Annotated in this window: 53 protein-coding genes, 1 pseudogene and 1 riboswitch (2 of these 55 running past the window's edge); of the genes and pseudogenes, 27 read left to right on the forward strand and 27 right to left on the reverse strand. The window is 55.1% G+C overall.

The features are described from left to right. A protein-coding gene (locus tag SIB88_RS09575) for an NnrS family protein (RefSeq protein WP_412557935.1) crosses the window boundary here: on the reverse strand, positions 1-545 show its 5' end (the start). The gene continues 688 nt to the left of window position 1, outside the view; 545 of the gene's 1,233 nt are visible here — the first part of the coding sequence; the start codon lies at positions 543-545; its stop codon lies off the left edge, out of view. 243 nt (positions 546-788) lie between these two features. Here SIB88_RS09575 and SIB88_RS09580 point away from each other — a divergent pair, with 243 nt between their 5' ends. Beyond that, entirely contained in the window at positions 789-2,258 is a 1,470-nt protein-coding gene (locus SIB88_RS09580) for a leucyl aminopeptidase (RefSeq protein ID WP_068518304.1), read from the forward strand. Positions 2,259-2,339: 81 nt separating this feature from the next. Next, a complete protein-coding gene (locus SIB88_RS09585) occupies positions 2,340-2,795 on the forward strand; it encodes a DNA polymerase III subunit chi (protein ID WP_068518225.1) in 456 nt (151 codons plus the stop codon). 6 nt (positions 2,796-2,801) lie between these two features. On the opposite strand, the gene SIB88_RS09590 is transcribed toward SIB88_RS09585, so the two are convergent. The 3 genes from SIB88_RS09590 to SIB88_RS09600 are packed head-to-tail and all read right to left on the reverse strand — an operon-like array spanning position 2,802 to position 6,704. Continuing rightward, a complete protein-coding gene (locus SIB88_RS09590; RefSeq protein WP_412557936.1) occupies positions 2,802-3,428 on the reverse strand; it encodes a hypothetical protein in 627 nt (208 codons plus the stop codon). Positions 3,429-3,458: 30 nt separating this feature from the next. Continuing rightward, on the reverse strand, positions 3,459-5,786 hold the full coding sequence (locus SIB88_RS09595) for a protein-arginine deiminase family protein (RefSeq protein ID WP_412557937.1): 2,328 nt from the start codon (positions 5,784-5,786) through the stop codon (positions 3,459-3,461). Beyond that, a complete protein-coding gene (locus tag SIB88_RS09600) occupies positions 5,787-6,704 on the reverse strand; it encodes a hypothetical protein (RefSeq protein ID WP_412557938.1) in 918 nt (305 codons plus the stop codon). A 180-nt stretch (positions 6,705-6,884) separates the two neighbouring features. Further along, positions 6,885-6,962, forward strand: a riboswitch (SAM riboswitch). Between the two features lie 65 nt (positions 6,963-7,027). Here SIB88_RS09600 and SIB88_RS09605 point away from each other — a divergent pair. The 3 genes and pseudogenes from SIB88_RS09605 to SIB88_RS09615 all read left to right on the forward strand — a co-directional run. After that, positions 7,028-7,756: pseudogene (locus SIB88_RS09605) on the forward strand (methionine ABC transporter ATP-binding protein); the annotation flags it as partial. A gap of 68 nt (positions 7,757-7,824) precedes the next feature. Continuing rightward, positions 7,825-8,484, forward strand: coding sequence for a methionine ABC transporter permease (locus tag SIB88_RS09610; RefSeq protein WP_068518220.1), 660 nt, complete (start codon positions 7,825-7,827; stop codon positions 8,482-8,484). A gap of 57 nt (positions 8,485-8,541) precedes the next feature. Further along, a complete protein-coding gene (locus SIB88_RS09615; RefSeq protein ID WP_206927279.1) occupies positions 8,542-9,342 on the forward strand; it encodes a MetQ/NlpA family ABC transporter substrate-binding protein in 801 nt (266 codons plus the stop codon). A gap of 437 nt (positions 9,343-9,779) precedes the next feature. On the opposite strand, the gene SIB88_RS09620 is transcribed toward SIB88_RS09615, so the two are convergent. Beyond that, entirely contained in the window at positions 9,780-10,436 is a 657-nt protein-coding gene (locus tag SIB88_RS09620) for a LysE family translocator (RefSeq protein ID WP_412557939.1), read from the reverse strand. 286 nt (positions 10,437-10,722) lie between these two features. On the opposite strand from SIB88_RS09620, the gene SIB88_RS09625 reads away from it, so the two are divergent. After that, the gene (locus tag SIB88_RS09625; protein ID WP_412557940.1) at positions 10,723-12,684 is read left to right on the forward strand and encodes a diguanylate cyclase domain-containing protein; all 1,962 of its coding nucleotides are present in this window, start codon (positions 10,723-10,725) and stop codon (positions 12,682-12,684) included. Positions 12,685-12,780: 96 nt separating this feature from the next. Here SIB88_RS09625 and SIB88_RS09630 read toward each other — a convergent pair whose 3' ends face one another. Then, the gene (locus tag SIB88_RS09630) at positions 12,781-14,682 is read right to left on the reverse strand and encodes an ABC-F family ATP-binding cassette domain-containing protein (RefSeq protein WP_114112663.1); all 1,902 of its coding nucleotides are present in this window, start codon (positions 14,680-14,682) and stop codon (positions 12,781-12,783) included. A gap of 425 nt (positions 14,683-15,107) precedes the next feature. Between SIB88_RS09630 and ndk the strand changes: the two genes are divergently transcribed. Continuing rightward, complete coding sequence (gene ndk, locus SIB88_RS09635; protein ID WP_068518216.1) at positions 15,108-15,530, forward strand: nucleoside-diphosphate kinase; 423 nt, start codon at positions 15,108-15,110, stop codon at positions 15,528-15,530. Positions 15,531-15,622: 92 nt separating this feature from the next. On the opposite strand, the gene SIB88_RS09640 is transcribed toward ndk, so the two are convergent. Next, complete coding sequence (locus SIB88_RS09640) at positions 15,623-15,760, reverse strand: hypothetical protein (RefSeq protein ID WP_156480846.1); 138 nt, start codon at positions 15,758-15,760, stop codon at positions 15,623-15,625. A 370-nt stretch (positions 15,761-16,130) separates the two neighbouring features. Between SIB88_RS09640 and SIB88_RS09645 the strand changes: the two genes are divergently transcribed. Continuing rightward, positions 16,131-16,700 carry an AAA family ATPase gene (locus tag SIB88_RS09645; protein ID WP_412557941.1) on the forward strand — a complete coding sequence of 190 codons (570 nt, stop codon included), beginning with the start codon at positions 16,131-16,133 and terminating at the stop codon, positions 16,698-16,700. Between the two features lie 71 nt (positions 16,701-16,771). Here the strand turns inward: SIB88_RS09645 and SIB88_RS09650 are convergent, their stop codons facing one another. The 4 genes from SIB88_RS09650 to purM all read right to left on the reverse strand — a co-directional run bounded on the left by SIB88_RS09650 (position 16,772) and on the right by purM (position 19,271). Beyond that, positions 16,772-16,900: an aa3-type cytochrome c oxidase subunit IV gene (locus SIB88_RS09650; protein ID WP_101247983.1), complete on the reverse strand. Its 129-nt coding sequence runs from the start codon at positions 16,898-16,900 to the stop codon at positions 16,772-16,774. Between the two features lie 132 nt (positions 16,901-17,032). Further along, the gene (locus SIB88_RS09655) at positions 17,033-17,389 is read right to left on the reverse strand and encodes a hypothetical protein (RefSeq protein ID WP_068518215.1); all 357 of its coding nucleotides are present in this window, start codon (positions 17,387-17,389) and stop codon (positions 17,033-17,035) included. 146 nt (positions 17,390-17,535) lie between these two features. Then, a complete protein-coding gene (gene purN / locus SIB88_RS09660; RefSeq protein ID WP_101247985.1) occupies positions 17,536-18,210 on the reverse strand; it encodes a phosphoribosylglycinamide formyltransferase in 675 nt (224 codons plus the stop codon). Beyond that, positions 18,198-19,271 (reverse strand): phosphoribosylformylglycinamidine cyclo-ligase, encoded by a 1,074-nt coding sequence (purM, locus tag SIB88_RS09665; RefSeq protein WP_412557942.1) that lies wholly within the window; start codon positions 19,269-19,271, stop codon positions 18,198-18,200. The genes purN and purM overlap by 13 nt, the downstream gene beginning before the upstream one ends. Before the next feature lie 363 nt (positions 19,272-19,634). On the opposite strand from purM, the gene SIB88_RS09670 reads away from it, so the two are divergent. From SIB88_RS09670 to rnd, 7 genes are all read left to right on the forward strand, one after another. Continuing rightward, positions 19,635-20,759, forward strand: a complete 1,125-nt coding sequence (locus SIB88_RS09670) for a DUF2066 domain-containing protein (RefSeq protein WP_228195827.1) — start codon at positions 19,635-19,637, stop codon at positions 20,757-20,759. A 137-nt stretch (positions 20,760-20,896) separates the two neighbouring features. Further along, the gene (locus SIB88_RS09675) at positions 20,897-21,994 is read left to right on the forward strand and encodes an AI-2E family transporter (RefSeq protein ID WP_412557943.1); all 1,098 of its coding nucleotides are present in this window, start codon (positions 20,897-20,899) and stop codon (positions 21,992-21,994) included. A gap of 7 nt (positions 21,995-22,001) precedes the next feature. After that, positions 22,002-22,790, forward strand: a complete 789-nt coding sequence (locus tag SIB88_RS09680) for an HdaA/DnaA family protein (protein ID WP_412557944.1) — start codon at positions 22,002-22,004, stop codon at positions 22,788-22,790. A gap of 83 nt (positions 22,791-22,873) precedes the next feature. Then, positions 22,874-23,374, forward strand: coding sequence for an ATP-dependent zinc protease (locus SIB88_RS09685; protein WP_412557945.1), 501 nt, complete (start codon positions 22,874-22,876; stop codon positions 23,372-23,374). 136 nt (positions 23,375-23,510) lie between these two features. Next, complete coding sequence (gene rimK / locus SIB88_RS09690) at positions 23,511-24,416, forward strand: 30S ribosomal protein S6--L-glutamate ligase (protein WP_068518209.1); 906 nt, start codon at positions 23,511-23,513, stop codon at positions 24,414-24,416. Positions 24,417-24,420: 4 nt separating this feature from the next. Continuing rightward, positions 24,421-25,509 (forward strand): succinylglutamate desuccinylase/aspartoacylase family protein, encoded by a 1,089-nt coding sequence (locus tag SIB88_RS09695; protein ID WP_170310300.1) that lies wholly within the window; start codon positions 24,421-24,423, stop codon positions 25,507-25,509. A 98-nt stretch (positions 25,510-25,607) separates the two neighbouring features. Then, the gene (gene rnd / locus SIB88_RS09700) at positions 25,608-26,771 is read left to right on the forward strand and encodes a ribonuclease D (protein ID WP_068518208.1); all 1,164 of its coding nucleotides are present in this window, start codon (positions 25,608-25,610) and stop codon (positions 26,769-26,771) included. An 83-nt stretch (positions 26,772-26,854) separates the two neighbouring features. Here rnd and SIB88_RS09705 read toward each other — a convergent pair whose 3' ends face one another. Continuing rightward, positions 26,855-27,433 (reverse strand): TetR/AcrR family transcriptional regulator, encoded by a 579-nt coding sequence (locus SIB88_RS09705; protein ID WP_412557946.1) that lies wholly within the window; start codon positions 27,431-27,433, stop codon positions 26,855-26,857. Between the two features lie 173 nt (positions 27,434-27,606). On the opposite strand from SIB88_RS09705, the gene SIB88_RS09710 reads away from it, so the two are divergent. Together SIB88_RS09710 and SIB88_RS09715 are read left to right on the forward strand one after the other, a co-directional pair. Next, complete coding sequence (locus SIB88_RS09710; protein WP_228195829.1) at positions 27,607-28,155, forward strand: carboxymuconolactone decarboxylase family protein; 549 nt, start codon at positions 27,607-27,609, stop codon at positions 28,153-28,155. Between the two features lie 106 nt (positions 28,156-28,261). Beyond that, on the forward strand, positions 28,262-28,726 hold the full coding sequence (locus SIB88_RS09715) for a DUF1348 family protein (protein ID WP_114112656.1): 465 nt from the start codon (positions 28,262-28,264) through the stop codon (positions 28,724-28,726). Between the two features lie 387 nt (positions 28,727-29,113). Here the strand turns inward: SIB88_RS09715 and SIB88_RS09720 are convergent, their stop codons facing one another. Next, the gene (locus SIB88_RS09720; RefSeq protein ID WP_412557947.1) at positions 29,114-29,980 is read right to left on the reverse strand and encodes an SDR family oxidoreductase; all 867 of its coding nucleotides are present in this window, start codon (positions 29,978-29,980) and stop codon (positions 29,114-29,116) included. A 100-nt stretch (positions 29,981-30,080) separates the two neighbouring features. Between SIB88_RS09720 and SIB88_RS09725 the strand changes: the two genes are divergently transcribed. Next, a complete protein-coding gene (locus tag SIB88_RS09725) occupies positions 30,081-30,995 on the forward strand; it encodes a LysR family transcriptional regulator (protein ID WP_412557948.1) in 915 nt (304 codons plus the stop codon). A 51-nt stretch (positions 30,996-31,046) separates the two neighbouring features. On the opposite strand, the gene SIB88_RS09730 is transcribed toward SIB88_RS09725, so the two are convergent. The 9 genes from SIB88_RS09730 to SIB88_RS09770 form a co-directional block, all read right to left on the reverse strand. Then, positions 31,047-31,940 carry an NAD-dependent epimerase/dehydratase family protein gene (locus SIB88_RS09730; RefSeq protein WP_412557949.1) on the reverse strand — a complete coding sequence of 298 codons (894 nt, stop codon included), beginning with the start codon at positions 31,938-31,940 and terminating at the stop codon, positions 31,047-31,049. After that, positions 31,937-32,473 carry a dTDP-4-dehydrorhamnose 3,5-epimerase gene (rfbC, locus tag SIB88_RS09735; protein ID WP_412565941.1) on the reverse strand — a complete coding sequence of 179 codons (537 nt, stop codon included), beginning with the start codon at positions 32,471-32,473 and terminating at the stop codon, positions 31,937-31,939. The genes SIB88_RS09730 and rfbC overlap by 4 nt, the downstream gene beginning before the upstream one ends. After that, entirely contained in the window at positions 32,470-33,702 is a 1,233-nt protein-coding gene (locus tag SIB88_RS09740) for a class I SAM-dependent methyltransferase (RefSeq protein ID WP_412557950.1), read from the reverse strand. The genes rfbC and SIB88_RS09740 overlap by 4 nt, the downstream gene beginning before the upstream one ends. Further along, a complete protein-coding gene (gene rfbG, locus SIB88_RS09745) occupies positions 33,699-34,784 on the reverse strand; it encodes a CDP-glucose 4,6-dehydratase (RefSeq protein ID WP_412557951.1) in 1,086 nt (361 codons plus the stop codon). The genes SIB88_RS09740 and rfbG overlap by 4 nt, the downstream gene beginning before the upstream one ends. 5 nt (positions 34,785-34,789) lie before the next feature. After that, complete coding sequence (rfbF, locus tag SIB88_RS09750; RefSeq protein WP_341651031.1) at positions 34,790-35,560, reverse strand: glucose-1-phosphate cytidylyltransferase; 771 nt, start codon at positions 35,558-35,560, stop codon at positions 34,790-34,792. 55 nt (positions 35,561-35,615) lie between these two features. Beyond that, positions 35,616-36,497, reverse strand: a complete 882-nt coding sequence (locus tag SIB88_RS09755) for a glycosyltransferase family 2 protein (RefSeq protein WP_206927291.1) — start codon at positions 36,495-36,497, stop codon at positions 35,616-35,618. A gap of 134 nt (positions 36,498-36,631) precedes the next feature. After that, on the reverse strand, positions 36,632-37,921 hold the full coding sequence (locus SIB88_RS09760) for a DUF1835 domain-containing protein (protein WP_412557952.1): 1,290 nt from the start codon (positions 37,919-37,921) through the stop codon (positions 36,632-36,634). Between the two features lie 156 nt (positions 37,922-38,077). Further along, complete coding sequence (locus SIB88_RS09765) at positions 38,078-39,556, reverse strand: Ppx/GppA family phosphatase (RefSeq protein ID WP_101248002.1); 1,479 nt, start codon at positions 39,554-39,556, stop codon at positions 38,078-38,080. Positions 39,557-39,601: 45 nt separating this feature from the next. Then, positions 39,602-41,749: an RNA degradosome polyphosphate kinase gene (locus tag SIB88_RS09770; protein ID WP_068518200.1), complete on the reverse strand. Its 2,148-nt coding sequence runs from the start codon at positions 41,747-41,749 to the stop codon at positions 39,602-39,604. 199 nt (positions 41,750-41,948) lie between these two features. Here SIB88_RS09770 and SIB88_RS09775 point away from each other — a divergent pair, with 199 nt between their 5' ends. The 4 genes from SIB88_RS09775 (at position 41,949) to SIB88_RS09790 (ending at position 46,527) form a co-directional block, all read left to right on the forward strand. Beyond that, positions 41,949-42,485: a SixA phosphatase family protein gene (locus SIB88_RS09775; protein ID WP_068518298.1), complete on the forward strand. Its 537-nt coding sequence runs from the start codon at positions 41,949-41,951 to the stop codon at positions 42,483-42,485. A gap of 226 nt (positions 42,486-42,711) precedes the next feature. Then, positions 42,712-44,499: an aspartate--tRNA ligase gene (gene aspS, locus SIB88_RS09780; protein WP_101248067.1), complete on the forward strand. Its 1,788-nt coding sequence runs from the start codon at positions 42,712-42,714 to the stop codon at positions 44,497-44,499. Positions 44,500-44,680: 181 nt separating this feature from the next. Further along, entirely contained in the window at positions 44,681-45,679 is a 999-nt protein-coding gene (locus tag SIB88_RS09785; RefSeq protein ID WP_412557953.1) for an SPOR domain-containing protein, read from the forward strand. Beyond that, the gene (locus SIB88_RS09790) at positions 45,676-46,527 is read left to right on the forward strand and encodes an EipB family protein (protein WP_412557954.1); all 852 of its coding nucleotides are present in this window, start codon (positions 45,676-45,678) and stop codon (positions 46,525-46,527) included. Before SIB88_RS09785 ends, SIB88_RS09790 begins: the two co-directional genes overlap by 4 nt. 94 nt (positions 46,528-46,621) lie before the next feature. On the opposite strand, the gene SIB88_RS09795 is transcribed toward SIB88_RS09790, so the two are convergent. Beyond that, a complete protein-coding gene (locus SIB88_RS09795; protein WP_068518198.1) occupies positions 46,622-46,939 on the reverse strand; it encodes an ArsR/SmtB family transcription factor in 318 nt (105 codons plus the stop codon). A gap of 680 nt (positions 46,940-47,619) precedes the next feature. On the opposite strand from SIB88_RS09795, the gene SIB88_RS09800 reads away from it, so the two are divergent. The 5 genes from SIB88_RS09800 to dxs all read left to right on the forward strand — a co-directional run bounded on the left by SIB88_RS09800 (position 47,620) and on the right by dxs (position 52,847). Continuing rightward, complete coding sequence (locus tag SIB88_RS09800) at positions 47,620-48,549, forward strand: histone deacetylase family protein (RefSeq protein WP_068518197.1); 930 nt, start codon at positions 47,620-47,622, stop codon at positions 48,547-48,549. A 112-nt stretch (positions 48,550-48,661) separates the two neighbouring features. After that, complete coding sequence (locus tag SIB88_RS09805; protein ID WP_068518196.1) at positions 48,662-48,925, forward strand: exodeoxyribonuclease VII small subunit; 264 nt, start codon at positions 48,662-48,664, stop codon at positions 48,923-48,925. A gap of 9 nt (positions 48,926-48,934) precedes the next feature. Then, positions 48,935-49,831: a polyprenyl synthetase family protein gene (locus tag SIB88_RS09810; RefSeq protein WP_068518195.1), complete on the forward strand. Its 897-nt coding sequence runs from the start codon at positions 48,935-48,937 to the stop codon at positions 49,829-49,831. Positions 49,832-49,857: 26 nt separating this feature from the next. After that, a complete protein-coding gene (locus SIB88_RS09815; protein WP_412557955.1) occupies positions 49,858-50,826 on the forward strand; it encodes an alpha/beta hydrolase family protein in 969 nt (322 codons plus the stop codon). A 101-nt stretch (positions 50,827-50,927) separates the two neighbouring features. Next, on the forward strand, positions 50,928-52,847 hold the full coding sequence (dxs, locus tag SIB88_RS09820) for a 1-deoxy-D-xylulose-5-phosphate synthase (RefSeq protein ID WP_412557956.1): 1,920 nt from the start codon (positions 50,928-50,930) through the stop codon (positions 52,845-52,847). Between the two features lie 91 nt (positions 52,848-52,938). Here the strand turns inward: dxs and SIB88_RS09825 are convergent, their stop codons facing one another. The 4 genes from SIB88_RS09825 to SIB88_RS09840 form a co-directional block, all read right to left on the reverse strand. Beyond that, positions 52,939-53,721, reverse strand: a complete 783-nt coding sequence (locus SIB88_RS09825) for an SDR family oxidoreductase (protein ID WP_412557957.1) — start codon at positions 53,719-53,721, stop codon at positions 52,939-52,941. A gap of 123 nt (positions 53,722-53,844) precedes the next feature. Further along, positions 53,845-54,546 carry a YkgJ family cysteine cluster protein gene (locus SIB88_RS09830; protein WP_412557958.1) on the reverse strand — a complete coding sequence of 234 codons (702 nt, stop codon included), beginning with the start codon at positions 54,544-54,546 and terminating at the stop codon, positions 53,845-53,847. 272 nt (positions 54,547-54,818) lie between these two features. Beyond that, the gene (locus SIB88_RS09835; protein WP_412557959.1) at positions 54,819-56,345 is read right to left on the reverse strand and encodes a malonate--CoA ligase; all 1,527 of its coding nucleotides are present in this window, start codon (positions 56,343-56,345) and stop codon (positions 54,819-54,821) included. 12 nt (positions 56,346-56,357) lie between these two features. Beyond that, positions 56,358-57,671: the 3' portion of a malonyl-CoA decarboxylase gene (locus tag SIB88_RS09840; protein WP_114112649.1), read on the reverse strand. 3 nt of this gene lie beyond the right edge of the window; only the last 1,314 of its 1,317 coding nucleotides appear in the window; the start codon falls outside the window, past its right edge — the gene reads right to left on this strand; its stop codon occupies positions 56,358-56,360.

Below are 57,671 nucleotides of genomic sequence, written 5' to 3' on the forward strand. Positions count from 1 at the left end.
AGCATCACCGGATCAAGGGCGATGACATCAAGGCAGGATGCAACAAACAGCCCGTCAAACAGCGCGATGATGCCAATCACCGCCAGAACCCGCATGTTCTTAAGGTTACGCGCCGCAATCAGCTCACGCGCCCCCAACGCAATCAGAAACACAAAATAGGCCAATGCCCCGACAATCACGGCAAGCGGCGGCAGGTTTTCGGCAAAGCCAATAGCAAAACGCCCCAAAATCCATGTTGATGTAAGGGCCATTAACATCGACCCGGCAACGGGTGGTCGTCCCGTCCAGTTGGCAATCGCGGTCAATAAAAACCCGCCAATCGCCGCCCCGCCAAATCCGAATATCATTTCATGGGCGTGCCAGAAGGATGGCGTGCCAAGGCTTGGCACCGCAATTCCGTGGACATAGCCCGCCACCCACCAGACGACGGCAACAAGCGCAAGGATCCCGGCCAACAGAAAAAGCGGGCGAAACGCCCCGCTCCAGAACGGGTGGGAACGGGCGGCCGGTTCGGTGATCGAAATCGGGGCTGGCTTGGCGGGCATGATCGGCCTCCTGGATGTAATGGGGCGATCATAGCGGTGTTTGAAATGCTGTCTTTGACGTTGCGCAATTTTGACGCATGCCAAATCACGGGGGCAACAGGTTGCTCTTACGTGAAAACCCTGTGTTTTTCGATGATAAGGCTTTTCAAGCGCGTTATTCACGCTAGATTAGGGGCAGAATTTCAACGCGGCTGCTTTTGAAAGGGCCGCGCGCCCCGAAACATGACAGGAGTCCTGTTCACCATGAAGATCACGTTTTCCGATCTCGCCATTCCGTCCAGCGGTGCCGTTATTGCCTTTGCGACTGAGGGGGCTGATCTGATGCCAAGTGCGGTTGCGCTTGATGAAGCAACCGGTGGATCGATCACCAAGGCGATCAAGTCGTCGACCTTCAAGGGCAAGTCGGGGCAAAGCCTCCAGATCCTTGCACCGGCAAATGTCGATCTGTCGCGCGTGATCATTTTCGGGATTGGCAAGGAAGCCGAATTTGACGTGATCGCAGCCCAGAAGCTTGGCGGGTCGGTTACGGCGCGCGCCCTGGCGACCGGGGAAAAGGAACTTACCGTTCTGTTTGATATGGAAAACCTGGCTTGTGATTTTGCAACCGGTGCCATGCTGCGTGATTATCGCTTCGATAAATACCGCACCACCGAAACCAAGGAAGACAAGCCGGTTCTTAAGGCGTTCGATATTGCCACCCGCGACCACAAGGACGCCAAGAAACAGTTCGACAGCGCCAAAAAGGTCGTCGAAGGCGTGTTCTTCACCCGTGATCTTGTGTCTGAGCCGGCCAACGTTCTTTATCCGGAAACCTTTGCCAAGGAAGTCTCCGCACTTGAAAAGCTCGGTGTCGAGATTGACGTCCTTGATGAAAAGGAAATGAAAAAGCTCGGCATGGGTGCGCTTCTGGGCGTTGCCATGGGGTCGGCCAAAAAACCGGCCATGGTTGTCATGCGCTGGAACGGTGGCAAGAAAAAAGACGCACCGATTGCCTTTGTCGGCAAGGGCGTGACCTTTGATACCGGCGGTATTTCGCTTAAACCGGCGGCGGGCATGGAAGACATGAAATGGGACATGGGCGGTGCCGGTGTCGTTTCCGGTCTGATGAAGGCTCTGGCTGGTCGCAAGGCGAAATGCAACGTGGTTGCGGTTCTTGGTCTGGTTGAAAACATGCCGTCTTCGACCGCGCAGCGTCCGGGTGATGTTGTGACCTCGATGTCGGGTCAGACGATTGAAGTCATCAATACCGATGCCGAAGGCCGTCTGGTTCTGTGTGATGCGCTGACCTATGTGCAGGAAAAATACGATCCGCGTCTGATCGTTGATCTGGCGACCCTGACCGGGGCGGTGATCATTGCCCTTGGTCATGAAAATGCCGGTCTGTTTTCCAATAATGACGATCTGGCTGCCCAGATCACAACGGCCGGTCTTGCCGTTGATGAAGGTGTGTGGCGTCTGCCGCTGTCACCGGCCTATGACAAGCAGCTTAAATCCGACATTGCCGATATGAAAAACGTTGGCGGTCGCCCGGCCGGGTCGATCACCGCGGCCCAGTTCCTCAAACGCTTTATCACCAAGGACCGCCCGTGGGCGCATCTTGATATCGCGGCAATGGCATGGTCGACCGCCGACAAGGAAGTCGTACCCAAAGGCGGTACCGGCTTTGGCGTGCGCCTGCTTGATCGCTTTGTGGCTGATAACTACGAAAACTGATCACGTTTCGTGATGTGATTTATGCGGGGCAGGGTGATGATCATCTTGCCCCGTTTTTGCTTTCGCGCTACTGAATTGGCTATGGCTGATATCTGGTTCTATCATCTCACCAGCTTGCCGCTGGAACGTGCCTTGCCGACCCTGCTGTCCAAAACATTGGAGCGGGAAAAACGTGCTGTGGTGATGACGGGTAATGAACAGCGCATTGACGCGATCAACACGCTTCTATGGACCTATGATCCGGCAAGCTGGCTCCCGCACGGGTCCAAATCCGATGGCGATCCGGAAATGCAGCCGGTCTGGCTGACGACGGATGATGAAAACCCCAATGGCGCCCAGTTCCTGTTTCTGACCGACCGTGCGATGAGCGACAAGGTCGCCGATTACGAACGCGTCATCATGCTGTTTGATGACCGTGACCACGACGCGGTGGCCGAGGCCCGCACCCGCTGGAAAGACTGGAAAGACGCCGGTCACAAGCTTTCCTACTGGCAGCAATCCCCGCAAGGCGCGTGGGAGAAGAAGGCTGAAAGTTAGCTCAGGTCAGGATTTGGCTTTTGAAGATGAGCTGTCTGAGGGGCCGGGAAACAGAATTTCGACAAGTGCCTTAGAGACGTCATCTTTGCTCAGCGCGCCTGAGGCAAGCTCATTGATTGCGGGAAAGCTGTCATCTGCAAGATCAAATAGGCTGCTCTGGATGGTGGCTGCGCGTTTGGGCCAGTCAGGGTCAAGCTGCGCTAGTGCCAGCAACATTTCTCTGGCCATCCTGTCCTTGTCGCCAGATGAAATCGCGTTCTGCACGTCTTGCAGTTTGCGTGCTTCCGATACAGCCACATCAAGTGTCGCCAGTAGATCGGCAAGATCCTTTGCCTGATCCTGAATGACGCTGTCATTGTAGTTTTTTTCGATGTCACGCAGCGGTGCAACCGCAGCCGACGTGCCATAGGACGAAAGGTAACTTAGACTGCCAGCGAGTTGCCAACTTTGCCATTTCTTCCAGGCACCCGCCTTAAGGTCATCGATCAGTGGCCCCGCAATTGTCCCACCAAAGGAATATAATATCTGACTGACGGAATTGGCATGCGGAAAACCGGAAACCCTTGACGCCTGTGCTGTCGCCAAATCAGCTATTTGCTTTAGTGCTTGTTGATAGTCGCTTTGGGCAGTCATTTCTGAAATCCTTTTTGGATATCCGAAGGGTCAGGCATCAACTGCCGTCCACCAATCTTCGTAGCGCGCAGCACCAAATGCAGTCTGGCCATCATAAGGTGTGCGCAGTTCGTTGGTGCCGCAATGAATTTCACCATGCGCGACATGATAGTCGTTCCAGTCATCAATGAAGACGCATGTATGCGTAACCCCGGCTGTGGCGAGCTTGGTTTTCAAATCCTGTTCAAACAGGTCATAGCCGTTTTTGTCTTCGTCTCGCGCGGCTGCCATGTCATGTCCCGGTGCTTCGATCCACGGACCAAAGGGCTTGGGCACATAAAGGCGATTGTTGCCGACAAACATGTTGGGCATATCGGCTGTCAGTGCGCCAGTCCGGAACCCGTTATTCTTGCCAGGAAAGACGTTGAAACCATGGTCATCGCCCCCAACGCGCCAACTGATAAAGTCATTAATAAGGGTTGGGCGATTTTCGTCAATTTGGTGACAGGGATAAAAAATCACAGGTACGCGGATGATATCGCTATCATCAAGGTCAAAGGCATCTTTAAGCAGCCTGACATTACGGCCGATGACCTGTTCGATGCCGTTTAAATTCCAGTTTCGCAATTGCGCATAGGTGTATGCGCCGCTTCCATCCGGGTTTGCCAATGGTGCATTGCCGTTGCCCAACAAATCATTGATGGTGCAGGCAACACTGGTCCCTCCGATGCGCAGATTGGTATAGCCAAATGTGCTTGTTCCAGTGTTCCAGGCCGGGCGTTGCATGACCTTTGCCGCACCGTGCGCTCCCTGGTTGGTTGTCATAAGGTCGTAGGCAGCCTTGGGACTGGCAATCAGAAGTTTCCATTTCTTGAATGCATTTGCTCCGGCAGCATATGGCACGAACGTCATCATTTCATCGACGTGCCCGACGGACAGCCAGTCGGTATCGAGTGCTATGGCTGCTTGCATGTTCTGGGCATCGAAAAAGGCGCGGGTGCTAAAATTCACCCGGCTGTAGACGTTGTCACCATAGTAGATGCGACCATAAAGATACTCGGTCGTTCCCGCGTTTGTGGTTTTCTTGACAGGCGGGGTTACGCCGATATTGCCGCCGGAGTTGCCATCATTTAAGTGGTCATTTCTGCTGCCGGCAGCCGGGTAGGTTACCCCTACACTCGCACTAAGCAGCGTTTCATAAACCCAGTTCTGAAGCGGTCGTAGACGGAATGTCTTCATGAAGACCTGCTTTTCCTCGACCGCGCCGTTATTGCCAGGCCATGCGGTATGGCCCGATACAATTGTGTCTCTCAACCATCTGTCATCATCATTTGCCAGTGGACTGTCAGGGTCGTCCCGCCAGGTGTTGACGTCCAGATATGGGACGCCAGTCGGGGTGGCATTTTCCGGGTCGGCGAGGTTTACTGCAACGCCGTCCGCGAGAGCAACTGCACCAAGCGCAGTGCGAAAAGCTAGATTTCCAGCATCGGCGACATACAGGTCTGTCGGTGTCTGGAGGTGATGATTGCCAATCCAGCGTGCCGCAACAATCTTTTCCGAGAACCAGTAACTGCGAACAGAGGGCCCCGTCACTTCGGGCTGAATGACTTCAAGGGCTATATGCCCGTCCCCTCTGCGAAATCCGTTTCCGGCAAAGCGCACGGCTTCAATGCCATAAGACTTGGTTGCGCCAAGTGTATTGGCTTTGATCTCTGTCTCGAAATCAGTTTCAGGACCAAGAATTTCTGTGCTGTTGTTTGCAATCCCGTTGAAAACGCGGAAATGCTGCTGTGGTGGCGCGGTTCCAATGCCGTTGTTTTTCAGGCTGAGCCGAAGTTTCCAGTCAGGCGAGATTGGATCATTTGCCCCAACCCGGACAAGCTTGATCTGCATATGGGCAATGTCATGGTCACGGTCATTGTTACCATTCACATTCTTATCCTGATTGTCCGCATAGCCGGGGGCCGTGTTTGACCCATCAGAATTGCAATTAACCGGGATGATTGCGCCAACGCCTGCTGTGCCAAATGTAATGGCAGGCGGATTTGACCGATTTATGGGGCCCGCATCGGGGTCAACAACACCGTCACGATCCCGATCAGTGTGAAGCGTGAAATAGGCTACGGCCAGTGAAACTGCCTTGTTTATATCCGGACCTGTTACCTGGAAAGCTTCTTCAACCGGGATAAATCCGGCACCTGAAACCTTCAAAACCCAATTGCCATTGTCGAGATCAAAAGCGCGGTCCAGGGTGCGTGCCAAAGGTGTAAAGGTCGCGTTCCAGACAGATTGGCCACCGTTCCGGGTAAGGGTGACGCGAACAATATTGAATGGATAGTTGCCATCCGGTGCCGTCAGGCGAAGTGAATATCGTGCCATTTAGCCCTCCTTCCCGGGAGCAGTGTCTTCAGATTGCATGGGCGATGAAATGTCGCTTTCGGCTGACAGGCGCTGGGCGATGCTTGCATTCAACAGGATGGCGAGCCGGTCATCCACCGTCCCCAGTGATGTGTCGGCAAGTATTTCAGAAGCCCATGCAGGCGCTTTTGACTGGTCGAATATGTCCGGCCCGTCTTTGAAATAGATTTCGCAATAATCAAGAATGCCCTGTCCCGTCTTGACGCCGAGTGTCAACGCGGCCTTCGTCGCCACAGCGGCTTTGCTCGCAAGCTCAGCGTCATCGTATTGCGCGACCGACATTGGCACTGATGTGCGCAAATATCCCGGCACCTCATCGATTACTGTTTGAAGTGCAGGTTCTGGGACAGGTTCAAGGCCGGGTGTCGGTGTGGGCGTCGGTTCCGGCTTTGGTGTTGGTTGTGGGGTTGGTTGGGGCTGGGGTTTTGGATCGGGCTGCGGTGTGGGAGCTGGCTTGGTGCCACTTTCCAACTTCGCGACCGCCTGTGCTTCCTGGGTCAGCAGGCTGTTGACTTCATCGGCAAAGCGTTTCTCTGCCTGATAGCGTGACGTGGCGCTGGCATCGAATTTCTGTTTGCTGAAGATGCTCATGGATTTCAGGCGTTCTGCATCCTGTGCGCCAAAGGCAGACAGGGTGGCTGCGATTTGACCGGCGCCGGATTGCAGGCGCGATGACAGGTTGGCGGCATCCGGGCATTTGCCACTGACAAGGGCAGTGTCCCCTTCGGCGGCGAGCTTTTGCAGCGACGCTGTTTCCGAGGACAGTGTTGAAAGCTGTGCCTTGGTGCGTACATCAACCTTGTTGCCCGTTACCGTTACCACGGTCGGGTATTGCGCCAGGGTTCTGGCAAGGTCACTGATCCGGTCGGCATAGGCCATCTGTCCAATCCCGCATTGATGTTGACCAGAACTAGACGAGGGAAGCGGGCATTTGTGATGCCGTGGCGGCGAGGTTATTTAAACAAAATTTTAGTGTTGTATATTTGCCGATCATAAAAGCCATGCGTAAAATGCATGATCATTGCCATTGATGAACTGCGTTCAGTGGGGTACACAGGTTACATCGAACGCGCCGATTTGCTCCTCAGCTTGCGGGCGCGATAAAAATGCGGCTAAAGCGAGAGGGCGTATATGCTCCGTATGTACGACCGCCTCGGTGAAGCCGCGGCGGTTTTTTTGTATCTACGGAAAGGTTGAGGTCCATGATCAGGCTCTCGAACGTCCAGAAGACTTATCCTGCACGACGTGGCAGTGACGAACATACGGCGCTGCGCGGTATCGATCTTGATATCGCAGCCGGCGAGATTGTTGGTGTCATTGGCCGTTCCGGTGCCGGGAAATCCACCCTGATCCGTTGCATCAACCTGCTTGAAACGCCGACTTCGGGTTCGGTGATTGTGGATGGCACCGACGTTACCAAGCTTTCCAACCGTGACCTGCCGCTGTTTCGGCGTCAGCTGGGCATGGTGTTTCAGCACTTCAATCTTCTGTCGTCGCGCACGGTCTATGACAATATCGCATTGCCGCTTGAACTGGCCGGTGCCAGCAAGGCCGAGATTGCCGCAGCCGTCGATCCGCTGTTGCCGCTGGTCGGGCTTGAGGAAAAGCGTGACCGTTATCCAGCCGAACTGTCCGGTGGCCAGAAACAGCGCGTCGGCATTGCACGCGCGCTGTCATCAAGCCCGAAGGTTTTGCTGTGTGACGAGGTCACCTCGGCCCTGGATCCGGAAACCACCCGTCAGATCCTTAATCTGCTTAAGGACATCAACAAACGCCTTGGTCTGACCATGGTGGTGATCACCCATGAAATGGCGGTGGTCAAGGCGCTCTGTGATCGTGTGGCGGTGATGGATGGCGGGGTGATTGTCGAAGAAGGACTGGTTGACGGCATCTTTGCCAACCCGGCCCATGACACCACCAAATCGCTTCTGGCCGATGAATTTGTCGAATTTCGCGCCGGTCAATCCAGCGACCAATCCAACGGGCAGGAGGGTTAATCATGTTTTCAACACTCGCACCGATCTTGCTTCAGGCAACCGGCGAAACCCTTTATATGGTGGCGGCTGCCTTGGCGCTTGGCACCTCGATGGGGTTGCCGCTTGGCGTGCTTCTGGCGACGTCCGGCCGGGGGGAGCTGTTTGAAGCCCTTTGGTTCCAGCGCATCTTTGGCCCGATCGTCAATGCGACCCGTTCCGTGCCCTTCATCATTCTGGCCGTTGCGATCATTCCGTTTACCCGGTTTGTCGTCGGCACCTCGATCGGCACATCTGCGGCGATTGTCCCGCTGACCGTGGCGGCGATCCCGTTCATCGCACGCATCATCGAAGGCGCCATTCGCGAAGTCGATAGCGGCCTGATCGAAGCTGCCCAGGCCATGGGCGCCCGCCCGGTTCAGGTCGTGACCAAGGTGCTTCTGCCCGAAGCCTTGCCCGGCATTATTCATGGCCTGACCCTGACCGCTGTCACCCTGATCGGGTATTCGGCGATGGTCGGTGCGGTTGGTGCCGGTGGTCTTGGTGATCTTGGCATTCGGTATGGCTATCAGCGGTTCCGCCCCGATGTGATGGCGGCTGTGGTGATTACCCTGATTGTGGTTGTGCAGGCGGTCCAAAGCTCCGGCGACTGGATGGCGCGCAAAGCCGACAAACGGAATATATGAGGAACCCTCATATTTTGAAATTCCCGCAAAAAACAGCGAAAACAAGGAGTTTTTACAATGCGGTTTCTGCTTAAACTGACGGCTGCGGCCGTTCTGGCATCGGCCCTGACCGGTCAGGCACTTGCCAACGAAAAAATCAAAATCGGCGTTACCCCGGGTGCGCATGAAGAAGTCATGGAAGAAGTCGTCAAGGTTGCGGCGACCAAGGGCCTTGATATCGAAATCGTCAGCTTCTCGGATTATGTCATTCCGAACCAGGCGCTTGATGATGGCGACCTTCAGGCCAACAGCTTCCAGCACAAGCCGTATCTGGACAACCAGATCAAGGATCGTGGCTATGACCTGGCCGTTGTCGGTTACAACATCCTGACCCCGATGGGCATTTATTCCGACAAGATCAAAAGCCTGGACGAGCTTGAAGACGGTGCCGAAATCGGTATCCCGAATGACCCGACCAATGGCGGTCGTGCGCTTCTGGTGCTGCAGGCACAGGGCTTGATCAAGGTTGATCCGTCTGTCGGTCTGGTTGTCAGCCCGCTTGACGTGATTGAAAACCCGAAAAACATTCGCTTTGTCGAACTGGACGCAGCACAGTTGCCGCGTTCGCTGGCGGATCTTGATGCCTCGGCGATCAACACCAACTACGCGCTTGAAGCCGGTCTGAACCCGATCAAGGATTCGATCGCGATCGAAGGCAATGACAGCCCGTATGCCAACGTGATCGTCACCCGCACCCAGGACAAGGACGCACCGTGGGTCAAAACCCTGGTTGAATCCTATCACGATGATGCGATCCGTCAGTTCATCGAAACCAAATACGAAGGTTCGGTGCTTCCGGTCTTTAAAATTACTGAATAATCAGCCTGATTATTAAATCTGGCTGAATAGTCAAAACACCCGCGCGCCAATCCGGTTCGCGGGTGTTTTACGTTCTAACCATCCGCGTGATCCGTACCGGATCGCGTCGTCCGGTCTACATGTCATTTGACATCATCCTGTCTTATCTCTGATCAGGATGACTTACGACAGACCACGGCTGGATCGGTCGGGGAAGGGCAGGGACGGTGATTTGGAGTGCGGCGTCAGGGCTTCGGCCAGTTTAGGGTGTTTATATCCATTTCTGCCCATTTAGGCGTGCTTCAGCTCTCTTGAGTCCGATCCCAGCCTGACCCGCACTCGGACACGGACTAGGATCGGCCCGATGCCTTTCAGTTCAGCCTGCAAGCTTGGGATGTCCGGCACGGCTTGGTTCAGTCCAGCCCAGCCCAGTTCAGTTCAGTTCAGTTCATTTCAGTTCAGTTCAGGGTCATTGCGCCCTGCCAGGCGGTCAGAAGGGCGACGCCGATGAATAATGCCCCGGCGGCGCGACCGATGAAGATGGTTGCGGTCGGGTTGCCGGTGATCAGCGTGCGGCTTGTGCCCGCCGCAAATGCGAGTGCGCCATAGACAGCAAGCTGGACCGCCGCCGTCATGATCCCCATTACCAGTGCCTGTGACCAAAGTGGTCCGTATTGCGGACGGATGAATTGCGGGTAGACGGCGAAAATAAACAAATAGGCCTTGGGATTGAGCATGCAGGTAATCATGCCCTGGCGAAAGGCGATCCAGAGTGAAGACGGTCTGGCTGCCCGGATGGCCCCGACCGTGATGGCACTTTTGATCAGGGTTACACCAATCCAGATCATATAGGCCGCACCGGCAAACAGCATGACATTCAAAAGCCATGGCGCAATCGCCAGAAGGGCGCTGATGCCAATCGCGCCAAGCAGGGTGTGATAAACACCGCCCAGCATGATGCCGGCGGTGGCCGAAAGCCCGGCACGCCGCCCGCCGGTCAGCGCATTGGCAATGACAAAAAACATGTCCATGCCAGGCACGATAATGATGCCCGACAGCAGAACGAAAAAGAGCCAGAGGTTTTCAACATAAGTCATGGGTGTCATGAGTGTCATGGGGGCCTTGCCTGATGAATAAAGGTTGTGATGGGGGAAAGGTAGCAGGGGGCTGCTGACAGGATCATGTCAGGATGATTGGCCAATGCGCGGTATCGTCATTGCGCGATTGTGGCGTCAGGGTGCCGGGGCATGGAGACAATATCGTGTGATCAACCCGACAAGCGGTATGCGAATGCCGGTTGATGCGTTATGATTTGTTGAAATCATTGTTATGAATAGGGTTTCCATAACGGTGCCAGCCAGAAATGGCTTGGAAAATGGTTCATCAAACAGCGGGAAAGCGATGATCAGATTCGGTCATGTGAAGTCATTTCTGGTGTGTTTCGCACCGCTGAGTGCCGTGTTCCTGGCTGTCGTCGGGTTGCTGTCATGGGAAGGCAGTGCCGTGCGCGAAAAGGTCATTTCTGATGATCAGCGTTATGCACTGGAAAAGTCGATATCAGTATTGCGCGAACGCATCGATATCGTGGTTTCCGATCTTTTGATCCTGTCAGAAAGCCAGCAGATCGATGCGGTGATCGCCGGAACGGCCAGTCTTGATCAGGTGGCGGACGAGTTTGCGGTCTTTTCGCTGCGGCGGGGGATTTATGACCAGATCAGGCTGCTTGACAATGACGGTATGGAAATCGTGCGCGTCAATTACGGCAGCGGCATTCCGTTTGCCGTGCCCAGACGCGAACTTCAGAACAAAAGCGAACGACCCTATTTCCAGCTGGCCCGCAATGCGCCGCGCGGGACGATCTATATATCGGGTGTCGATCTGAACGAGGAGTTTGGCCAGATCGAAAAGCCGATCAAGCCGGTTATCCGGCTGTCGGCACCGGTCTTTGACCGGTTCGGGGAACGCCATGGCGTTGTGGTCTTGAACCTTCGGGCGGCATCGACACTTGAAGAAGTGGTCAAGTCGCTGAAACTTGACGGGGCAGAGCCGTTTGTTCTGGATGGCGATGGCGGCTGGATGCTGGGCGGCAAGCCGGGCGAAAACTGGGCCGAGGAACTGACCGGGATGCCCGCGGTGATCGGTGACCGTTACCCGAAGGCCTGGGAAAGCATGCAACTGGGATTGCAAAGTTTCCGGGTTGATAGCGGTTTCTATTCGGTCCAGCGGCTTGATGTTTCCGATCTTCTTCTGGCCCGCAATTCCAACCGGTCCCTGTCGGTGATCTTTGGCAGTGATCAGGAAAAAAGCAGCCGGCTGAACCTGTATGTCGGGGCACGGTTGCCCAATGACGTGCTTGAACAGTTGCTGTCGCCCGAACGTGACACGCTGACGATTGTTTCGACCGCGTTCATTTTCCTGATTGCGATCGGCAGTGCGGCCTATGCCTGGACCCGTCAGAACCAGATCGTTGCAAGCTTTGACGCGCGCTTATCCGAACAGGTTCTGCGGGCATCAAAAAACAGTGTGGTTGTCGCCGATGACACGGGCACGATCCTTAAGGTCAATCCGGGCTTTACCGCGATGACCGGATATTTGCCAAACGAGGCAATCGGAAAGCCGTTATCATTCCTGCGTGCCCAGCGCGAAAATGCCGAGGCACTCGACGAGATCCTGATGGCGGCGCGTGCCAATGGCACCTGGGAAGGCGAAGTGCGCAATCGCCGCAAAAGCGGGGATTTCTTTTATTCCAATGTCGTGGTTAGCGCGATTACCGATCCGACAACATCGGATGTCAATTTCGTCGAGATGGGTTTTGACATTTCACGCCACATGGAAAACGCACAGGAATTGTGGCGCCAGGCCAATCATGATGCCCTGACCGGGTTGCCCAACCGGTTGCTGTTTGAAGACCGGCTTGAAGTTGCTTGTGGTCATGCGGAAAACGAAGGCCATTCGATCGGGCTTCTTTATATTGATCTGGATGGTTTCAAACCGGTCAATGACCGTTATGGGCACGAAATCGGCGATCAGGTCCTGCGCAAGGTCGGTGAACGCATCAAGAATACCGTGCGTCAGGGCGATACGGTTGCCCGACTGGGCGGGGATGAATTTGCGGTGATTGCCGATGCGGTGAACGGACGTGATGAAGCCGAATGGGTGGCCCAGAAAATCGCGGCATCGATCCAGCGCCCGATTGAGATTGATGCCCTTAGCATCACGGTCGGGGCCAGCATCGGGATTGCTGTCTATCCCGGGGATTGCAACGAAACGATCGCGCTGATCGGATTTGCCGATGAAAAAATGTATCAGCAAAAGCGCGTGCGCAAGGCAAAGGGCAGTGACGCGGCAAGGGCACTGCATTAAGCCATCAGCGGACAATGCCGGGATTAAACAAAAAGACAGGCTGATAGAGCCTGTCTTTTTTGGTTTGGCTTGGGATGTGAGGGTGACCCACAAAGGTTACGCAACAAGCGTTTCGTATTCTTCCTGCTTTTCCATCCACTGCATTTCGATGTCGCCAAGCTGGCTTTCGATCTTGCCCAGTTCCATTTGAAGGTCGCCGAGCTTCTGGCCATTGGCGGCCTCATAAAGTTTGGGGTCGGCCATTTCGGTTTCGATTGCGGCCTTGCGCGCGGACAATTTTTCCATCTGGGATTCGAGCTTTTCGATCGCGCGTTTGACCGGGGCGGCGGCCTTGCGTTTTTCGGCGGCCTGCTGGCGTTCGGCTTTGCGGTCGCGTTTGGCGTCCTTGCCATTGGCATCGTCTTCGCCGGCCTTGTTGGCCCGGCGTTCGGCACGCGCACGATCGAGAAGATACTGGCGATATTCCGATACGTCGCCGTCAAAGGCGGTTACCGTACCATCGGCCACCAGAACCAGACGATCGGCACAGGCTTCGATCAGATAGGGATCGTGGCTGATGATGATTACGGCACCTTCATAGGCGTTAAGCGCATGGTTCAGCGCATCGCGGCTGTCGATATCAAGATGGTTGGTCGGTTCATCAAGGATCAGCATATGCGGTGCATCAAGGGTCATCAGCGCAAACAGCAAACGTGCCTTTTCGCCACCCGAAAGGTCTTTGACCTTGGTGTCGCCCTTGTCCCCTTCGAAGGCAAAGCGGCCAAGTTGCGCGCGCACCTTGCTTTCGATCGCATCGGGCATCAGGGCCGCCATATGCTGATAGGGGGTCTGTTCACCGATCAGTTCGTCGGTCTGATGCTGGGCAAAATAGCCGATGCGCAGTTTGCTTGAGGCGGTCTTTTCACCGGCCATCAGTTCAAGCCGGTCCGAGAGCAATTTCGCCAGGGTCGATTTACCGTTGCCGTTGGCACCCAGAAGAGCAATGCGGTCATCCATATCAATGCGCAGGCTGATATTGCGCAATACCGGTTTGCCCGGTTCATAGCCAACTTCGCCATTATGGATATTGATCAGGGGCGGTGGCAGTTCCTTGGGACTTGGGAAGTCAAAGGTAATGCCGCGGTCTTCGACCACCGGGATCGCAGGCCCCATTTTTTCAAGCATCTTGACACGGCTTTGCGCCTGTTTGGCCTTGCTGGCCTTCGCGCGGAAGCGGTCGATGAAGGATTGCAGATGCTTTTGCTGGGCGATCTGCTTTTCATATTGTTTGGAAGCCAGTTCCATCTGTTCGCGCCGTGTCTTGGCAAACTTGTCATAGTTGCCGCCATACAGCGTGACGGTGCCGTCATGCAGATGGGCAATCGATTTGACCGCGCGATTCAAAAGATCACGATCATGGCTGATCAGGATGATCGTGCCGGGATAGTTGATCAGATAGTTTTCAAGCCAGATGGTGGCTTCGAGATCAAGGTGGTTGGTCGGTTCATCCAGCAGCAGCAGGTCCGGGCGAAGGAACAGGGTCGCGGCAAGTGCGACACGCATCCGCCAGCCGCCGGAAAAATCATCACACGGGCGTTGCTGGGCATCGGCATCAAAGCCCAGACCCGAAAGGATCGATGCCGCGCGTGCCTCGGCGGTATGGGCATCAATATCGGCAAGACGGGTGTGGACTTCGGCAATGCGATGGGGATCGGTGGTTGTTTCGGCTTCTTCAAGCAGGCTGGCGCGTTCGGTATCCGCAGCCAGAACAGTTTCAATCAGCGAACGGCTGCCTGCCGGGGCTTCCTGGGAGACAACCCCCATGCGCGCCCGCTTGGACAGGCGAATGTCGCCGCCATCGGTGGCCAGTTCACCGGAAATCAGTTTCAAAAGGGTGGATTTACCCGCCCCGTTGCGGCCAATCAGGCCGACCTTGTGGCCATCGGGAATGGTCAGGGAAACCTGGTCAAGAATGACACGGCCACCAATACGATAGGTGAGATCGGTAATTTGCAGCATTTTATCGGTCGTTCTCTTGATCTTGGGTATCGGGTTTCCCGGTCTTTCCCGCCTTGATCCGGGGGAATCGCAAGGATTTCTGTGCTTTCAATAGGGCAGAGTACGATTTGAAGCAAGGTTTCTTGAAACTGTAACCGGCGGAAATTGGCGGCCGGGGGTGACAAAGTAACCGACGGGAAAATCGCAGTTTTATGCGTTTTTGCGCATTTTCGTGATGGTTTTGAGGTCAATGCAGCTACTGCAAGTCTGTATTGCGCGGGCAGAACTATCTGTTGCGTTGCGCTTCAACCCCGTTTATATAGCGCCAACCTTTGGGTCTGTGGATGATAAGGGAGTGCTTATGTATGGCTCCTTTATGTTCCGCAGGCCCTTTTGGAAGCCCTCTTGGGGGGTAACGAAATTTTTAAAGTAGCTAGGTGAAACCAATGGCTGTCGAACGCACTCTTTCGATCATCAAGCCGGACGCAACGCGCCGCAACCTGACCGGCAAAATCAACGCCGTCATCGAAGAAGCTGGCCTGCGCATTGTCGCACAGAAGCGCGTCGCTCTGACCCGCGCTCAGGCTGAAGGTTTCTATGCAGTTCACAAAGAACGTTCGTTCTTCGGTGAGCTGGTAGACTTCATGGTCTCCGGCCCGGTCGTCGTCCAGGTTCTGGAAGGCGAAAACGCTGTCGCGACCTACCGCGAAGTTATGGGTGCAACCAACCCGGCAAACGCCGAGGAAGGCACCATCCGTAAGCAGTTTGCAGAATCCATCGAAGCGAACTCGGTCCATGGTTCGGACTCGCTCGAAAACGCTGCAATCGAAATTGCTTACTTCTTCGCTCAGACCGAAATCGTCGGCTAAGCTTAGAATACAGAATTCCGGTTCATCCGGCATCAAAACGCCCCGCAGATTGCGGGGCGTTTTTTTTGTGTCTGTGTGACAGAACGGCGCGGTTAATCGATCAGGAAAGCTGCCATTAACAGCAGCAAAACAGAGATGGAGATAATGCTCCACAAAACGAACTTGGTCCAATGGTGCCAGCCTGCTTCGTGGATTTTGACCAGTTCGACGTCGTAGTCGCTTCCTTGCATTGTTTCCTCCCCAATTGCGGGTCCGATTGTTTCGGATTTCAGGGTTGTGGTGCTGTGGGCGTTCGGATCGCCCTTTGCATCCGGTGCGGTCCGGATCCGTATCAGGACAACAGATTGATCTTACCGATATTTAACCTATGGGTGAATAAGTTTTGTATTTGTGTCTTTTTGTGCGACGCGGCGTGCTGGACAGCATTGGGTGACCATGCCATGATCAGGCCATGGAAAATGTTGTAACCAGTTCTGCACGAATTTTTACCGCCATTCACAGGATGGCGGGGTTGTGACATTTTGACCAAATGAAACCACCCGCCGCGTGAGGCGGGTTTTTTTGTGTCTGTCTCCCGGCATTTCCAACAGGGAGATCGCAATGTCATTATCCACATCAGATCAAGATCGAAGGTCACCGGCCCATGCATCGGCCCATGGATTGGCCCATGCATTGGTAGGGCAACCGGTGCTGCATATGTTATGCGGGAAAATTGCATCGGGGAAATCGACGCTTGCCGCCGAACTGGCGCGCAAACCGGGAACGGTTCTGATTGCCGAAGATGAATGGTTATCCGTTCTGTTTGGCGATCAGATGCACACAGTGTCGGATTATGTCCGTGCGTCGCGAAAACTGCGTGACGTCATGGGGCCGCATGTCAGCATGTTGCTGATGTCTGGTCTTTCGGTCGTGCTGGATTTCCCGGCCAACACGCGCGCGCTACGTGGCTGGATGCGCGGCATTTATGAAGAGGTCGGGGCAGGGCATAAATTGCACTTCCTTGATCTGGACGAAGACATCTGCAAACAGCGCCTGCACGCTCGCAATCAGGCGGGTGAACACCAATTTGCTGCCAGTGACGCTCAGTTCCATCAAATCTGTGCGGCGTTTCAGCCACCAATTGCGGCAGAGGGATTTGACGTCATCACCTATGACACCGATACGATTTAAGCGCCTCAAGAAACAAAAAAGCTGCCGGTCAACGGCAGCTTTTTACATTTCCGGTTCTGCCATTTGGCAGATCACAGCAGGAAGATCGCCATCAGGATCAGAATGGCAATAACCGAAATGGTCGACCATTTGACAAAGCTGGTGAAGCCTTCATAGATGGCAACATGGGTTTCGGTCAGTTCGTAATCGTTACCCTGCAAATCTACCTCCTGGGTTTTGGGATTTTTCCAATGTATATCCGCAAGGTAGAGCGCGGGCAAGGGTAAGATTAACCGGGGATATCATCCCTTTGGCCAAGGGTGTGGACAGGATCACATCGTCCTATCTGCGTCCTATCTGCCGGTTTCCTTGCAGGCAAAGGGCAGAAACGACCCGGTGGCCCCTTCGTTCATCATCACGACAGACATCAGATTGGCATATTCGAGTTCGGCCCGGTTTTGCGGGCAGACATAGGCGCGTGCCGTGCAGCCCGATGCGACAAATTCGTCTTCCTGATCGTCAAAGGCAGTACTGGTGGCGTTTGCGGGCATTTGTGCCCGGATATCATCCCGATGGGTTTGATAAAGTGCGCATTTGGTTGCACGCCAGTTTGCGTTCTGGGCGTGGCTTTCAGTGATCGCCAGACCGATCGGTGCGATAAAGGTTGCAAGCATGACGCCAAGGACGATGTTGCGGATGGTTTTGTTCATGATGGGCCTTTGGACCAGGGGAAACGGATGGAAAACCGTTTGCGTAATCTGGTCTGAAACCGGATGGGCGCAAGATGCCGCCATGAAAAAAAGGGCGGATCAAGCCGCCCTTAAATCAGCCTGCGCAATCTGCGCCAAAGGTTCTTTCAAGCCGGTTCAATCGCCGGATTGATTTCCGCAAACTCGGCGGGTTTGGCATCGGCAACCGTTACGATGCCTTTGTCATCAACCGAAACGCGGCCTTCGGCGATCCAGCGGATGACCTGCGGATAGATGCGGTGTTCCTGTTTGAGGATACGCTGGGCCAGTTTGCCGGCATCGTCCCCCGGAAGCACCGGGACAACGGCCTGGGCAATGATCGGGCCGCTATCGACTTCGGGGACGACATAATGCACGGTGCAACCGGCAAATTTGACCCCGGCATCCAGGGCAGCCTGATGCACATGCAGGCCCTTGAAGCTTGGCAGAAGCGACGGGTGAATATTGATCAGCTTGTCTTTCCAGCGGGTGACAAAGCTTTCACTGACCAGTCGCAGGTAGCCAGCCAGAACCACAAGATCCGCACCGCTTTCTTCGATCAGGGCACTGACGGCGGTGTCATAGGCTTCGCGTCCGCCCGGATAGCCTTTGTGCGAGATTGCCTCAGACCGGATACCGGCCTTGCGCCCGCGTTCCAGCCCGCCGGCATCAAGCTGGTTTGAGAAAACCAGAACGATTTCGGCCGGGTAGTCGGGCGTATTGCAGGCATCAATGATGGCTTGCAGGTTGGACCCGCCGCCTGAGACCAGAACGGCGAGTTTCAATTTGCTTACTTTTCCCATGCAGGGCCCATGTTCTTGATGACGACCTGCGGGCCATCACCGGCGCGCGGGCCGATAACACCGATCTGACTGACGGTTTCACCATGTTCACGCAGCAGTGCTTCGGCCGCATCCGCCTTGTCAGCCGGAACCACGACGCACATGCCGATGCCGCAGTTAAAGGTCCGCGCCATTTCGACGGCGGGAATGCCGCCCTCGGCTGCGAGCCATTTGAAGATCGGCAGGAATTCCCAGGTGCTGGCATCAAAGACAGCGGTCAGGTTTTCGGGAAGAACACGCGGAACGTTTTCGGTCAGGCCGCCACCGGTAATGTGGGCAAGGGCCTTGACCATCCCGGCCTTGTGCGCTGCCAGGCAGCTTTTGACATAAATTTTGGTCGGTTCAAGCAGGGCCTCGCCAACGGTTTTGCCCGGTGCGAACGGGGATTCGTCGGAATAGCCAAGGCCTGCCTTGTCGACAACCTTGCGGACCAGCGAATAACCGTTGGAATGAACACCGCTTGATGCCAGACCAAGGATCACGTCGCCTTCGGCAACGTTGCTGCCATCAAGAAGTTCACCACGTTCGGCCGCACCGACGGCAAAACCGGCAAGGTCATATTCGCCATCCGAATACATGCCCGGCATTTCGGCGGTTTCCCCGCCAATCAGCGCACAGCCAGCCTGTTTGCAGCCCTCGGCAATGCCGGCAACCACATCGGCGGCATTGTCGACCGACAGTTTGCCGGTTGCAAAGTAATCGAGGAACAGAAGCGGCTCGGCACCCTGAACGACCAGGTCATTGACGCTCATGGCGACCAGATCGATGCCAACCGTGTCATGTTTGTCGGCGAGGAAGGCGACCTTAAGCTTGGTGCCGACACCATCGGTGCAGGAAACCAGAACCGGATCGTTGTAGCCGGCCGCTTTGAGGTCAAAAAGGGCACCAAAACCGCCAAGCCCGCCGGAAACACCGGACCGCGAGGTTGCTTTTGCAAGCGGTTTGATTCGATCGACAAGGGCATTTCCGGCATCAATATCGACACCGGAGTCCTTATAGGTAAGGCCTTTGGAGGCGGTCATTTGGGTGATCCTTGGCTTCGCGCATGCATGAAAAAACAGCGGGGCAACCCGCGTTTTTCATCAATACGTACCGACTTCCAAGCGACGTTCACTGGGCATTTGCGGGCCGGGCCGCAGCAAATATGCTGCTGTTTGACCAATCCGCCTTACTGACGCCTTTAATCAGTTGCAGGAATGTCCGCCAGTCCTACTGATAAAAAACGCGGGCTTGATAATTTCCGCTGGGGCGAAAATACTCAAACGCGGACAATATGCAATGATCACCTGCGCATGACAGAGTTTTCTTTCCAGAATGCGTGCAACATGCCACAAGGGCGATTGCAAAATAATTCGACAAGACACGATTAGGGCAACGAGGCATACGTGCTTACTTCATTGAAAAACATCAAGATGTTGGCTGGCGCTGTTACGGTTTCTGCGCTGATGGCTTTTCCGGCTTTTGCGCAGGACATTTTCACCGTGACCGGTGTTCACGTTGATGAAAGTGCGGAAACAGCCGCCGCCGCCCGTGAAAAGGCACTCGAGATCGGCCAGCGCAAGGCATTCGAAGAAGTGATTGCGCGTTTGACCCTGCCGGAAGATCGCGCCGGATTGCAGATGCCGGCGGGCTCGGAAATCACCAATATGGTGCGCGATTTCGGGGTGTCGAATGAAAAGACGTCATCGGTTCGCTATATCGCGGACATGACCGTGCGGTTCAAGGATGACGAGTTGCGGCGCTTTTTGCGGTTCCGCGACATTTCCTTTGCCGAACTGCAATCCAAGCCGGTGATGATTGTGCCGGTTTACCGCACATCGGGCTATGTCACCTTGTGGGATGATCCCAACCCGTGGCGCGATGTCTGGGCACGCAATGTTGCCACATCGGGTCTGGTGCCGATCAAGGCACCGATTGGTGATCTGACCGATATCGGGACCGTGTCCGCCGAACAGGCCGAAAACGGATCGATGGAACGTCTGGCGGCATTGGCCAAACGTTATGGTGCGGATGTTGCCGTTGTTGCCAGTGCCGATGTCAGTGGGGCGACGGGGGCGGAAACCGTTGATGTGACGGTCACCCGCTATGATCCCAATAGCGGCCCGCAGGTATTTGGTGTTCAGGAAAACACCCTGCCTGACGAGACGCTTAATGAAACGTTGGTCCGTGCGGCCAAGGCGGTTCAGGATCAGCTTGCCGATGGCTGGAAACGGGCCAACCTGATCAATTACAGCACGGGCGGCAGCCTGATGGTGTTTATTCCGATTACCGGGCTTCAGGACTGGGCCAAGATCGAAGACAAGCTGATCGGTCTTCCGGTGGTGCGCAATTCGCGCGTTGTCGCGATGTCGCGCCGTGAAGTGCAACTGTCACTCGACTTTGTCGGGTCAACCAGTCAGCTTCAGACTGCACTTAATCAGCAGAACCTGAACCTGACGCGGATGGGGGAATTGTGGTTCATCCAGCCGACCGGATCGGACCGCTTGCAGGGCTTGTCGATCGGCGGCTAGTCATAAACCCGTGACACCGGCCAGTCCGCGATATCGACTGTCCGCAAATTGGCGGTCCGCGATATTGATCGTCAGTGGCCGGTTCGGGCGTCTTATCGGCGTCCTTCGGGAGTCTGGCAACAAAGGGGAACCCGGACATGACATTACGGCAACAGGCACGTTTCTGGCTTATTTTCATTGTCGGATTCTTCTTTCTGGTGTGGCTGTTTTCAAGCATCCTTCTGCCGTTTGTTGCCGGGATGGCGATTGCCTATTTCCTGGATCCGCTGGCAGACAAGCTTGAGGCGCGCGGCGCCAGCCGCACGGTCGCGACCAGCATCATCACGGTGCTGTTTTTCCTGGTTTTCATTCTGGTGCTGTTGCTGATTGTTCCGATGATCGGAAGCCAGCTTGCCGGGTTCCTTGAACGGTTGCCGGGTTATGTCGATGCGTTACGCACCAATGTTGCGCCCTATCTTCAGCATGTGCTGGACCGGGTGGCCCCCGAGACCCTGCAAAGTGTGTCTGATGCGGTCAAGGGACAAAGTGCCAATGCGCTGAAATGGATCGGCAATGTGCTGACCAATGTGCTGTCGGGCGGGCTGGCGCTTTTGAACTTTATCAGTTTGCTGTTCATCACACCGGTTGTGTCATTCTATTTGCTGCGGGACTGGGACAAGATTGTTGCCAAGGTCGACAGTTATTTGCCCCGGCATTCCGCCACCGATATCCGCCAGTGCGCGCGTGAAATTGATGACACCCTGGCGGGCTTTGTGCGCGGGCAGGCATCGGTTTGTGTGTTGCTGGGCCTGTTTTACGGGCTTGGCCTGACGCTGGTCGGGCTTGAATTCGGTTTTGTCATCGGGTTGATGACCGGTCTTGTTTCCTTTGTGCCCTATTTCGGGATGTTCGCCGGGTTTGCGGTTGGCATGGGGGTGGCGATTGCCCAGTTCGGGTTCGGTCTTGATCTTGGTCTGGTGGCGCTGGTGTTCGGGGTTGGCCAGATTCTTGAGGGCAATTTCCTGACGCCGAAGCTTGTTGGTGACAAGGTCGGGCTGCATGCGGTCTGGGTGATGTTTGCCTTGCTGGCCGGTGGTGCGGTGTTCGGGTTGCTTGGTGTGATGCTGGCCGTTCCGGTAGCTGCGGTGATCGGCGTACTTGTGCGTTACGGTTTAAGGCAGTATCTCAGTAGTCGTTTATATGATCATGGACCGGATCACCCGCGCGGTGATGCGATCGAAGACGGCGAGAATTGAGACCACAGTGACCCCGGCGAAACACAACCCGGCCCATCACACGGACAAACCGGTGCCCGAGGCAGAACTTGCAGCCGAGCGCGACAGTGTCGCGCACGATGTCGGCCCGCAGCAATTGCCCCTTGCACTTGAATTGCGTCCGGCTTTGGGGCGCGATGATTTCATGGTTGCGCAATGCAATCGTGATGCGGTGGCCTGGATTGATCTGTGGCCGAAATGGCCGGTGCCGGCCTTGTGTCTTTATGGGCCCAGGGGCTGTGGCAAAAGCCATCTGGCTGAGGTCTGGCGCGCCCGGTCTGCTGCACTGAGTGTTGCCGCAATCGATCTTGCCGGTTGCGATCCCGACGCGCTGCTGGGTGATGCCAGGGGGCTTGTGATCGAAGATGCCGATGGCGGCATTGATGAAACCGCCTGTTTCCATCTTTATAACATGCTCAAGGAACGGGACGGGCATTTGTTGCTTACTGCGACACAGCCGCCGGCGCGCTGGAATGTCGGGCTGCCGGATCTCAAATCCCGTCTTGGTGCGGCGCTGGTCTGCGAGATTTCCCCGCCCGATGACGATTTGATGGTCGGTCTTCTTCTTAAACTGTTTGCCGATCGGCAAATTCAGGCCGGACCGCAAACCGTGAGCTATATTTTGCCCCGGATCGAGAGATCCTTTGTCGCACTGACCGATCTGGTCGCAGCGATTGATCGCCGTGCCCTTGCCGAAAAGCGGGCTGTGACCTTGCCGCTTGTGCGTAGCGTGATGGAAGAAATGCAGGTGACATCGGGAACCGATCGCGCCGACTAATTTCGCCCGCACTGTTAAAATCATAGGCCGATCAGCCTTTTGCAGGCTATATTCAAGGCACTTTCAATTACCGGATTGTGCATGTGAGCCCACAACGACTTAAAGCAAAACCGTCATTCAAATCCCACACCGATGCCCTGGTGGCGGGGGGACATGTTCTTGGCTGGCGTGAATGGATCGGACTTCCTGATCTTGACGTTCCGCTGATCAAGGCCAAGGTTGATACAGGGGCGCGGACATCGTCGCTTCATGCACTTAATCCCAAACAGGTAACCCGGGACGGACAGGATTACGTCCAGTTCGTGTTGCCCCATTATCGCGGAGACGGGCATGGACGCATTCAATGCCTGGCCCCGCTGGTCGAGCTTCGCGAGATTCGGTCTTCGAACGGAAATGCCGAAGAACGGTTCATTATATCGACCCATATCGTTGTCGGGCATCACAGATTGAAAGTTGAAGTGTCGCTTGCCAACCGGTCAATCATGGGGTTTCCCATGCTTTTGGGGCGTACAGCGATGAAGGCAGGAAGATTTTTGGTGCAACCATCGAAATCTTATCTTGCAGGGAAGCCCGAACAGAGTTAGATGCGCAGAAGAACGATCATGTGGCGGAACAAATTCCCGACAGGATCGTTTTTTCTTTCTGACAATATTCCAAGACCGGGCATGCGACATCTGATCGTCTGCACGGCCATTGTGACCGACCACGGGAGTTCATTTTATGAAAATCGCGATGCTTGCGCGTAACCCAAATCTTTACTCCCACAAACGGTTGGTCGAGGCTGCCGAAGCGCGTGGGCACGAGATTGAAATCATCAACACCTTGCGGGTGACGATGAACATTACCTCGCTCAAGCCGGAAATCTATTACGGCGGCAAGAAGCTTCTGGGCTATGACGCAGTCATTCCGCGTATCGGTGTGTCGGTGACGTCATTCGGATTGGCGGTATTGCGCCAGTTCGAAATGATGGGGGTTTATCCGCTTAATGAGTCGGTTGCGATCGGTCGTTCGCGCGACAAGTTGCGGTCGCTTCAGATTCTGTCGCGTCGCGGTGTCGGCCTTCCGGTGACGGCCTTTGCCCATGATCCCAAGAAAACCGACGAGGTTTTGCAGATCGTGGGTGGTGCGCCTGTGGTGATCAAGCTTCTGGAAGGAACCCAGGGCATTGGTGTGGTTCTGGGTGAAACCGAGAAATCCGCCAAATCGGTTATCGAGGCATTCCGTGGCGCCAGCGTCGACATCATGGTTCAGGAATTCATCAAAGAAGCCGGCAATACCGACATCCGCTGTTTCGTGATCGGCGGCAAGGTCATCGCCAGCATGGAACGCAAAGGTGCCGAAGGCGATTTCCGGTCAAACATCCATCGCGGTGGATCGGCCCGTTCGGTCCGTATTACCCCCCAGGAACGTGCAACGGCAGTTGAAGCCGCCAAGGCAATGGGGCTAAATGTCTGTGGTGTCGATATTTTGCGCTCCAACCACGGACCGGTTGTGATGGAAGTCAATTCATCGCCGGGGCTTGAAGGCATCGAAGGCGCAACCGGCAAGGATATCGCCGGGATGATTATCGAATTCCTTGAAAAAGATTACCGTCCGGGAAAAGTCCGGACCAAAGGCAAAGGATAACGGCATGAGCGAAACCGGATCGACCAAGGGAAAAGAAAAAACTCCCAAGGCCCCCAAAACACCTGATTTTGAAATTGGCGGGAAAAAGGTTGCTCCGGGGACGCGCAAGATTGTCGATATTCCGATCTCGCTTCTGTCCAACCACACGCCGGTCAATCTGACCGTCAATGTCGTGCATGGCAAACGGCCGGGGCCGGTTCTGTTTGTCAGCGGGGCTGTGCATGGTGACGAGATTGTCGGGGTCGAAGTGATCCGCCGTGTCTTGAAATCCCCGGCATTGAAGGGGATGCGCGGCACGTTGCTTGCCGTGCCGCTGGTCAATGCATTCGGGTTTTTGAACCACACCCGATATCTGCCGGACCGTCGCGACCTTAACCGCAGTTTCCCGGGACATGCGCGCGGATCGCTTGCCGCACAGCTTGCGCATCTTTTCCTGCATGAAATTGTCGAACGGTCCGATTTCGGGATTGATTTGCATTCGGCCGCGGTTAACCGCGTTAACTTGCCCCAGATCAGGGTCAATGAAGACGACCCGCAAATCATGGAATATGCCGAGGCCTTTGGCGCGCCGATCATTCTGACCAGTCCGCTGCGTGAAGGATCACTGCGCCAGGCCGCGCGTGAAATCGGGGTGCCGATCCTGCTATATGAAGCAGGCGAGGGGCTTCGTTTTGATGAAATGTCGATCCGGGCCGGGGTGTCAGGTGTGCTGCGTGTGATGCGCAAACTTGGCATGACATCGGAACGCACCGTGCGGACACCACGCGTGCCATCGTTCAAATCGTCCAACAGTCACTGGCTGCGTGCGCCGGTTGGCGGGATTTTGCGGACCTTCAAGCTGGCAGGTGAATTCGTGCATGCCGGTGATGTTGTCGCAGCGGTGGCCGATCCGTTCGGGCAAACCGACGAAGAAGTTCTGGCGCGCGAGGATGGCCTGATTATCGGGAGGACCAATTTGCCGATCGTCAATCAGGGCGATGCGCTGTTTCATGTCGCGTCAATCAAACGCCCGGCAGAAGTCCAGGAACGCATGGACGCCATCGAAACCCACCTGCAATCCGATCCGCTGCTTGATGAGGATGAAATCATCTAGGGCGGGGCTTTTGGCGATCAGCCATTCCGTCAATGCGGTGGTCTGACCTGCGTCTAAGCCACTGGCGAATTGTTCCGGGCAATGTTATAGCAATCGACATGGAACCTATTACAACTACAGAAGAACTGCGAAGCTTGTGCGATAGCTTGCGCAAGTTCGATTACGTTACAGTCGATACCGAATTCATGCGGGACTCGACATATTGGCCGCAACTGTGTCTTGTGCAGCTTGCGAGTCCGGAACATTCGGACAACGGTGCGGCGGTTGACCCGCTTGCCGAAGGCATTGACCTGTCGCCGCTGTTTGAGCTGATGCAGGATGAAAGCGTGATCAAGGTGTTTCACGCGGCCCGTCAGGATATCGAAATTTTCGTACATTTGTCGGGCAAGGTGCCCCATCCGGTGTTTGATACCCAGGTGGCGGCCATGGTGCTTGGCTATGGTGACCAGGTCGGATACGAGACACTGGTCAACAAGGTCGCGCGCAAAAGCATCGACAAATCCATGCGGTTCACCGACTGGTCACGTCGTCCGTTATCTTCGAAACAGATCAATTATGCGCTTTCGGATGTGACGCATCTGCGCGTGATCTATGAAGATTTCCACGAACGGCTTGAGGCCAATGGCCGGGCGGTCTGGCTTTTCGAAGAAATGGAACGTCTGACCGATCCGTCGATCTATTCGATTGATCCGGCAGATGCCTGGTTGCGTCTCAAGACCCGGTCAAACAGCCCGAAGTTTCTGGCCGTTGCCCGCGCGCTTGGCGAATGGCGCGAGACAGAGGCCCAGCGCAAGAACCTGCCGCGCAATCGCATTTTGCGTGATGACACGCTGCTTGATATCGCCGCGCGTCAGCCAATGACCGAAGCGGACTTGGACAAGACCCGCGGTGTTGGCCGCAATTTCGGAAGCTCCAAGCCCGGTCAGGCAATCATCGAAGCAATCAAGGCAGCTTTGGCCTTGCCACAGGATCAGTGGCCCAAACCAAAACAGCGCATTGAATTGCCAGCCGGCATCGGCCCGACGGTCGAGCTTCTTAAGGTGTTGCTCAAGCTGTGCGCCGAGGAAAAGGGTGTGGCCCAGCGACTGGTGGCATCCGGCGATGATTTGCAAAATATTGCCGCAGACGACAATGCCGATGTTCCGGCCATGCATGGTTGGCGTCGCGAATTGTTCGGGCAGTATGCCTTGCGTCTAAAACACGGTCAGCTTGGCCTCAAGCTGAAAAACGGTGAAGTCGTTCTGGTCGATCTTGACGCCTGACGACTTACACATTGCCGATCAAAAAGACGGAGCCGGATGGCTCCGTTTTTTGTTGGCCGCACGGATCAAGGCAACAGGCTGCCTTATGCCGGTATGGCCGCATCGAGAAGGCCAGTGGCAATTGATTTGGCAATCTGGGCAGCATCAGACAGGCCGCGCACCTGTGCGGTTACAATCGCCCCTTCCTTAAGCAGGGCAAGCTGTTCGGCAAGTCCGACCGGATCAGGCGCACCCGCCGCGCTGCAAAGTTCGACAAGATAGTCGAGGATCTTTTTCTTGTGATCGGCGGCAATGCGATGGGCAGGGTGGTCGAGTTTTGAAAATTCGCCCGATGCATTGATAAACGCACAGCCGGCAAAACCGAGCCCCTTGAAGGCGCGCCCGGTAAACCAGATTTCAAGCGCATCATACATGGCAAGCAGTTTGGCGCGCGGTTCGGACGATGCCTTTTCCATTTCACCGGTCAGCCAGTCCCTGAACTGTTCATCGCGACGTTCAAGGGCGGCAACAATCAGGTCGTCCTTTGATTTGAAATGTTTGTACATCGTCATTTTGGCGACGCCGGACTCGGCAAGAATCTTGTCAATGCCGGTGGCGTTGAAGCCCTGTGTGTAGAACAGGCGCAGCGCCGTATCGATCAGATCGTCGCGTTTTGATCTCAATTTTTTTCTCCAATAGTCAGACCGGTCTGTCTTCTTGTGCCGCGAAGGGCGCAGAAATGCAAGCATTGCACGTTTCAGAACGACCGGTCCAAAAAATATTTGACAAGTAGACAGACTGGTCTGTATATATCGTTCATCAGCTGATGACGCAAAATCTTTTAAGGAGAAAGTCCATGACGCGAATTACGCTTCCTGCATCCATTGATGCCGCACCGGCAAATGCCCAGCCGCTTCTTGAAGGCGTGAACAAACTGCTCGGATCGGTGCCGAACCTGTTTCGTTTGACAGCCAACAGCCCGGCAGCACTTGAAGGCTATCTTGGTCTTAACGGTGCCTTGGCCAAAGGTGCACTTGATCCCCAGACCCGTGAACGCATCGCCCTTGCGGTTGCCCAGCTTAATGGCTGTGACTATTGCCTGTCGGCGCATACCTATCTTGGCAAGAATCTTGCGAAACTTGACGATGCGGAAATTGCCGCCAATCGCAACGGGGCGTCGACCGACCCGAAGGCCAATGCCGCCGTGCGCTTTGCCGTGGCATTGGTTCATAACCGTGGCCAGGTTTCCGCTGCGGATGTTTCGGCCGTCAAGGAAGCCGGATTTAGCGAGGCCGAACTGGTCGAGATCGTGGCACATGTCGCGCTGAATACCCTGACCAATTACCTGAACGAGGCGTTCGATACGCCGATTGATTTTCCGGTCGTGACGGCATCTGCTGCCTAAGGGCAGGCCTGCTTCCGGCAAAGCCCCGGTCGGTGGTCCCCCCTCCGCATATCGCTCCGAACCGACCGGGGTTCCTTTTTCAAACCAGCACCAAAGGACAAGATCGATGTCACGGCCGCCGCTTCCTCCCTTTAATATCGAGACCGCCAAACAGAAAGTCCGCCTGGCGGAAGACGGCTGGAACAGCCGTGATCCGCAAAAGGTTTCCCTGGCCTACACGCCAGACAGCCAGTGGCGAAACCGTTCGGAAATGTTTGCCGGTCGCGAAAACATTGTCGCTTTTCTGACCCGCAAATGGGCCAGGGAGATGGAATACCGCCTGATCAAGGAGCTGTGGGCGTTTCATGAAAACCGGATCGCCGTGCGCTTTGCCTATGAATATCGCGATGACAGCGGCAACTGGTTCCGTGCCTATGGCAACGAGAATTGGGAATTTGATGAAGATGGCCTGATGCGTCATCGCGTTGCATCGATCAATGACAAACCGATCACGGAACAGGAACGATTGTTCCATTGGCCGCAAGGACGCCGTCCCGATGATCATCCCGGATTGTCCGATCTTGGGCTTTGATGCCTGACCGCCATGTTCCGTGTCGCGACGCGGACAGGAAATTTCGGCGGAAAACATTCGTCTCCCGGCAGGCAAGGTGGCACGTCCCCGGTGCTGTCTTGTCTGTCACCCCCGCCAGCAAAGGACCCTGAACATGATTGTCAAATATGTTGTCTTTTCGATCACATCGACCGCCGTGCTTTTCGTCTCGACGTTGCTGAGTTTTGCACCGTAAAGCAGGGCGACGAGATCACCTGAATTGCCCCTTGTTCCGATGCCTCCCTGAAACTTGCCGGGCCCCGTTTGGGGTCCGTTTTTTTTGGGCGCTGATCTGTTGTGCGTGTTGGAAACAAGAACAGCCGCCCGGAATGCGGGGCGGCTGTTTTTTGTTCGGGGTAGGGGGTGGCTTCAGGCCGCAAGCGCCTTGCGAATGAAATCTTCGACAGATTGCGGCTTGCGGCCAACCAGCGTTTCGAAATCATCACTGACGGTTTCGTAATCGCCCTTTTTCGCGCCGACATAAAGACCGGCAAGGGCTTCGACCAGATGGCCGGGAAGGCCGATGCTGTTAAGGATCCCGACGTGGACGTCACCCGGCAGGTCGGCAAAGGTAATGTCCTTGCCAGTCGCCTTGGCGATGTAGCTGGCAATTTCGGTATGGGTCACGGCTTTCGCACCGGTCAGGTTATAGGTCGCATTGATGTGGTTTTTGGGATTGGCAAGAACCACTGCGGCGGCCTCTGCCAAATCATTGCGCGGGATATAGGTGATTTTGGCATCGCCCGCCGGTGCGCCATAAGCCCCGGTTTCAAGTGCATGGGGAACACCGGCAAGCAGAAGGTCGGCATAGAAACTGTTGCGCAGGAAGGTGTAGTTCAGGCCGCTTTCCTTGATGTAATTTTCGGTATCAAGGTGAATGGCGGAATAGGTGAAATCGGCATCAGCGCGCGGGTCAATGATACTGGTGTAAACCAGATGTCTGACGCCCGCGGCCTTGGCGGCATCAACCGCTGTGCGGTGCTGGGCAATGCGGGTTGCATTGTCGGCTTCTGCTGAAATGATCAGGGCGGTTTCGATGCCCTTGAAGGCAGTGGTCATCAGGGCTAGGTCATCAAAATCACCATGCCGAACATCAACGCCAAGTGCGGCAAGATTTTCGGCCTTGGCCGGGGTGCGGACACTTACCGCAATTTCGCTGGCCGGAAGGCGATCAAGCAGGTGTTTCACAACGAGGGTGCCGAGTTGGCCGGTTGCGCCGGTAATCAGTGTTGTCATTTGAATTCTCCAATTTGGGGCAGGCGTCGCCTGTTCATGACGGAGAATGTGATCTTTAAAACCTATATGGTCAATTCGATGGGTGTGATAATAAATATGTATGAATATCGATGAGTTTGATCTTGATTATCGGTTGTTGCGTCTGTTCCTGACCATCTATGACGAAGGATCGGTGACGGCTGCGGCGCATCGTCTTGGTGTTGGGCAACCCACCGTCAGTCACGGGCTTGACCGGTTGCGCCAGATTATCGGCGATCCGCTTTTTGTACGGTCGGGGCGATCGGTTGCGCCAACCGCACATGCCGATGAAATCGCGCCGCAGATCCGTGCTTTGTTACAAGGGATGCGTGATCTGACCAGGGTTGTGACGTTTGACCCGGATGACCCGTCTCATAGCGCGCATTTTACGATTGGGTGTAATGACTATGAAGTCAGCGTCGTCTTGCCGGCATTGATGCAACGATTGCAGTCCTGCAAGGCAGATATTCGTCTCAAGGTCTTGTCGATCAGTGGCGAGGATCATTTTGTCGGCTTGCTGCGCAGTGGCAAGATTGACCATGCCATCAGCATCCAGTCGGCGGGCAAGCATGCCGATATCGCAATGCAGGCACTGTTTCGAGAACAGATGCGCTGCTTTTACGATCCGGCATTTCATGATGCTGCGCCCGATACCCTTGATCGGTACTGTGCGGCCGATCATGCGCGTGTGATCATCGGGGCAAATGATGTGTCGGCGATTGACGATTTGCTGCGTGCAACTGGCCGATCACGCCGCACGGCGTTGCAGGTTTCAACCTTTGCCAGCATTCCAAATCTGATCCGCGGCACCAAGGTCATCGCGACATTGCCGTCGCGATTGGCGGAAAACGTGATGGGAGGCTTTGCGACCTGTGACTTTCCGCTGGAATTTCCCGAATATGGCTTTGCCCAATACTGGCACGTCCGGAACGCCGCAAACGCAGCCCATAAATGGCTGCGCAGCGAGATTTTCAGGATTGCACGTGGCCTAGACTAGCTGAGTACATCAAATGATGTGAACAGCTAATTTTGACGATAGGCTTCCTGACTAGTCAGTTTGACTGCGCCACCATTGAATGCAACTTTCCAATGCCGTTGCCAGATTGTACTTCGGCTCAAAGCCGATTTTATCATGAAGGATCGACGTATCGGCAACGAGGTAAGGGGGATCGTCAGGGCGATCCGGCAGGCTGCCGGCTGATACCTGTCCACGTCCGATCAATTGTTGCAAGCTGTTTGCGACCGACAATAATGAATGCGCTTCGCCGCTTGCAACATTGAGAATGCCTTTGAATGAGCTTTCAAAGACTGATGCAAATGCAGTGCCGGCATCCGCAACATGCATGAAGTCTCGGACTTGTTTTCCGGAACTCATTTTTGCCGCGTCACCGGCAAGAAGGGCCTTGGTTACTGCCGGGACAAAACGTGCCGGATATTCACCCGGTCCGCATAGAAGGAACAGGCGTCCCCATGCAATTGAACAGCCCTGATCAATCAGGTTCTGGCAGTGTCGGGCCAGTTTCAGTTTTTCCTGCCCATAAAGGGTGCCGGGTACACAAGCATCCGTTTCGCAGGTTTTCTTGCCAATTTCCGATATGGTCCAGTCATATTCGGCACAGCTTCCGGCAAGAACGGCACGGGTTCCGCCAATTTCGAGAAAACGATCAAGCAGATCAATGGAGGCGACGCGCCAGTCGGCATTGTCCGGTGCGTTCCAAAAATGTCCGTGCTTGGTTTGCCATGCCAGATGGATCAGACCATCGGGGCGTTCATTCCGCATGATCCGGGATCTGAAATCCGGGGCAAGCAAGTTGCCAACATAATGGCTTGATGATTGGGGGCCGGATCGACCGCAGGTCAGAACATCATGGCCGGATGCTCGTAATGCCCGGCAGGTATGAGACCCGATAAGGCCATTGGCACCGGTTACAAGGACTTTCATTTTTGACGCTCATAATCGGGATAGTTCGCATCACGATCATTGATCAGGGATGGCATGATCGGCCATTCAATCGCGAATGCCGGATCGTTCCAGCGAACTCCGGCTGCAAGATTTGCCTCAAACGGGGCGCCCATCAGATACATCACCTCGGAATTGTCGTCGAGTGTGATGAAACCATGTGCGCAGCCTTCGGGGATGATGAAAGATTTACGGTTTTGGGCTGAAAGTTCCGCACCGGTCCACTGGCAATAGGTTGGTGATCCTGCGCGCAGGTCAATTACCACATCAAAAATTCGTCCGGCGATACAGCGGACAATTTTCGGATCTCCGACCGGGGCTGCCTGATAATGCATTCCCCGCAAGGTGCCTGCGTGGTGGTTGAAAGACAGGTTCGCCTGATGGACCGCGAAGTCATGGCCATTATCGCCAAGTTCATCAACGCAAAATGACCGTGCAAAGAAACCACGGTTATCTTCGTGTGTTTCCAGTTCGATCAGGTCGACACCCGCGATATTTGTCTTTGTAAACTTCATCGCAGAACGGTGACTTCCGGTACTGCGACAAGGAACTGTCCGCCCCAGTTGCGAACATAACCGACACTTTCCATGATCTCGTTCTGCAGGTTCCAGGGCAGGATCAGGACATAGTCCGGTTTGCGTTCCTTAAGCATATCAGGTGCATGAACCGGAATGCGACTTCCGGGAAGGAGGGTGTTTTGCTTGTGCGGGTTGGCATCGACAACGAAATCAATCAGATCTGTTCCGACCCCACAATAATTCAAAAGGGTATTGCCCTTGGCCGCAGCACCGTAACCGGCAACGGTTTTACCATCGAGCTTGGCCTTCTTCAGGAAGGCAAGCAGGCTGTCACGAATGGCTTGAACCTTGGTTTCAAACCCTTCGTAGCAGGAGAGGGTAGCAATACCTGCATCGGCTTCCTTTGCGCGGACGGCATTCAGGCGGTCCGTTTCGGGACGGGTGCCAACTGTTTTTTGCGCCCAGACACGCAGACTTCCCCCATGGGTGGGCAGTTCTTCGACGTCAAAGACCTTAAGCCCGTTCGCAGCAAAGCATTTCTCAACCGCATAAAGCGACAGGTAGGAGAAGTGTTCGTGATAGATCGTATCGAACTGGGTCTTTTCCAAAAGGTTCAAAAGATGGGGGAACTCGAATGTCGAGACGCCATCGTCTTTGAGGATCGCGGCAAAGCCCGACACAAAATCATTGATGTCAGGTACATGCGCCAGAACGTTGTTGGCCGTCGTCAGGTCGGCATGGCCATGATCGGCGACAACGTTTTCTGCTGTTTCCTTGCCAAAGAACGCCACCAGACTGCGAACGCCTTTTTTCTCGGCTTCGGCGGCGACATTGGCCGCGGGCTCAACACCAAGAACTGGAACGCTGTTGGCAACAAAATGCTGCAACAGATAACCGTCGTTGGAGGCCACTTCGACAACGAATGACTTATCGTTCAGGCCAAGCCGTTCGGTCGCGCTTGCGCAGTATTTGCGAGCATGTTCGACCCAGCTGCTCGAATAGCTTGAGAAATAGGCATAGTGACTAAAGATATCGGATGGCGGCACAACGTCATCAACCTGAACCAGAAAACACTTGCCACAGACACGGGCGTGCAACGGATAAGCTGGGTCGATATCAGACTTGTGATCAAGCGGAACATAGGAGTTCGCAAGCGGGCTAAGGCCAAGATCAACAAGGGTATGTTCAAGGTCGGTGCCGCAAGAACGGCAAGTTGGCGTTGTCATTCTTTATCCATCATCGCTTCAAACGAAGTAATCTGTGTTTCGGTCAGGTCCCGCATGTTCTGTCCTGCCAGATGTGCTTTATGCCATTCGACAATCCAGTTTACACATTCGGGTAGTGTAAGGCGTGGTTGCCACGCCAAAGTCGTCGTTGCAAGGCTTGAGTCCAGTGCAAGGGTAAGGGCTTCTTTGCTGGCAGCCGACACATCCTGTTGTGTGGTTCCGGCATCGCACCCCCAAGCATCCAGGACCAAATCGGTCACATGCGCAACGGTATGGGACTCTTTCGGGCCAAAGTTCAGTGCGGATACCGATGCCTTTTTCTCGACCACAGCCTGAAGATACATCAAATATCCTGCCACCGGTTCGATCACATGTTGCCAAGGGCGGGTGGTGGCGGGATTGCGAAGTTCGACTGCCTTGTTGTTCGCGGCCGCCCGAATGATATCGGTCATCAGGCGATCTTCGGACCAGTCACCGCCGCCAACGACGTTGCCGGCGCGGGCCGTGACAAGCGCGATACCCTTGGCGCGGAAATAGCTTTGTTCAAAGCTGCGCGCGACAATTTCCTGACAACCCTTGGATGCGCTATAGGGGTCACGTCCGCCCAGTGCATCGCCCTCGCGGAAGACAATCTCGCCATGGGCCTGATCATAGCTGTCATTGTCATAGGCCTTGTCGCTGGTGACGACCAGAATGCCCTTGACGCTTTCACAGTCGCGTAGCGCATCAAGAAGATGTGCGGTGCCCATGATATTGGTTGCCATGGTCTCGACCGGTTCGCGGTAACCGCGACGCACCAGCGGCTGTGCTGCCATATGCAAAACCAGATCCGGCCGGACCTTATGGACCATCTTTTGCACGTCTGCACGATCGCGAAGATCGGCAATCATTTCCGAGGCATAATCCAGATCAAGCAGGTCATGCAGATTGGGATCGGTTTCGGGTGCCAGGGCAAAGCCGTGAACCTCGGCCCCCATTTTGATCAACCATGCTGCGGCCCAACTGCCTTTAAAACCGGTGTGACCGGTCAGAAGGACCCGTTTACCAGACCAGAAAGAACGAAGGTTTTCACTTGGACGCATCGTTTTTACCAGACCTTCCAGGGGGCGTTTCCGCCTTCCCACAGGCCTTCAAGCATCTGCTTTTCGCGCAGCGTGTCCATCGGTTGCCAGAAGCCGTCATGGCGCCATGCCGAAAGCTCGTTGCTTTCTGACAGGTTGCGCAGCGGTTCTGCTTCCCAGACGGTTTGATCATCCTTGATTTCGGCAAGGACGGATTTCTCGCACACAAAGAATCCGGCATTGATGCGCGCGCCGTCACCAAGCGGCTTTTCCTGAAACGCCGTTACCTGGTCGCCATCAAGAACAGTTGCGCCAAAACGGCCAGGAGGCGAGACAACCGTCATGGTTGCCTTGCGGCCCTGTTTTCTGTGGAATTCGATGCTTGCCGTAATATCGACATCGCCAAGACCGTCGCCATAGGTCAGGCAGAACGGTTTGTCATCATCAAGATAATCACCAACCCGTTTGATACGGCCGCCGGTCATGCTGTTGGTGCCGGTATCGACAAGGGTGATCTTCCAGGGCTCGGCATTGGCGTTGTGATACTCAAGCTGATTGGATGCCATATCGATGGTGACATCAGCGTGATGCAGGAAGTAGTTGGCAAAATATTCCTTGATCACATAGCCCTTGTAGCCAAGGCAGATGACAAATTCATTCACGCCGTGTGCGGAATAGATTTTCATCAGGTGCCACAGGATCGGTTTGCCGCCGATTTCGACCATCGGTTTTGGTTTGACCGAGGTTTCTTCACTCAGTCGGCTGCCATAACCGCCAGCAAGAATTACTGCCTTCATCAGAATAGGTACCCATTCATCCAGTTTGATGCGTCAGTTCGTCAGAACTCAAGTGTCAGCGCGGAAGTTTCGAGGCCCTGACACCGAAGACGGCCGCCAAGGACCCCGCCGAACGGGCAAGATCACGCCAGCCTTTTGCCCGTTTCATCGCGATGCCATGCACCAGTGCCTTGCCGGCATATCGCAGTGCGTATTTTATGCCAAGGCAGCTTCCGGCCAGACGGCCTTTGTATTTGGTTTCAAAGTATATTCTGGACCATGCAATGTTCCAGAACTTTTCCCAGTAATATGCCCGATTTGGACGGACAGAGCCGCCATTCAGATGCGTGACCACGGATGCAGCAACAAGAATAAGTCCATATCCGGCCTGTCGGAAGCGCATGCACATGTCGTCGTCTTCGAAATAAAGGTAAATTTCGGGATCATAAAACCCGACTTCCTTCATCGCGTTCATTCGCACAAGGTTCACTGCGCCAGACAAGAATTCAACGCATATCGGACCCTCAGGCGTAATTTCGTATGCCTGTTTTCCGAAAATGCCGCGCTTCCATAATTCGACGTCGTGGCTGGGTTCTATATTTCCGTTGCCATCCTTATGGAGCGGTCCAAACATTGCCGCTTCTGGATATTGATCGGCCGCTTGAACAAGGGCATCAATCGCATCCTGCGTCATCAAAGCGTCAGGATTTGCAAGCAGGGCAAATTCGGTTGTGACTTCTGAAAGCCCCTGACTGGCAGCAGCACCATAGCCCAAGCCAACCGGGTTTCGAATGATTTTCGCATCGGGACGCAAGGACGTAACGATATCAAGGGTATCGTCCTTTGATGCGTTATCAACAACGATCAAGGGAAGATCAGCAGGCAGCGATTTCAAAAGGCCACCAATAACCAGCCCACCATTGTGGGTAATCGTGATTACAGTTGTTCTTGCTGCCATTAAAATATCCTGCAGAATTGATGCTGTCCCGTTGCCGGTGAACATATTCAATCCCGTCACAATGTCCAACGACAGTTTCGCCTTTTGTCAAAAAAGGCGAAACCCGTCCAACAAAGTTATTCACTCAGGCGTTCTTAATAGAAAACTCCGCCTGTTTCCGGCGTTATTTCGATCCCGCCGACCCAGCGGGTGGTGGTGAAATTGTCGAGGAAGTTTTGGTTGCCTGCCAATGTGTCTGATCCGGTCGCGGTTATGGTCAGGATGCGGGTTGGCCAGTGCTGGTTCGGATTATCTGACAGGGTAAATAGCGGCGATTTGCAGTGCATCATGGTCTGGATTTCAGACCAGAACATCAGGTCGGCCAGATAGGGAAGCGGATCGTAGCTTCGCATGAGATGGGCATAGATTTTGCCAACCGGAAGCGGGCCGTGATCGCGTGCGATCTGAAGGACAAGTTTCTGCGTCAGGCCAAGCCCCGACTGCGGGTCCGGCAATTCGGCGATGTGGCGTTCAAGGGCCGGGATCAGATGGGGCAGGGCGCTGGTTCCGGTTTGGATGAATTTTTCCAGTGCGTCGGGCGTTGCGGAGCGAATGGCCTTCCATGCCGTGCGACCGGTTTCAAGCATGGCGTCAGTCACCGGTACCCGATGATTTTCCCAGCACCAGATCAGCAGTTCCGGGGACAATTGCCCAAGACCGATAAAACGCTCCACACCGGGGATTGCGCCGACCGATATCAATTCGATCCTTGTCGCGGGTCGTGCGGTGGCGATGAAGTCCATCAGGAAGGCCAGAATAAGCTGGTCGTAGCCGTCATGTTCGAACCACAAAACCACATGATCAAATTGATCCAGGCGGTTCAGCGCATCATATTCGCGTTTGCTTCTGGCCAATGCATCCTTTGGGGTGATGTGATAACCGCTTGCGATGAAATCGGCGCGAACTGAAATGAATTCATCAAGCGGCAGATCCGGCACCGGCCCCTGACAGAACGGATCGGCAAATTCCAGAAAATCCCCGACAAAACCGGCAATGCCAAGTCCGTTCCGAATGTCTGATCCGCAACGCAGATGCAGGGTGCGTTTGGTATCAAGCACGGGCGGATTTCCGCTGGAAATCTGACGGTTCTGTTCGGTGATGCGGTCGATATGGTTTTTCAGCTTGGGCCAACTGGCAAAGCCGTTTTCCCGTGCAATCACCAACTGGGCGTTAGCAAGCCGGATATCGGCAAATCCCGCAGCCCCGATCGGATGATTTGCATCGACAAAGCGTTGTTGCGCGGTTTGGTTCCCGGCACGCAGGGCGCGCAAAAGATCCTTGGCGCGCTTTCGTTGCTGTTCAAGGTTCAAGCGCCCGTCAAAGAAGATGCGGTTTGGGCGCGAAGATTTGGCTTTATCGGATTTCGTTTTGCCTGATGCAGACATACGATTCCCCTGATCATAACGCCTGTGTCCGCCAGACAGGCAAGGAAACCGTGTGTTTCATATGTGTTAAACCGGGCGCAGCCCTTTCCGCGGACGGGGTGCTTGGAAGCATCCCCAACATAGCGGCTTTCGGTGCGAAAGCAAACCGTTCCCGATTTACACCAGACGGACTTCACTTTCGCGGTTCATGAGCTTGGCCAGTTTGGAAAGCCTTTGTTCGACCACTTCGCCGTAAAGTGCGGCGACCTGCTTGTCGAATTCGAGGATCAATTTATCGGCTTCGAGGACGAGACGGGTTTTGGGCAATATTCCCTCAACCCCGCCTGAAAGCGTATGGCCAAGACGGATGGCATGACCAAACAGTCGGCCAGTCAGGCGGTCATCCTCGTCAAGGATGCGTTCGCTTGACTCATCACCCTTGAAGTTGCCGGTATAGCGCGACCCGATGGTATAGGCGAGAAACACCCGGTCATGGTGATTGAGATCAAGATAGGGGTGGCGCAAAATCCGGTTATAGCTTTGGATTGCCCGGTAGTCGGGGTGCTCGTTCCATCCGATATCGCCGATAATGCAGGCCGCCAGACGCAGCCGCTCGATATTGACCGGAAGTGCGGTAAAGATCGGGGCGCACCAGTGGGCAAGTTCTTCGCCATGCTGGTGGAAACGTTCGCCGTCTTCGGCGAAGCTCAGACAGGCATCAAGTACCGGATCGCGCTGACGCAAGTCTTCGGGCAGGACTTCATACATCCAGCCTTCGCGCAATCCGTGCCCGGAAAAGACCACTTCGCTTGGGCGCATGCGGGCCATCAACATATTCATGACAAGGGCGGCATGGGGCAGGCTGTCGATACGGCGTTTTGAAACACCGCCAACCTTTTCAAGCGAGATGCGACTTTGCTGGGAAATGATATGGGTCAGTTCATCCATTTCCGAACGCGGCATTGCCAGGTTATGGACAACCGAAATCGGATAGTTTTCCTGGGCGATGAACAGTTTTGCGATCGAGCGCCATGATCCGCCAACCGCAAAAAGCTGTTGCCCGGCGGCCTCGGCCAGCCAATCGACACTGTCGAGATGGCGGGTAATTTCACTGGTCAGGCGGGCGCGATCGGACCCGAATACCGCATGAAGGCGCATTGCCCCCAAGGGCAGGCTGACGCGTTTTTTGATTTCGCCCTGATCAAGAAGAACCAGTTCGAGTGACCCGCCACCAATATCGCCCATGATGCCGGTCGCAACCGGATCGCCGGAGATAATGCCAAGTGCCGAAAGCCTTGCTTCTTCAAGGCCGTCAATCACCTTGACGGTCAATCCGGTTTCCTTGGCGATGCGATCGCAAAACAGCTGACCGTCACTGGCCGCACGGACCGCCGCCGTTGCAAGCACATCGACATGGGTAACTTTCATCGCCCGCAGAAGCGTTGCAAACCGGTGCATGGCGACCACGGCAAGCTCGACCCCTTCGGGATTGAGCTTGCCGGTATCTTCCGGATCACGCCCCAGTCCGCACATGACTTTCTCGTTGAAAATCGGGATCGGGGCACGCGTCATGCCGTCGAAAATCACAAGGCGCACAGAGTTGGAGCCAACATCAATGATCGCGATGCGGTTGGAAGCCCGTTGGTCAGTTAGCATACTGTTGGTGGCACCTGTTGGTCGTGTGTCTGCATTTTGACGGCATCAGTCATCAAGTTGCAGAACGGGGACATTCGGGTCCTCTTCATTCAGGGCGCTGCCGCGACCTGACAGGGACGGATTGGTCATGAAATACTGATGGGATGAAAATGCCTTTTGATCAGCTTCACAACGTTCGTAAGAGCCATCTGGCTGAAGATACCAGGCCTGTGCAGTGTCCTTGAGATTGGCAATCATGATCTGTTCAACAATCTGGCGCTGACAGGTCGGGTTTTCAACCGGAACAAGGGTTTCAACCCGGCGGTTCAAATTGCGTGGCATCCAGTCGGCAGAGGAGATGAATGCCTTGGCCTTGCGCGACGGAAGTTTGGCCCCGTTGGCAAAGACCACAATGCGCGAATGTTCAAGGAACCGGCCGACAATCGATTTGACGCGAATGTTTTCCGAAAGCCCCGGCACACCCGGACGCAAACAGCAAATCCCGCGCACCACCAGTTCGACATGAACGCCCGCCTGGCTTGCACGATAAAGTGCATCGATTACCACCGGATCGACAAGACTGTTCATCTTGGCCCAGATGCCGGACGGCTTGCCGGCCTTGCAGTTTTCGATTTCCTGATCGATGTGGGTCAGAAGGGTTGGCCGCAAGGTATGCGGTGCAATCGCGATCTTTTCCAAAGAACGCGGCGTGGCATAGCCGGTCATGAAATTAAAGATGCTTGCCGCGTCACGCCCCAGTGCCGGATCGCACGAGAAGAAGGAAATATCGGTATAGAATTTGGCCGTGATCGGATGATAGTTGCCGGTCCCGAAATGGACATAGGTTTTAAGGCCGTGGGTTTCACGGCGCACAACCAGCGACACCTTGGCGTGGGTTTTCCAGTCAAGGAAGCCATAGACCACCTGACAACCCGCACGTTCAAGGTCGGCCGCCCAGCGCAGGTTGGCTTCTTCGTCAAAGCGGGCTTTGAGCTCGACCATGGCGGTAACGGATTTTCCGGCCTCGGCCGCGGCGATCAGGGCCTTGACGATCGGGCTGTTTTCCGACGTACGGTAAAGCGTCTGTTTGATGGTGACGACATCGGGATCACGTGCTGCCTGAAGCAGGAACTGCACCACCACGTCGAAATCTTCGAACGGGTGGTGAACCACCAGGTCCTTTTTGCTGATCGCGGCAAAGCAATCGCCACCAAAGTCGCGCACCCGTTCCGGATAGCGCGCGGCATAGGGCGCAAACAGCAAATCATGATGCAGATCGGAATCGATCAGCTGTTTGACATCGACAACACCCAAAAGACCATCAACCTTGACGACTTCTTCGAGTGCGACATCAAGTTCGTCGATCACAAAGTCCAGAAGGTCTTCGGGCATGCCGGCATTGACCTTAAGGCGGATGATGCTGCCACGACGGCGGCGTTTAAGCGCGGTTTTGAAAACGCGCACGAGGTCTTCTGCTTCTTCTTCGATCTCGACATCCGAGTCACGGATGACGCGGAAGAAACCATGTTCGATCATATCGAAGCCCGGGAACAGCTTGCCGAGATACAGCAAGATCGCCTGTTCGACCGGAAGATAGCGTTCGGTCCGGCCGGGCAGGCGCAGGAACCGGCCGATCTTTTGCGGGACCGGGATCAGACCGCGCATATTGTGACCATCCGCCGGGTCAAACAGCTGCATCACAATGGCAAAGCCAAGGTTGGGAATGAACGGGAACGGGTGTGACGGGTCAATCGCAAGCGGGGTCAGGGTCGGAAAGATTTCCCGCATGAAATAGCCATCAAGCCATTTGCGATCGGTCTGGGTCAGATCGGACTGATCAATGACCGAGATGCCCTGTTGTTCCATTTCACGGCTGAGCTGACGCCAGATGCGTTGCTGATCCTGCATCAACTGGTTGGCATCAAAGGTAATGGCACGCAGCTGTTCGGACGGGCTCATGCCATCCTGGCTGACTTTGGTCATGCCGGCACGAAGTTGCCCGACAAGGCCCGCGACGCGGACCATGTAGAATTCATCAAGGTTGCTGGCCGAAATCGACAGAAAGCGCAAACGTTCAAGCAGCGGGTGCCCGCTGTTCTGGGCTTCTTCAAGAACACGATTGTTGAAAGCCAGCCACGAAAGTTCGCGATTGATAAAGCGGCTTTCCGAATCAATGGTGATCGCGCTTGATTGAACTGCAGCGGCGTGAGTCACGCTATGCCTCCTGCGGATTGAGGGAATGTCTTTGAATTTATGCGACAGGTCCCGGTTGCAAATGGAGTATAGGATAACTGTTTGCGCCCGTGCAATTTTCTTAAATTTATGTGTCAGTTTTTCTGATGGCATCGCGGGCGTTGATATGGCATGGAAGAACACCGTTTGATCATCCTTCATGGCCGTAAAGACCAAAGACATGAAAACGTTGCTGTTGCTCAGACATGCCAAATCAAGCTGGGCCGATCCCGGTCGGGCCGACCATGATCGGGAATTGAACCGCCGTGGCGAGAAGGCAGCCCCCTTTATGGGGCGTTACTTGCGCGAGCAGGCTCTGATCCCTGATCTGGTGTGGTGTTCGACAGCCGCCCGTGCGGTTCAGACGCTTGGCCTTCTTGGGCGTGATTTTGCCAGCAATGCGGACGTTATCTATAGCGAAGATCTTTATATGGCGGGGGAACGGGTGCTGCTTGAAAGTTTGCATCACACCCACGAGGACGCAAATTCCGTGATGTTCATCGGCCATAATCCGGGGATGGAACAATTCGCCCAGGCACTGTTTGGCGGCGGGGACGAGGTCGCGCGCGACGCCATGGCGCGAAAATTCCCGACATGTGCGTTGGCGCATTTTGAATTTGATGTTGAAAACTGGACCGATATTGCATTTGGCACCGGCAGGCTGATCGGCTTTACCAAGGTCAAGGAATTGCAGGCTGTCAAAATCGGATCGGAATGATTTGACTGTCTCTGGTGACAGCACTTGACGCGCAGCCCCCGAGAGCGTTTTATACCGCTGAAATTTTGACGCCGCGTCTGAACGGCAACCGACACATCACAGCAAAACGTCCCGAATTGTTCGGGCCGGGCACGTTGTGGTGCGTTTTTTGTTTGACAGCGCGGGTCTGGCATGCACCTTTGCGGCCAAATTTGCGGCCCAAAATATAAAGCAACCTGGAATGACAATGCATCCTTATCGCTCACACAATTGTAATGCGCTGCGCGCGACTGACGCAGATGCGGAAGTTCGTCTGTCTGGCTGGATTCACCGTAAGCGTGACCACGGCAACCTTCTGTTTGTTGACCTGCGCGACCATTACGGCATCACCCAGGTCGTGATCGACATTTCCAGCCCGCTGTTTGAAACGCTTGATAAAGCGCGCGCCGAAAGCGTGATCACGGTGGATGGCAAGGTTGTCAAACGTACCGCAGAAACCATCAACCCGAATCTGCCGACCGGCGAAATTGAAGTTTACGCATCGAATGTCGAAGTTCAGTCTTCGGCCGAAGTGTTGCCGATGCCGGTCTTTGGCGATGTCGAATATGGCGAGGAAATCCGCCTGCGTCACCGTTATCTCGACCTGCGTCGTGAAAGCGTGCATTCCAACATCGTTCTGCGTTCCAAAGTCATTTCGGCCATGCGCCAGAAAATGACCGCACAGGGCTTCCTGGAAATCCAGACCCCGATCCTGACGGCAAGTTCGCCGGAAGGTGCGCGTGACTTCCTGGTGCCGTCGCGCATGCATCCGGGCAAGTTCTATGCCCTGCCGCAGGCCCCGCAGCAGTTCAAACAGCTTCTGATGGTTTCGGGCTTTGACCGTTACTTCCAGATCGCACCGTGCTTCCGTGATGAAGACGCCCGTGCCGACCGTTCGCCGGGCGAGTTTTATCAGCTCGACTTCGAGATGGCCTTTGCCACCCAGGAAGACGTGTTTGCCGCGATTGAGCCGGTTCTGTACGAAATCTTTGTCGAGTTTGGCGGTGGTCGTGATGTGACCCCGTTCCCGTTCCCGCGTATTCCGTTTGATGAATCGATGGCGAAATACGGTTCGGACAAGCCGGACCTGCGCAACCCGCTGATCATTTCCGATGTGACCGAGCCGTTCCGTGGTTCGAGCTTTGGCATCTTTGCGTCGAACATCGAAAAAGGTTCGGTCGTTCGTGCCATTCCGGCAACCGGTGCCGCAGCACGCCCACGCAGCTTCTTTGACAAACTCAATTCGTGGGCACGTGATGAAGGTGCGGCTGGTCTTGGCTACATCGTTTATGGCGAAGACGGCGAAGCAAAAGGCCCGATTGCCAAGAACCTTGATGCTGACCGTATCGCCCAGATCAAGGAAATCACCGGCGTTGCCAATGGCGACGCGGTCTTCTTTGTCTGTGACAAGGCACTGGCAGCCGCCAAATTTGCCGGTAAGGTCCGTGACAAGGTCTGTGACGAACTTGAACTGCGTGAAGAAGGCATGTTCAAATTCTGCTGGATCGTTGATTTCCCGATGTATGAGGAAGACGACGACGGCAAGATCGAATTCAGCCACAACCCGTTCTCGATGCCGCAGGGTGGTCTTGAAGCACTTGAGACCATGAACCCGCTCGATATCAAGGCGTGGCAGTATGACATCGTCTGTAACGGTATCGAACTGTCGTCGGGTGCCATTCGTAACCATCGCCCGGACATCATGTATCGTGCGTTCGAAATCGCCGGTTACGGCAAGGATGTTGTCGAAGAACAGTTCGGTGGCATGCTTAACGCATTCAAATTCGGCGCCCCGCCGCACGGTGGTTCCGCACCGGGTGTTGACCGTATCGTCATGCTGCTGGCAGACGAGCCGAACATTCGTGAAGTCATTGCCTTCCCGCTGAACCAGCAGGCGCAGGACCTTATGATGAATGCGCCGTCGAATGTCGAAGACAAGCAGCTCAAGGAATTGCATCTGCGTGTCCAGATGCCGCCGAAGGCAAAAAAAGACTGATTGAAAGACCGGTCATCCGACCTGGATTTCAAACGAAAAGAGCGGCCCGGTTTTCCGGGCCGTTTTTCGTTGAACTTGTGCCCCACCGGATGATGCGGGCAGGTTTTGGTTACCTAATATTAACCGCCAATGCGTCAAAGTGCCCGCAATAGAACAAATTTGATCCTGCGGGGGACGGGCTGTGAAAAAGATATTAGTTGTGGCGGCACCTTTGGCGCTGGGCGCATGTGGCGGGCCGATCGAACTTACCGTCGCCAAACTGGCAGGTGACCTGATCAGTTATGTCACAACCGGCAAAAGCACCACCGATCACGCTGTTTCAATCGTCGCCGCGCAGGATTGCGCCTTGCACCGTCCGCTGTTTGATCAGGATGTTTGCAAGGATGAGGACACCATCCTTGAGGAAGAGGCCGCCGCCCTTGCAGTGATGGGCGAGCCCGAAATTAAACGTGAAATTCGCGCCGCCCGCCCGGAAATCTATGCGGTCAATGCACCGGCTGAAAACTGGTCGCGCCCGGCCGACATGACGGCCACCCCGATCATCAAAACCGATCTTCCGCCGCGCGCAAGCGTGAGCGAAGCCGCACTTGATGCACCTGTCGCACCGGTCGATGAAGTGCCGGTCGATCAAGTGGCAACCAATGACAGGCTTGCCGATGCGCAGCCGGTTGAGGTCGCATCTGCGAGCGAGCAACTCGATCTTGGTGATGTGAATTCATATGGCCGCGAGGGGAATGTTCTTGATCCCCAGGCCGAAGCCGATGCGGCAATTGCCGGATATGTCCCCGATGCAAAACCGGCCGAGCCGGCCTTGAGCGGAACCGTAACGGCCGCCCTGGTTGACACCACCGTTATGACCGATGATGGCACAACGGGTTCCGCACCGATTGATGTGACCAAAGACGGCCAGGGATTGGCCGGTGATGTACTTGCAGCGCCGCTGCCCGGTGATTATGTCATTCTGGCAAGTTTTACCGACAAGCTGCGTGCCCAGAAGGCGCTTGAGATTTATCACGAATATCAGCCGCGACTTTTGAATGCACTTGTCAGTGGCCGCACCTATATGCGGGTCGCTGTCGGGCCGCTTTCGGCAGAACATGCAAATGATTTACGCCTTCTTGCTGCCAAAAAGGGTGTTAAAGATCCCTGGATTGTCGGGATTGGCGCCACCGGAGAGTGATTTTGTCGGTTTTGTTTTCGAAGTTTGAAGTCAATCGGCGTTCCTTTGCAGGAACGCTGATCTTGTGTTCGGGCCTTGCCGGATGTGCCGCACAGGCGGGGAATATTTCCGCCATGGAAAGCACGATGGTGCCCCATGTTGCAGAATATCATTTCAAGATGACCCGGTCCGAGCAGGGCAGTTCGGTGGTCGATGCGTCCGGTGTTCTGGGCTATCGCTTTGAAAAAATGTGCGATGGCTGGGTCACAGAGATGCAGCAGATCATGATCCTGCAAGGGTCCGAGGGGGCGTCAATCAATTCCGCCTATTCGATGACCCAGTGGGAAAACTTCGCCGGGACACAATACCGGTTCAGAATGCGGGATTATCTTGATGGCACCAAGGTCGACGAAATCGTTGGCAAGGCAGTGCGTGAAAGCGACGGGGTGACGGTCACCTATGAAATCCCGGTCGAAGTCACCGAAGAGCTTCCAGCAGATACCATGTTCCCGACCCAGCATTCGGTGGAGCTGTTAAAACGGGCGGCTGCCGGCGAGAAATTTGGCAATGATCTGGTCTTTGATGGCAGCGGTGAAACCCCGACCAACCGGATTGCGGTGGTGATTTCCGGTGAAAAGAAACCCGAACACAAGGCGGATGACCCCGACGGGATTGCCGATACGCCGTTTCACCGCATGAGCCTGGCATTCTATCCGCTGGGCGAGGCGGAAAACGGACCTTCGACCGAAATGGCGGTTGATTTCGGGGAAAACGGTGTGGCCCATGCCATGCGGTTTGATTATGGCGAGTTCGAAGTGTTCGGCACTTTGGACAAGGTATCGAAGTTGCCGCAACCCGATTGCGGATGAGGTCTGTGAATGTGTCGGTGATGCGTGCATCAACCCACAAAAAAAGCCTGCCACATTGGCAGGCTTTTTTTGTGGGGGAGTACCCTGGTCATCTTCACGCAGCAGCGGCATTGCTACTGGTATCGCAGTAAAGCCCATAGAGTGTTTTGATAACACGCAGTGCTTCATCACCATGCAACGAATAGAAGATGGTCTGTGCTTCGCGACGCGTTTTTACAAGTTTGTCACGACGCAGGCGTGCAAGATGCTGCGACAGGGCGGACTGGCTGAGCCCGACGATACGTTCGAGTTCACCAACGGACTTTTCGCCTTCGTTAAGTTGGCAAAGGATTAGCAGTCTGCTCTGATTGCTCATGGCCTTCAACAGGGTGCTCGCCTGCTGGGCCTTTTGTTCTAGATGGTTTAGTTCCATTTGGCTTCCTTATAAGCCTGACCGCAAGCGGCCATTGTCCCAATGAAAATCCGTATTTTTTTGTCATTTGATTCCGACAATTTTGACGGGATCATGTGACCGGATTTTCCATTCCTTTTACAACCTTTGAGGCTGTTGCTCTTGAACCAGCCAAACACTAATGTTTGGTTCGTTCTTATTCTCAAGTATATGCAGTTTCTGTCAAGATGGTGTTTGTTCTCAACAGTGCCTCTGCGGGATGTGAATCGGTTGGAAAACTTCGTGTCACTCCGGATTTTCGCCCAAATATCAGAAATTTATCCGATAAGCTCATGTTCAAATTACCCTGACTTGTCGCAGGGTTTAAAGGCAAAATTGCGCCGATTTACGGGCAATTTGTCATCGAACCTCGATTGTTATTCTGTGCACAACAATGGATCCGATTTCAAGAATATAACACTAAAAAAAGGGCAAAACTGTGAACGCTTATACAGGTTTGGCACTGTTATATAACCAAAGAGTCCGGAATCCGGGACCAAAGGACTTGCAGCGCCCATGCCCGATATGCTGATTTAGAACAAAGCGGGACGTCACGTATCGCGATTATAATATCAAAATCACGCATAAAAGCGGGACATGTCGGCCATGAACCCGCAAGACCGATCAGACAACTGATCCAATCAGGAAGGCGACCCAGACAGATGGCGACTTTGTTCGTTACCCATCACGATTGCATTGAACATGATACCGGCCCCGGACATCCGGAGTCCGCGGATCGGCTGCGCGTGATCCAGCGCGTATTCGAGGCCGAGGAATTCATGTTCCTGCACCGCGAGGAAGCCCCGCTTGCCGATATCGATCTGATCAAGGCGGTGCACGATCCGGCCTATGTGGACAAGGTGATGGCAACGATTCCCGAAACCGGGATCAGGTCGCTTGACGGGGATACCTATGTTTCGGCGAAGTCTGGCAAGGCGGCCTTGCGCGCAGCAGGCGGCGCATGCGTTGCGGTTGATGCGGTTGTTGACGGGCATGAAAGTAACGCCTTTGTCGCAACCAGGCCCCCCGGGCATCATGCGGAATATGACCGGGCAATGGGGTTCTGTTTGTTCAACAATGCGGCGGTTGCCGCCCATCACGCACGGAAACGCTATGGGCTTAAACGCATTGCGGTGATGGATTTCGATGTGCATCACGGCAACGGCACCCAGGATCTTTTTTATAATGATCCGGACCTGTTTTACTGTTCGACCCATCAGTGGCCGCTTTATCCCGGAACCGGGGCCGAGACCGAACGCGGCTGTGCCAACAATATCCTGAATGTCGGATTGACCGCCGGGGCGGGTACTGCGGAAATGCAGGCTGCTTTTAACCAGACCGTCTTGCCCGGAATTTCCGCCTTCAAGCCGGAACTTCTGATCATCTCGGCGGGGTTCGATGCCCACAAGAATGATCCGCTTGCCGGGCTGTGTTTCGAGACCGACGATTTTGTCTGGATGACGCGGCAATTGATGGCGCTTGCCGATGCGCAATGTCAGGGGCGGCTGGTCTCGTTGCTGGAGGGCGGATATGATTTGCCGTCCCTTGCCGACAGTGTTTTGCAACATGTCCGGACCCTGATGACCGGATAGGGCGATCTGTGTTGCACAGGAATATTTCGGCGTGACGAAATTCCATTCTGTCTGGTTGCCCTGATCCGGACTTGCGCGTAAACTCCGCGCCAATCAAAGAAATGGAGCTTACATGTCCGAGGCTACTTCATCTTCCGCCATTCCCGAGGATATCGCAAAACTCAGCTTCGAAGAGGCGCTGGGCCAGCTTGAGACTCTTGTTCGTCAGCTCGAACAGGGACAGGTCGGGCTTGATGACGCAATCGCATCCTATGAGCGTGGTGCGGCCCTGAAACGGCATTGTGCGGACAAATTGCGTGCAGCCGAAGAACGCATCGAAAAAATCACCCTGAATGCGGATGGCCGCCCGTCGGCAACCCCGACTGAAATCGAGTAATCGGAGGCCATGGTGAGTTACGACCTGCTTGCCGGACTGAGTGCTGCGTCTGCTGATCTTGGCGAGACGCTGGATAATATTTTGCCGCGTGCCAATGGCCAGATCGAGCAACGCCTGTTTCAGGCGATGCGTTATTCCACCTTGGGCGAAGGCAAACGTCTGCGCCCGTTTCTGGTGTTGAGTTCTGCGTCATTGTTCAAGGTATCGCGCCAGTCCGCCCTTCGGGTTGCGGCGGCGGTCGAGATGGTCCACAGCTATTCGCTGATCCATGATGATTTGCCCGCGATGGATGACGATGATCTGCGTCGCGGCAAGCCGAGCTGCCACAAGCAGTTTGACGAGGCAACCGCGATCCTTGCCGGGGATGCGCTTTTGACCCAGGCGTTTGAAGTTCTGGCCGACGAAGATACCCATCCCGATCCGCGCGTTTGCACCGATCTTGTCCGCGCCCTTGCCCGTGCGGCTGGTCCGCATGGCATGGTTGGCGGGCAGATGATTGATCTGGCGGGCGAAGGCCAGTCCTTTGATCAGGCACAGGTCACGCATCTGCATTTGCTTAAAACCGGGCGCATGTTTGCCTTTGCCTGCGAAGCCGGGGCGATCCTTGGCAAGGCACCCAAAAGCATTCGCATGGCGCTGCGATCCTATGCCCATGACATGGGACTGGCGTTCCAGATCAAGGATGATCTGCTTGATGTCGAAGCAAGTTCCGAGGAGCTTGGCAAGACAGCGGGCAAGGACCTTGATCAGGACAAGTCGACCTTTGTCAAATTGCTGGGCCTTGATCAGGCCCGTGATCAGGCCGCCATGCTGTGTGATCAGGCAATCAACCATCTGAGCTGCTTTGACGGCGAGGCCGAACCGCTGCGCGCGGTGGCGCGTTTCGTTGTCGAACGCGGCCGTTAAGCCCGATATCGTCAAAGCGCCCCACAATGACTGAACACACCAAATACACAGCCGGCTTTCGAGACCGGCTGTTTGACAAGGATCCATTTCCACTGGCGATCTGGTATCCCGCATCCGCGCCGGAAAGTTCGGTGCGCCATATGGGCGTGGCATCAAGTGCCGCGCGTAATGCGGCCTTTGCCACGGATGGTCCGTTTCCGATCGTGATGTTTTCGCACGGTTCGGAAGGCCATCGTTTCAATCAGTTCTGGCTGGCGGAATATCTGGCACGGCGGGGTTATATTGTTGCAGCCCCGCAGCATGAAGGTGACAACTACCTTGATGCATCCGATGCCCGCCAGATCACGATCATTGAACGCCGCCCGCGCGAAATGCGGCTGGCGCTTGATCTGTTGCTTGATCACGATGACATCGCCGAGCAGATTGATCATGACAGGATCTATGCGCTTGGCCATTCGGCGGGCGGTGCCACGGTGCTTAAACTGGCAGGGTGGGATTTTGATGCCCGGGCCTGGCAAAGTTACTGCACCGTGAATGGCGAAACCGACAAGGTCATTTGCCAGTATGCCCCGACAGATGATCATATTGATCGTCTGCATCAAACCTATGGCGGGCCGGTGGTTTCGGAATACGATGACCGGATATCGGCCATTGTTGCGGTAACCCCGGCCTTCGGCGTGGCGGCAACCGATGACGGGTTGGCCGATGTGAAGGTGCCGATGTTGTTTGTCGAGGCCGATACAGACGAAATTCTGCATGACCATGTTAATGCCGCCCACTTTCGCAATCTGTTGCGCGGCCGGGCGAAATTCATCAAGGTCAAAGGGGCGGGGCATTATTCATTTCTGCCGAAATGTACGCCTTATATTGCTGAAAACTTTAGCTATTTGTGCCGTGATTTCGGTCAGGATCGCGACACCATTCACCGCACTGTCGAACAGGTTGTTCACCGTTTCTTCGAGAAGGTGCAAAGCGGTGAAATTCAGGGTCGCTAAATCGGTTGAACCCCGCTATTTTACGCAGCTTGCAACATCGACCCGGAAACGTCACTCTGTTGTAATCTACGCCATATAAAAAATTGAAAATCGAGATCGGTATGAGCACGACCTCCAAGACACCGCTATTGGATACAATTAACACCCCAGACGAGCTGCGCAAATTGCAGTCTGCCCAGATGAAGCAGGTCGCAGATGAATTGCGCGCCGAGGTGATTGATGCGGTATCTGTCACAGGCGGGCATCTTGGTGCCGGTCTTGGTGTGGTCGAACTGACCGTTGCGATCCATTACCTGTTTGATACGCCCTATGACCGGGTGATCTGGGATGTCGGGCATCAGTGCTATCCCCATAAAATTCTGACCGGGCGTCGGGATCGTATTCGCACGCTCCGTCAGGGCGGCGGGCTTTCGGGGTTCACCAAACGGTCTGAATCCGAATATGACCCGTTCGGGGCCGGGCACAGTTCGACCTCGATCTCGGCCGGGCTTGGGATGGCGGTTGCCAACCAGCTTTCCAATGACAAGCGCAAGAACGTGATTGCGGTCATTGGCGACGGTTCGATGAGTGCGGGCATGGCCTATGAAGCCATGAACAATGCCGCGGCCACCGATCAGCGTTTGATTGTGATCCTGAATGATAACGACATGTCGATTGCCCCGCCGGTGGGCTCCATGTCGGGGTATCTGTCGCGTCTGATTTCGGGCAAAGGGTATCAGGGCCTGCGCAATGCGGCCAAGGGCCTAACCAAACATCTGCCCCGCCAGATCGAAGAAGCGGCGCGCAAGCTTGAAGAATATACGCGTGGCATGGTCACGGGCGGCACCCTGTTTGAAGAAATGGGCTTTTTCTATGTCGGGCCGATTGACGGCCACAACATGGACCATCTGTTGCCGGTTCTCAAAAATGTCCGCGATGCCGATGTCGATGGACCGATCCTGATCCATGCAGTCACCCAAAAGGGCAAGGGCTATGGCCCGGCGGAAAATGCCGCCGACAAATATCACGGCGTTGCCAAGTTTGACGTCGTCACTGGCAAACAGGCCAAGCCGACCCCGAATGCACCGAGTTACACCAAGGTGTATGGCGAAACGCTGGTCAAGATTGCCGAAAAGGATGAAAAGGTCACGGCGATTACGGCTGCCATGCCATCGGGCACGGGGGTAAACATCTTTGCCGATCGTTTCCCGGATCGTGCGTTTGATGTCGGTATTGCCGAACAGCATGCGGTGACCTTTGCCGCCGGTATGGCGTGCGAAGGCTACAAACCGTTTTGCACGCTTTATTCGACCTTCCTTCAGCGCGGTTATGACCAGGTTGTTCATGATGTGGCGATCCAGAACCTTCCGGTGCGTTTCGCCATGGACCGTGCCGGTCTGGTGGGCGCAGACGGGGCAACCCATGCCGGGGCCTATGATATTGCCTATCTTGGCTGCCTTCCGAACTTTGTCCTGATGGCAGCCGCCGATGAGGCGGAGCTGGTCCATATGACCACGACGGCCTGGGCGATTGATGACCGGCCCAGCGCATTCCGCTATCCGCGGGGCGAGGGCGTTGGTGTTGAAATGCCGACCGAAGGACAGGTTCTTGAAATCGGCAAGGGCCGTATCCTGCGCGAAGGAAGCAAGATCGCCATTCTGTCTTATGGCACCCGTTTGGCCGAGGCGCTTTTGGCCGCAGAAGACCTTGCCGCGCGCGGCCTTCCGGCAACGGTTGCCGATGCCCGCTTTGCCAAGCCGCTTGATCATCAGTTGATTGCCGATCTTGCGCGCAATCACGAAGTGCTGATCACCATCGAAGAAGGATCGATCAATGGCTTTGGCGCCATGGTTCTTCAGCATATGGCCGGGCAGGGATTGCTCGATAACGGGCTCAAGATCCGCACCATGGCATTGCCCGATGCACTGATTGACCATGACAAGCCGGAAATCCAGTATCAGAAAGCCGGTCTTGATGCGCAAAGCATCGTCAAGACGGCCCTTGGTGCCCTTGGCCTAAGCGAAAGCAAGGCGCGCGCCTGATCGGATTTGGCCGAAATACCAGCCCGCAGTATTAAAACAAAACGCCGCCCCCGGGGCGGCGTTTTGCATTGTCAGTTGGTGTCAGTCGGTGTCAGTCGGCATAAATCATCTTGTGGGTCATCCCGCCGTCAATGCGGATGGTTTCGCCGGTCATGAAGCCGGATTTGGTGCGGTCCAGAAGGAAGCTTACCGCCTGTGCGATGTCTTCTGGTGTGCCGACACGCCCGACCGGATGTTGCGATTTGTCGATGTCACTGTGGGATGGTGTGGTGCGCTTGTCCGATTTCTGCCAGTCACCGACTTCGATCCAGCCCGGGGCAATTGCATTGACCCGCACATCACCGCCAAGACTGACCGCAAGCGCATGGGTAAGTGCAACGATGCCCCCCTTTGACGCGGCATAGGATTCTGTGTTGGCTTCTGATTGAAACGCGCGGGTCGAGGCGATATTGACAATCGCCCCTTTGACCGGGCGCAGATGTTGAACCGCGTGTTTGGCCGCAAGGAAGGCACCGCCAAGATTGACATTGATCACCCGCTGCCAGCGATCCCATTCAAGGTCTTCGATGCTGCCCGAATGGGGATCGGCAATGCCGGCATTATTGACCAGACCATCAATCCGGCCAAACCGGTCAACGGTTTGCTGAATGGCAAGTTTGACGTCGGCTTCGTTGGCGACGTCACCGGCAATAAATAGCGCGCGATCCTGATGGGCGGGGGAAAGGTCATCGAATGCTTCCTGCCCGGCGTCGGCGTCCTGATCAAACAAGGTGACCCGCCAGCCCGCATCAAGAAGGTGTTTTGAAATGCCAAGACCCAAACCCTGTGCGGCACCGGTTACAAAAGCAACCGGTTGATCAGACGCGTTGTTCATATTTGCCCCGTATCTGTTGGATGAATTCAGGTGGCCGGATGGGCCGGAACGCGGAAAATGGGCATATTTTTCGTCAATTGCAATGCCATGCCCGCCGGATTGATCGATTGATCACGGTCCAGTTTACGTTGCGGCCGGGGACAGCTGATCAAGCAGGGCATGAACAAAGCCCTTTTGGCGCGGGCTCAGGTTACGCCGTGCCGCGGCCTGTTGCAGGGCGTCGGTTGCTTCGATATGCAACCGATAATGACCCGGGTCCTGATCAATGGTGGTGGTACGTTCTTCGGGTGTTCCGAACACCATCCTGTGGCATTTGCGCGCATCCGAGGATGTAAAGGCCCGACATGAAAGCGGGCGGATTTCATAAATCGTGCAGCGATTGTCATCCCCAAGAAGCGGGCAGCGCACCCGTACTTCGGCCGTTGTGGTCGATTGTTCAATTGTTGCGGCAGCATTCATCAGCCGTTGCAACAGGTCAGCCTGTTGTTCGGGGGGGAATGTTTTGCGGATATGGTCGGCAATCAGGCCGGTTACACCGGGCGGGACGCTGACAAACAGGTTGCAGCAGGCGCTGCATTGATCGCAGCAATCGCGATGTTGGGGATTGGGGAAGTTTGACTGGATGGCACGTGATGCGGTGTCAACCATCGACATTGCAACGCGCGCGGCATCCGTCATGGTTGGCTGCGCATCAAGGGCATCTTCAAGCACGCGACGAAATGTCTGGAACATCTCGTCATAGCGGCGCGATGCTTCAAATGTCAGCGCGCCGGTCTGGGCGATGCTGTCTGCTATTGTGTCTATGGCCTCATCAAGTTCTGCCATTGATCCCAGCGACTTCCTGATTGGCACATGAAAACGTGCCAGCGTTTTGGTTGTTGTTTGTTTGTCTAATTTAGCATCTTTGCGTTCCAATTCCTAACAAGCTGATAACAAAAGGAAACGATCAACCATGGATAGGGGCCTGAGCGGGGTAGGGCCAATTGCATTCAGGCAAAAAAATTCCGGCCAGATCGGCTCTGACCGGAAAGAAGGTTGGGTCAAAGACCCTTTGGGTGCTGCCCGTCAGGACAGCGGGAGATACAGACTACATCGCATCATGCAGCTGGGGAGGTAAAGGTATCGGCATATTGCTTGCGCAGCTGGGCTTTCTGGATTTTGCCCATGGTGTTGCGCGGCAGTTCCTTGATCACCCAGATGCGCTTGGGAACCTTGAATTTCGCAAGCTTGTCCTGGGTGCGTTTGATGATTTCGTCGGTGTCGGCCTGACTGCCATTTGCCGCCACGATGACACCGGCAACGGCTTCGCCAAAGTCGGGATGGGGCAGGCCGAAGATTGCGACTTCCTCGACTTCGTCATATTCGGCGATGACTTCTTCGACTTCCTTCGGATAGACGTTGAAGCCGCCCGAAATGATCAGGTCCTTGTCGCGACCAACAATGGTGACATAGCCATCTTCGCCAATGGTGGCGAGGTCACCGGTGATAAAGAAACCATCGGTGCGGAATTCGGATGCGGTTTTTTCCGGCATCTGCCAGTAGCCCTTGAACACATTCGGGCCGCGGACTTCAAGAACGCCGATTTCACCGGCCCCAAGGACATTGCCATCCTTGTCGCACACACGGGCTTCGATCCCCGGCAGCGTCGGGCCAACCGCACCCGGACGACGTTCGCCATCCAGCGGGTTGGACGTGTTCATGCAGGTTTCGGTCATGCCGTAACGTTCAAGGATTTTGTGCCCGGTACGTTCAAAGAACGCGTCATGGGTTTCGGCCAGAAGCGGTGCGGAACCCGACACAAACAACCGCATGTTAGCGGTAACATCCTTGTCAAACTGCGGATGTGACAGAAGGCGGGTATAGAAGGTCGGAACCCCCATCAGAACGGTTGATTGCGGCAAACGTTCGATCACATCATCGGCATCGAATTTCGGAAGCAGAATGACCTTGCCACCATTCATCAGCATGATGTTGATGGCAACGAACAAGCCATGGGTATGGAACAGCGGCAAAGCATGCAACAGCGTATCACCGGGCTTGAAGCCCCATGCCGCGTGCAGGGTTTTGGCGTTTGAACCCAGGTTGTTGTGCGTCAGCATCGCGCCCTTGGATCGGCCGGTCGTGCCCGAGGTATACAGGATTGCTGCAACATCATCCTTGTCGGCACTGACAATATCGGTGATCGGGGTGGCTGTTGCGGCCTCGTCATTCAGGCTGCCGTCACCGTTGGCGCCAAGCGACAGAACCGCGCCAACATTGTTTTGCGCGCCAAGGGTCCGGGCCGCATCGATATGTGTCGGGCGGCAGACAAAGACGCGCGGTGCGGCATCGCCAAGGAAATAGGCGATCTCGTCACCGGTATACGCGGTATTGAGCGGCAGGTGAATGGCACCAAGTTGCAGACAAGCAAGATAAAGCGCGATCACGTCTGATGATTTGTCGACCTGTGCGGCAACGCGGTCACCCTTGACCACGCCATGGGATGCCAGCACTGCGGCATAACGACCGGTACGGTCCAGCAACCAGGCGAAACTGCGCTCGGTGCCATCGCGTTCGATCAGGAACGTACGCGATTTGTCTGCCGGGAAACGGTCGAGAAAGGTTTGAAAAAGATTATCGGACATGGTCATACCTACTTAAATGCCGGCAAGCTGTGCGACGGATTTCGATGTTGCGATTTTTCCGTCATTCATCAGCGCTTCGTGATTTTTCTCAATATCGTCAAGGTGGTAGGCATAATTGACCATCATGCCGCCCGCCTGGCGCAGGCCCTTGATTGATGTGTCGCCCAACCAGTTAAGCCGTTCGAGCTGTGCGCCATTGCCAAGATGGAACCGTGCGGTGGGATCGAGTGGCGATTTACCGCGTTTGCAGGTCGCAAGATAGGTCGCACACAGTGCAACAGTCGGTTTGCGCAGGGCTTCGACCTTTTCCGGATCGTCGATCCAGCCATCCTGACTAAGGCCTTCAAGAACCTGACCGGCAAGATCAGCATCGTCGGCCTTGCTTTTCTGGCGCGTCCGCAACCAGCCCATGAAGCCCGGAATGGGCGACAGGGTGGCAAATTGCTTGAGCTGCGGGAATTCACGTTTCAGTTCTTCGACAACCTGTTTGATCAGGAAGTTGCCAAATGAAATCCCCTTGAGCCCCGCCTGACAGTTGCTGATCGAATAGAAGATCGCGGTCTTGGCGGTTTCGGGCGCTTTTTCATCGATTTCCGGCGCCAGAAGAGCCTGAACACTGTCGGCCAGCCCATGGACAAGGGCGACCTCGACAAAGATCAGCGGATCATCGGGGATCGCCGGATGGAAGAAAGCAAAGCATTTGCGATCGGTTGCCAGACGACGGCGCAGATCATCCCAGCCCTGAATTTCATGTACCGCTTCGTAACGGATCAGTTTTTCAAGGATGGCGGCCGATGTATCCCAATCAATATGACGCAGTTCAAGGAAGCCGCGATTAAACCAACTGGTCAGCAGATGCTGCATATCGGCATTCAGCGGTTCCAGATCGCGGTTGGTTTTCAAAAGACCGATCAGGGTTTCACGCATATCGACAATGGCGCGGGTGCCCCCCGGTGCCATATTGATGCGGCGCAGAAGTTCCTGACGTGCGGGTTCCGATGCCTGGGTCAGGGCCGCCAGATTGGTTTCTGACGGGTCCTTGGCAAAGGCGTCGGCCGCTTTTGAAACTTTGGTGCGGTCTGCGCTGAAGTCGTTCTGCATCATCTGGAAAAAGCGCAGATGATCTTCTTCTGGCAGGTTTTCCCAAAGCCGGACCACTTCGCGGGCGACGGCGGTGCCACGTGCTTCGCCCTTTTGCGAAACCAGGTCTTTGCACATGGCACCGAGTTGCGTGAAGGAATCCTGCGGGGTGGAAATTGGCAGATCAAGCAGTTCACGCCCACGGTCGGCGATGCTTGAAATCCAGCTTCTGACAGAGATGCCTGA

It is taken from the genome of Thalassospira sp. MIT121401 (assembly GCF_047125595.1).
GTDB classification, from domain to species: domain Bacteria; phylum Pseudomonadota; class Alphaproteobacteria; order Rhodospirillales; family Thalassospiraceae; genus Thalassospira; species Thalassospira povalilytica.

Coding starts and splice junctions, on each gene's coding strand:
- SIB88_RS09810 (WP_068518195.1), top strand. CDS start 48,935: ATGGTGAGTTACGACCTGCTTGCCGGACTGAGTGCTGCGTCTGCTGAT.
- SIB88_RS09740 (WP_412557950.1), bottom strand. CDS start 33,702: ATGACAACGCCAACTTGCCGTTCTTGCGGCACCGACCTTGAACATACC.
- SIB88_RS09755 (WP_206927291.1), bottom strand. CDS start 36,497: ATGGCAGCAAGAACAACTGTAATCACGATTACCCACAATGGTGGGCTG.
- SIB88_RS09585 (WP_068518225.1), top strand. CDS start 2,340: ATGGCTGATATCTGGTTCTATCATCTCACCAGCTTGCCGCTGGAACGT.
- SIB88_RS09825 (WP_412557957.1), bottom strand. CDS start 53,721: ATGAACAACGCGTCTGATCAACCGGTTGCTTTTGTAACCGGTGCCGCA.
- SIB88_RS09625 (WP_412557940.1), top strand. CDS start 10,723: ATGATCAGATTCGGTCATGTGAAGTCATTTCTGGTGTGTTTCGCACCG.
- SIB88_RS09835 (WP_412557959.1), bottom strand. CDS start 56,345: ATGTCCGATAATCTTTTTCAAACCTTTCTCGACCGTTTCCCGGCAGAC.
- purN (WP_101247985.1), bottom strand. CDS start 18,210: ATGGGAAAAGTAAGCAAATTGAAACTCGCCGTTCTGGTCTCAGGCGGC.
- SIB88_RS09720 (WP_412557947.1), bottom strand. CDS start 29,980: ATGACAACACTGATTACCGGCGCAACCGGCCAACTCGGCACCCTCGTT.
- SIB88_RS09640 (WP_156480846.1), bottom strand. CDS start 15,760: ATGCAAGGAAGCGACTACGACGTCGAACTGGTCAAAATCCACGAAGCA.
- SIB88_RS09830 (WP_412557958.1), bottom strand. CDS start 54,546: ATGGCAGAACTTGATGAGGCCATAGACACAATAGCAGACAGCATCGCC.
- SIB88_RS09775 (WP_068518298.1), top strand. CDS start 41,949: ATGAAAACGTTGCTGTTGCTCAGACATGCCAAATCAAGCTGGGCCGAT.
- SIB88_RS09795 (WP_068518198.1), bottom strand. CDS start 46,939: ATGGAACTAAACCATCTAGAACAAAAGGCCCAGCAGGCGAGCACCCTG.
- SIB88_RS09590 (WP_412557936.1), bottom strand. CDS start 3,428: ATGACTGCCCAAAGCGACTATCAACAAGCACTAAAGCAAATAGCTGAT.
- SIB88_RS09800 (WP_068518197.1), top strand. CDS start 47,620: ATGGCGACTTTGTTCGTTACCCATCACGATTGCATTGAACATGATACC.
- SIB88_RS09645 (WP_412557941.1), top strand. CDS start 16,131: ATGTCATTATCCACATCAGATCAAGATCGAAGGTCACCGGCCCATGCA.
- rfbC (WP_412565941.1), bottom strand. CDS start 32,473: ATGAAGTTTACAAAGACAAATATCGCGGGTGTCGACCTGATCGAACTG.
- SIB88_RS09725 (WP_412557948.1), top strand. CDS start 30,081: ATGAATATCGATGAGTTTGATCTTGATTATCGGTTGTTGCGTCTGTTC.
- SIB88_RS09695 (WP_170310300.1), top strand. CDS start 24,421: ATGAGCGAAACCGGATCGACCAAGGGAAAAGAAAAAACTCCCAAGGCC.
- rfbF (WP_341651031.1), bottom strand. CDS start 35,560: ATGAAGGCAGTAATTCTTGCTGGCGGTTATGGCAGCCGACTGAGTGAA.
- SIB88_RS09600 (WP_412557938.1), bottom strand. CDS start 6,704: ATGGCCTATGCCGACCGGATCAGTGACCTTGCCAGAACCCTGGCGCAA.
- SIB88_RS09760 (WP_412557952.1), bottom strand. CDS start 37,921: ATGTCTGCATCAGGCAAAACGAAATCCGATAAAGCCAAATCTTCGCGC.
- SIB88_RS09730 (WP_412557949.1), bottom strand. CDS start 31,940: ATGAAAGTCCTTGTAACCGGTGCCAATGGCCTTATCGGGTCTCATACC.
- SIB88_RS09765 (WP_101248002.1), bottom strand. CDS start 39,556: ATGCTAACTGACCAACGGGCTTCCAACCGCATCGCGATCATTGATGTT.
- SIB88_RS09715 (WP_114112656.1), top strand. CDS start 28,262: ATGTCACGGCCGCCGCTTCCTCCCTTTAATATCGAGACCGCCAAACAG.
- rfbG (WP_412557951.1), bottom strand. CDS start 34,784: ATGCGTCCAAGTGAAAACCTTCGTTCTTTCTGGTCTGGTAAACGGGTC.
- SIB88_RS09815 (WP_412557955.1), top strand. CDS start 49,858: ATGACTGAACACACCAAATACACAGCCGGCTTTCGAGACCGGCTGTTT.
- rnd (WP_068518208.1), top strand. CDS start 25,608: ATGGAACCTATTACAACTACAGAAGAACTGCGAAGCTTGTGCGATAGC.
- SIB88_RS09655 (WP_068518215.1), bottom strand. CDS start 17,389: ATGAACAAAACCATCCGCAACATCGTCCTTGGCGTCATGCTTGCAACC.
- SIB88_RS09620 (WP_412557939.1), bottom strand. CDS start 10,436: ATGACACTCATGACACCCATGACTTATGTTGAAAACCTCTGGCTCTTT.
- dxs (WP_412557956.1), top strand. CDS start 50,928: ATGAGCACGACCTCCAAGACACCGCTATTGGATACAATTAACACCCCA.
- purM (WP_412557942.1), bottom strand. CDS start 19,271: ATGACCGCCTCCAAAGGCCTTACCTATAAGGACTCCGGTGTCGATATT.
- SIB88_RS09610 (WP_068518220.1), top strand. CDS start 7,825: ATGTTTTCAACACTCGCACCGATCTTGCTTCAGGCAACCGGCGAAACC.
- aspS (WP_101248067.1), top strand. CDS start 42,712: ATGCATCCTTATCGCTCACACAATTGTAATGCGCTGCGCGCGACTGAC.
- SIB88_RS09805 (WP_068518196.1), top strand. CDS start 48,662: ATGTCCGAGGCTACTTCATCTTCCGCCATTCCCGAGGATATCGCAAAA.
- SIB88_RS09630 (WP_114112663.1), bottom strand. CDS start 14,682: ATGCTGCAAATTACCGATCTCACCTATCGTATTGGTGGCCGTGTCATT.
- ndk (WP_068518216.1), top strand. CDS start 15,108: ATGGCTGTCGAACGCACTCTTTCGATCATCAAGCCGGACGCAACGCGC.
- SIB88_RS09580 (WP_068518304.1), top strand. CDS start 789: ATGAAGATCACGTTTTCCGATCTCGCCATTCCGTCCAGCGGTGCCGTT.
- SIB88_RS09615 (WP_206927279.1), top strand. CDS start 8,542: ATGCGGTTTCTGCTTAAACTGACGGCTGCGGCCGTTCTGGCATCGGCC.
- rimK (WP_068518209.1), top strand. CDS start 23,511: ATGAAAATCGCGATGCTTGCGCGTAACCCAAATCTTTACTCCCACAAA.
- SIB88_RS09595 (WP_412557937.1), bottom strand. CDS start 5,786: ATGGCACGATATTCACTTCGCCTGACGGCACCGGATGGCAACTATCCA.
- SIB88_RS09675 (WP_412557943.1), top strand. CDS start 20,897: ATGACATTACGGCAACAGGCACGTTTCTGGCTTATTTTCATTGTCGGA.
- SIB88_RS09710 (WP_228195829.1), top strand. CDS start 27,607: ATGACGCGAATTACGCTTCCTGCATCCATTGATGCCGCACCGGCAAAT.